This is a genomic window from Thermophagus xiamenensis, from assembly GCF_900112795.1.
GTDB classification, from domain to species: domain Bacteria; phylum Bacteroidota; class Bacteroidia; order Bacteroidales; family Marinilabiliaceae; genus Thermophagus; species Thermophagus xiamenensis.
This window is the reverse complement of the sequence record NZ_FONA01000014.1, coordinates 57,672-107,702: the sequence shown is the minus strand read 5'-3', so window position 1 is coordinate 107,702 and position 50,031 is coordinate 57,672. Positions and strand designations below refer to the sequence as shown.

Genomic DNA, 50,031 nt, shown 5'->3' with positions numbered 1-50,031 from the left:
GAAGGTTAACCATTTGGGTGAAAATTTAAAATTAAATATCGCCTTTAAAATTAATACTTTCAACACAATTATTAATTCCTATTACATAATCCGGGTTTATAACCAAAACAGAATTTAGTCATAAGCATGAAAAATCCCTGTGGTTACACCAATAAGTCGGGACCACAGGGATTCGGTTTTTATCAACAAAAAATATAATAAATGACCTTTATTTTCTGACAGGAGGTTTTTTCATGGCTCTGGAAATAAAATATAGCCCTGCCAACACAAACGGAATACTTAATATTTGTCCCATATTGAGGGCCATACCTTCTTCAAAAGCTTCCTGATTCTCTTTTACAAATTCGATGAAAAAGCGAGCGGTGAAGACACCCGTCAGGAAAAGGCCAAAAAGGAGTCCCTGCCTGAGGCGCGCCTCAGTTCGCCAATAAAGGTACATTAGAAAAGCAAATATTACCAGATAGGCCAAAGCCTCATACATCTGACTGGGATGCCTGGGCAACTCAGGGTTTTCGACCGATGCTCTCAAAAAGCGGAATCCCCAGGGAAGATCGGTGACAGTACCCACAATTTCAGAATTCATCAGGTTTCCCGACCGGATAAAAACGGCTGCCAATGCCACCGGGACCACCAATCTGTCGAGGGTCCACAGCATAGATCTTTTGGAAACCTTTTTTGAAAACAGATAGATGGCGATAAGGATACCGATAGCCCCGCCATGGCTGGCCAGTCCGCCATGCCAAATGGCCAGAATTTCACCGGGATGTTGTGAATAATAGTCCCATCCGTAAAAAAAGACATGCCCTAACCGCGCACCAATAACCGTAGCCACGACCACATAGACAAAGAGTTTGTCGAGCCATTGTTCGGGCGCTGCCTCCCGCTTGAACATACGTTCCATAATATAGTATCCCAACAGGAAGGCGATGGCGAAAAACAGTCCGTAATACCTTACCGACAAGGGACCCAGAGAAAAGATCTCCGGGTCGGGATTCCAGGTGATATAATTAAATAGAAACATAATCCAACTGTTTTAAAAGATGCGACCAATAAAAATTAAGCGTTTTTGCCATGACAATGTTTATACTTCTTCCCACTACCACAAGGACAAGGATCATTACGCCCCACTTTTTTCTCGACACGAATAGGCTGAACTTTTTGTTCTCCTTTAGGTGCTGCTCCCTGTGGTTTTCTGCCAGGCATACCTCCGGGTATGCCGGCTCCCGGGATTTCATCTTTTTGCAGTTTCAGCCTACCCAGATCCTGTCTTCTATGTTCTTCGGCCTGTCTGATCTGAGATGCATCGCGGATGGGAATATGTGCCTTAGCCAGTGCCGACACCACCTTACGGTTAATCTCATTAATCATCTCTTTAAAGAGATTAAATGATTCAAACTTATAGATCAATAAGGGATCCTTTTGTTCGTAAGAAGCATTCTGCACCGCTTGTTTCAGGTCGTCGAGTTCGCGTAAGTGCTCTTTCCAGGCTTCATCAATGGTCAGCAGCAAAATGTTTTTGGAAAAAGATTTTGCTAAACCTTCACCATTCGTTTCGTAAGCTTCCTTAAGATTGGTGATTATTTGATAAACCCTTTGACCATCAGAGATAGGCACAACGATGTTTTCATACACCTGCCCTTTATTTTCATAAACATCCTTTATGACGGGGAAGGCTTGATGTGCGATGGTATCCATTCGCCGCTGGTAACTTTCCCAAACCTTTTTGTACAGACGGTCGGTAAGGACCTCCAGGCTGGCTTGAGAAAACTCTTCCTGATCGAAGGGCGAATCAACGGAGAAGGTACGTACCAGCTCCATTTTAAAGCCTTCAAAATCATTATTTTTTTGGTATTCATCGACAATAGCTTCGCAGGTATCGGCAATCATATTGGCAATATCGACCTGAATTCGTTCACCATAGAGGGCATGTCGACGTTTTGTGTAAATGACTTCCCGTTGCGAATTCATCACATCATCGTACTCAAGGAGGCGCTTCCGGATGCCGAAGTTATTTTCTTCCACCTTCTTCTGTGCCCGTTCGATGCTACGGGTAATCATTTTATGCTGAATCACCTCTCCTTCTTTAACCCCCATACGGTCCATGTATTTGACAATTCTGTCGGACCCGAAGAGGCGCATCAGATTATCTTCAAGAGAAACGAAGAATTGAGAAGATCCGGGGTCCCCTTGCCGTCCGGCCCGCCCGCGTAACTGACGGTCCACTCTTCGCGATTCGTGTCGTTCGGTACCGATAATTGCCAAACCTCCGGCTTCTCTCACTTCCGGCGACAATTTAATGTCGGTACCCCGTCCGGCCATATTGGTAGCGATGGTAACCACCCCTTTATTTCCGGCATCGGCAACAATTTCGGCTTCGCGTTGGTGATGTTTGGCGTTCAAAACATTATGCTTAATGCCTCTGAGTTTAAGCATACGACTCAGTAATTCGGAGACTTCAACAGATGTGGTACCCACCAATACAGGCCGTCCGGCCTTAACAAGATTGTTTATTTCTTCAATAACGGCATTATATTTTTCGCGGGTAGTTTTGTATACCAGGTCGTCATAATCTTTCCGAATAACCGGTTTGTTAGTAGGAATAACGACCACATCCAGTTTGTAGATATCCCAGAACTCACCGGCTTCAGTTTCGGCCGTACCGGTCATCCCGGCCAGTTTTTTATACATCCGGAAGTAGTTCTGCAAAGTGATTGTGGCATAAGTTTGAGTAGCAGCTTCAACCTTAACGCGTTCCTTGGCTTCGATGGCCTGGTGCAAACCGTCGGAATAGCGTCGCCCTTCCATGATACGACCGGTTTGCTCATCCACAATTTTCACTTTGTTGTCCATCACCACATATTCCACATCTTTCTCGAACATGGCATAAGCCTTCAACAACTGATTAACGGTGTGGACACGTTCAGACTTGACGGCATAGTTTTGCAGCAGCTCATCTTTTTTGGCCACTTTATCCTTATCGCTAAGGGAAGCATCTTTTTCAATGGCGGCAATTTCGGAGCCAATATCAGGCAAAACAAAGAAATCGGGGTCATCGCTGGAGCCGGTAATAAGGTCGATACCTTTTTCAGTGAGTTCTACCGAATTTGTTTTTTCATCGATAACAAAATAGAGGGGGTCGGTAACAATGTGCATGTTTTTATTGTTCTCCTGCATGTAGAAGTTTTCGGTTTTCAACATGCGTGCTTTGACCCCCTGCTCGCTTAAAAATTTGATAAGCGGTTTGCTTTTGGGTAATCCTTTGTAAGCCCTTAAAAGCAAGAGAGCTCCCTCATCCTGTACTTTAGAGTCATCCGATTTTAATTTCTGCTTGGCTTCGGCCAATATTTTTGACACCAGTGCTTTTTGAGCCTCAAAGAGCTTTTCAACTTTGGGTCGAAACTCCATAAAGAGTTCATCTGCCCCTTTATTGGGAACAGGCCCGGAAATAATAAGAGGGGTACGTGCATCATCAATCAGCACGGAATCGACCTCATCCACAATGGCGTAATTATGGGTTCGTTGCACCAAATCCTTTGGTGAAATAGCCATGTTATCGCGCAGATAATCGAAGCCAAATTCATTATTGGTACCGTAGGTAATATCTGCCCGATAGGCTTCACGTCGCGCTTCCGAGTTGGGTTGATGTTTGTCAATGCAATCGACACTCAACCCATGGAATTGGTAAATAGGCCCCATCCATTCGGAGTCCCGTTTTGCCAGATAATCGTTAACGGTGACCAGGTGCACACCCCGACCCGTAAGGGCATTAAGGAAAACCGGCAAGGTAGCCACCAGTGTTTTACCTTCACCAGTAGCCATTTCGGCAATTTTGCCCTGGTGAAGTACGACGCCCCCAAACAGCTGGACATCGTAATGGACCATATCCCAGGTAATTTTGTTACCACCGGCTTGCCAGGAGTTATGATAGATGGCCTTATCGCCTTTGATTTCTACGAAATCTTTAGTGGTTGCCAACTCACGGTCAAAATCGGTAGCAGTTACTTCGATGGTTTCATTCTCCTTAAACCGTCGGGCTGTCTCCTTTACGATGGCAAAGGCTTCAGGGAGTTTGTCGTTAAGAACCTCGTCGAGCTTTTTTGTAATATCGTTTTCCAGCCTATCGATTTCCTTGTAAATATTTTCGCGTTCTTCAATGTCAAGCTTTTCAGCTTCTACGCGCTTTTTTAGTTCTTCAATTTTGGCTTGCTCATCTTTTACTGAACCCTGTATGGTAGCCTTTAACTTTTGAGAACGCTCACGCAACCCATCATTGGAAAGCTTTTCCAATTCGGGAGAAACTGCTTTTATTTTTTCAACAATAGGCAGTATTTGTTTTTTATCACGTTCGTACTTACTGCCAAAAAGTTTTGTCATTATCTGGTTTAAAACCGGCATAATTCAAATCTGTTTTAATTATTAAAATTAATCTCGAACAAAAACCCCAAAACAACTCTAAATCAACATTAAAGTGAAAAGAGCAAAAGTATGACATCTATTACAACAGAATTAATCATACTCACCCAACTTCGGCGTTCATTGATTGAGAGATAAATAGTCCGGGAACTTTTGTGGCCTTTTTGTTAAATATTAATAAGACGAAATGGTTTTGTTAACTTCATTCAGGAAAAAAAAGCAAGAGGACCGGCCCTAATTTCAGGACAAAGCTCAAAAGTAGCTAAGAAAAGAATATCGCAATCCCCCCTCCCCAAAAATGTGGTGGTAGGTTGAGAAGTAGCAAAAGTTAAGTTATTTACCGGTAAAGCTACCGGCATTTTACTATTAGAGAAACCTTTAATAACAGGTATATATAAACTTTCCGAAATATTAATATCCCAAATCGGATCAGAGAATGAAAGGGCGGGAATTGAGGGCAAAACCAGTGCAAGGCATTGTTCCTGACATCTGCCATATGTAACCGACAGGCAATAAGCATTCCCTTCTCTATCCGCATCGCATGATTGTGAAAAAACATTTTTAGCGGACCGGTCCGGAATTAAATTGGCTTCTGTAGAATACCCAACGGTAACATAAACCGTAAGTGTCACTCCCAGAAGAGTAAGACAACCTATTTCGGAATAATTTCTCACAAAAAAACACCTATTGATTTCAAATGGTAAAGATGTTAAAAGTTTTGCAAACAGAAACCTTTTTTGGTGCTTTTTTATTATTAAGACACCATTAAAACAAAATAGTATTCTCGTAAAAGCTATTATTCCTATAAATATTAAGCTGAGGTATAATTAATGGATTGAAGCAGTTAGAAATTTAGAGGAAGAATCAGAGAAAAAGTGTTTTTCCAAAGTAGCCAGGCTCGTTTTTAAACCAAGCAGCTAACCAAAAGTCAGAATAAAACAATTCACGCTACGGCGATAAAATTATTTAGCAGGTTCCTTGCCTCAGAGGGTGTAGAGGTCTGCATAAGCTGGCTCCTAAGTTCCGCTGCACCATTAAATCCGGAGATGTAAATTTTAAAAAACCTCTTTAAAACCGGAAATGCTTTAATGCTTGTACCCTTTTTTTCAAAAAGGTTTATGTGAGTCAATAAAGTATCGACACGCTTTTGAATGGAAATTTCCTGAGGCAGCTTTTCTGCAAAAAGCCAGGGATTAGAAAATATGCCCCTGCCAATCATTACCCCATCGGTTCCATATTTCTTAATATTATTATGGGCCTGTTCGAGAGAAAAAACATCACCATTCCCGATAATGGGGATCGAGAGACCTTTAGAATTTCGAATAGCCACAGCACGGGCAATTTCATTCCAATCAGCATCCCCTTCCGACATTTGTTTTTGTATGCGACCGTGTAAGATAATGCCATCTAAGGGTTGTTCGAGGAGGAATGAAATCCATCGTTCTGTATCCACTATTTTTACCCCCAATCTGGTTTTAACACTAACGGGGAGGGAAGTAGCTTCACGCGTTGCCGCTATAATCTCAGCAGCAAGGGGTTCATCATCAATCAAAGCGGAACCACAACCGTTGGCCACCACCTTGCGCACCGGGCAACCCATATTGATATCGATACCGTCAAAAGCCATCTCTTGGGAAATCATTCGCACAGAGTCATAAAAATGGGTAGGATTATTTCCCCAAATTTGTGCAACAATTTTAACCCCTTTTTCTTTCAACAAAGCCCTTTCCGTATCGCTCACATAAAGCCGATGAATGGTAGCCTCCCTGCCCTTGGGATGGCATAATCCATCGGTAGATGTAAATTCAGTAAAAACCACATTCAAGGCACCCGGATTAGTATTTCTCAATACCACCTCCCGAAAAGCAGTATCGGTAACATCTTCCATTGGTGCCAGCATTAAGAGTGGTCGCTGTCCGGAGGTCCAAAAATTTTTTGAAACATCAGGCATAATTGCTATCTCCTTATTTCCTCCAATGTATTCACACAGTCCTCACAGCAACATCCGTGATGCTTTTCAAAACACTTATCACATTGGATAAAAAGTTTATGGCATTTGTCATTGGCACAATTTCGGTGCGTGTCGCATGGGTCCCCGCACTGATGACAACGACCAATAACATCATCAGTGATCCGTTCTCCCAGTCGTTCATCAAAGACAAAATTCTTTCCAATAAATTTTGATGGCAACCCTTCTTTTTTTATTACATGAGCATAAGAAATAATGCCACCATGCAATTGGTTAACATCTTTAAATCCATGATGTCGAAGCCAGGCACTGGCCTTTTCACATCTGACACCACCGGTACAATACAACAGAACTTTTCGATCTTTTTTGTCTTTTAATTGGTCAACAACGATTTTAATTTCATCACGAAAAGTCCTGGCATCGGGACAAATAGCATTTTTAAAATGTCCAACTTCACTTTCATAGCGGTTACGCATATCAACCACCACCACATCCTCTTTATCCACCAGCTGATGAAATTCCAAAGGTGAAAGCCTGTTCCCAACATTGGTAACATCAAAAAGACGCTCGTTAAGACCGTCAGCCACAATCTTTTTTCGAACTTTTATAACTAATTTGAGAAACGATTTTCCATCATCTTCTACAGCCCAATTAATCCGCATCCCAGCTAATTCGGGGACCGAATCCAGATGGTTCAATAAGGCTTCAATATTATGCTCCGGAACGCTCATTTGAGCATTAATGCCTTCGTTGGCCACATACACCCGGCCGTAGCATTTCAAACGATCCCAGGCAATATAAAGTCGGTCACGCATCTCCCGGGGGTTATCAATATTTACATAGCGATAAAAAGAAAGCGTGCGTCGACGAAAAGTCTCAGAACGTAACCGAGCTTCCAATTCGGGTCGGCTTAATCTATTATATAACAGCATCTTTAATCTCTTTTACCTTTTTAGTTTAATCAGGGCAAAGATAAGAAAGATGATTTTTCGGACAAAAAAATCCTAATTGAATAAAATACTGGCTCAGGTCTATTTCTGCAACAAGGACCAAAATTGAATATCAAAAAAATTGAAGATTCAATTAAAATTTTCAATTTTGTAGTCCTATGGTAATAATGTAAAACTGAAAGGTAAAAGTAAAATAAAAACCAAAACAATGAAACGAACATAACCTGGAAGATTTGTCACAATAAGAACATGTATAAAATACTGAGGAAGAAGTGAACAGACAGAAAGAAGGAGAAGTTTTTAGTGATTAGAATTGATTTACTATTAAACTAATGACCAATTTCAACAATCAACAGCGCAATAATTTAAGTAAATTTAATACGAATTAAATTCAAGTCGACCATGAAGCAACCTTTTACTATTATTTCGTCTCATGATTGAAGTGATTCTGAAAACACAGGACAAAAAAATTAATTACTAAGTTAAAAATTAGAAAAATGGAGTAACTCTTGCAATAAAAGTCCATAGAATAACATAATTGGTTAATTCAAGAAAAAGTATTACACTCATTAACCCATAAAAAATAGAACCATGACACGAAAAACCTTAATCTTGCTCTTTTTTTACCTATTATTTTTCTCCTGGGGTATTAATCCCGTTATTAACGGTCAGGAAAATATTTGTAAGAAAAAACTAAATGGAGTATTTACAGGAACCTTTCCCTGCCTGGATTGTCCCGGCATAAAAGTAACGTTAGTAATCAAAGAAGATGGAACTTATGAGTTAACCAAAGCTTACCTGGAAAAAAACATAGCACCAATCATCGAAAAAGGGACGGTACAATGTACCAACAGTAAAAAAACGCTTTTACTCAATAGTACCAATCACAATAAGACGATTATCCGTATCAGAAAAAACGGTTTGTTGTTAATGGATAGCAGCATTAATGAATTTAATACAGGAGAAGAAAATGACTATTTTCTTCGGATAGAACGCACAACTTCTCCAAGCATAGAAGATTCCATTCAACTATCAGCGCATAAATGGCAATTAAGAGAACTTTCTAAAATATCATTAAAATGGAATCACTCTTCCAACCAGTCGCCCCATATACAATTCCATACTAATAACAAAAAGATATATGGTTTTTCAGGATGCAATACCTTCTCGGGAACTTATAAATTGGGACTAAACAATACAATTAAGATAAGCGAAATCATAGCAACCAAAAAATTTTGCACAAGCACCATGGAGGTTGAAAATGCCTTTCTGGATATGCTTAGGCAGAGCCGTTATTATTCTTTGGAAAATGCTTCATTAATACTAATGGATCAAAACCAAAAAGCCCTAGGCACTTTTAAGATGCAAAATCTTTAGGAAAATAAAACAACAAATGAAACGGCATGACATGGCAAGTTTTTCACAATAAGAACATGTATTATTTAGGCAGAAGTATACAGGCAGAAGGCAGAAGAAGTTTTTAGTGATTAGTGAACAGTAATTAGTGCTGGTTACATTAATGACTAATGTTAACCACTAAAAACCAGCATTAAATTTCATTCATCCAACACCTTTAACAAATCTATACAAATAAATTAACCGGTTTTATTTCCAATATTTTTGAGTTCATCCCAGTTAATAATTTCAATATTTTTACCAAAACATCGAATAATACCCTGATGATGCAATTTACGAATGGCACGGGAAAGAGAAGGCCTGGCCACACCAAATAATTCGGCCAGTTCTTCATGCGTTTTACTTAAAAAGATGCGGCCATTTTTATTTTGGATATTATCCTGCTCAATGAGAAAATGCGCCAGTTTGCCTTGAAGGGTTTTAAAAGAAAGAAATCTTAGTTTTCCGGAAATAAACTGGGCTCTATTGGAAATGGCGTTCAGAAAATTAATCAGAAAAATTTCGCTGTTGTGCATTAGTGAGACCACAGATTTTTTTGGAATTACCAGCAATAAGGTAGGCACAACAGCACTAACAGTAACCGGATAACGGTTGTTTTGGCCAAATAAGAAAGCCACGGCCAAAGGTTTAGGTGGGTAAATTTCTTCAATTTTTAAAACTTTCCCGGAAAAATCGATCATCTCACCTTTTACTCTACCTTTTAAAACAATTTGAAGTGCATTGCAAACTTCACCAGCAGAAGCTATTAACTGCCCTTCGGAATAGCGTCGGTATTGGCAAACGACACTCTCTAGCAATGTCTTTATCTCCTCTCTGGTGAGCCCATTAAATAAAGGCGTATTAAAAATTTCTTCATTCATCTTTACGGCTAATTTTTTGGGTAACTGTTTCTTTACTACGCTTTGCTTCTGTTTTCCAACCCCTGGATAAATTCAATTTTATTGGAAAAATATCCATAAATGTAACAAATGTTACAAACAAAAGAGTTTTTTGTCCTTTTATTTGCATTAAAATAAAAGAACGAAAGATAACATCAAGAAAAATATGATACGAGAAATAGTACAAATAGATGAGACACTTTGTGATGGATGTGGAAATTGTATTCCTAACTGTCATGAAGGAGCGTTGGCGCTAATTGATGGGAAAGCGCGGCTGGTAAGTGAACTCATGTGCGACGGCTTAGGTGCCTGTCTAGGGCATTGTCCGCAAAATGCCATCACCATTGAAAAAAGAGAAACCCAACCTTATAATGAAGTTGAAACAATAAAACAAATGGTAAGCAAGGGTAAAAACACTGTAATAGCCCATCTGAAACATTTAAAAGAGCATCAACAAAAGCAATATTTACAGGAAGGGCTTGAATACTTACAATCCATAAAAGCAACGTTGCCTTTTGACATAAAGGATATAATTAAAGAATTACATCATCCAGGTTTGCAACTTATAAAAAACGACCATGGCGGAGGCTGCCCTGGCTCTAAAAGCATTAGTATTAAAAGGTCGGGGACCAACACACAAATGACAGAAAAACTAAATCAACCCTCAGAATTACAACAGTGGCCTGTACAATTGCATTTAGTTAATCCTGCTGCAGATTACTTTCGAGGTAAAGATTTGCTTCTATCAGCCGATTGTGTGGCCTTTACCATGGGCAATTTTCATCATAAATTACTAAAAGGAAAAATGTTGGCTATTGCCTGCCCTAAACTGGATCAGGGAATGGAAATTTACTTGAAGAAGCTTACACACTTAATAGAAGAAGCCCAAATTAATACCTTAACCGTGGCGATGATGGAAGTTCCGTGTTGTGGTGGATTATTGAATTTAGCTCAAAAAGCAGCAACAATGACCTACCGAAAGGTTCCTATAAAAAAAATTATTGTTTCAATTGAAGGTGAAATACTTAAAGAGGAATGGGTATAATTCTCTGTAGAATAAAATAATTATTACCCCCCCCTTCCCACATGAAACGAATCTGACCAGGAAAACACGGCACTGCCCGATTGTATGTAAACATATGGTCATGTGAGTTCCATAAGAACAATGAATTAACTAAAATATTGAATAACATAATACTATTATCCATTAAAAAAATAACCATGAGTATGTTTTGTTTTCAGTGTCAGGAGGCGGCCAAAGGCGTTGGCTGCGAAATAAAAGGTGTTTGCGGCAAAACATCTGAAGTTGCCAATTTACAAGATTTATTGCTGTATGTTACAAAAGGAGTGGCGTGGTGGAGTAATAAGGCAGAAGAGGAAAGCATTGATACGTCAAAGGCATCTAAATACATTATCGACTCAATGTTTATTACCATTACAAATGCCAACTTTGACCAGAACAAGATAATAGAGCAAATAAAAAAAGGTTTTCGAATAAGGTCTGAGGTCGCTAAACAGGTAACATCCGTAAAAAACGATATTCCGGAATGTGCCACCTGGCAAGCAGAAGAGGATGAAGCCCTGCTTGAAAAAAGCACTAAAGTTGGAATTCTGGAGCATAAAGACCCAGACATACGTTCCCTAAAGGAACTGCTGACCTATGGCTTGAAAGGAATGGCTGCCTATGCAGAACATGCATGGAACCTGGGTTACATAGACAAGGAGGTCAATGCTTTTCTAAAAAAAGGATTGGCGGCAACAGTTGATGAAACTTTAACCACCAACGACCTCTTATCATTGGTTTTGGAATGTGGTAAGTATGGTGTAGAAGTTATGTCATTACTGGATAAAGCCAATACGGAGAGCTACGGTCATCCGGAAATGACATCAGTAAACATAGGTGTTGGCAAAAATCCCGGTATTTTGGTAAGTGGTCACGACCTCAAAGATTTAGAAGAGTTACTCCAACAAACAGAAGGAACAGGGATTGATGTTTATACCCATAGCGAAATGTTACCTGCCAACTATTATCCGGCCTTTAAGAAATACAAACACTTTGTAGGAAATTACGGAAATGCCTGGTGGCAACAAACTACTGAATTCGAACGATTCAATGGCCCCATATTGCTAACCACCAACTGTTTGGTTCCGCCCAAAGCAGGCTACAAGAATCGTATCTACACCACAGGTACAGCCGGTTTCGACGGGTGTGTGCACATTCCGGAAAGAGAAAACGGCAAACCGAAAGATTTCTCTATACTGATTGAACATGCAAAAAAATGTAAGGCACCTGAAGAACTTGAACAAGGTGAAATAGTTGGAGGCTTTGCTCACCATCAGGTTACAGCGTTGGCCGACAAAATTGTTGAGGCAGTAAAATCAGGAGCAATAAGGAAATTTGTAGTAATGGCAGGATGTGACGGCCGTGTTAAAGCCCGCAGCTATTATACCGATTTTGCTACGGAATTACCACAGGATACAGTAATTCTCACTGCCGGATGTGCCAAATACCGTTACAACAAGCTACCGTTGGGTGATATAGGTGGCATTCCCCGGGTTTGGGATGCAGGACAGTGTAATGATTCCTATTCTCTGGCAGTAATAGCTCTGAAACTAAAAGAAATATTCGGCCTGGAAGATATTAATCAGTTACCAATAGTTTACAACATTGCATGGTACGAACAAAAAGCAGTAATTGTCCTGCTGGCTTTGCTTTCACTAGGCATAAAAAATATTCATCTGGGACCAACTTTACCGGCATTTTTATCACCCAATGTAACCAATATATTAGTAAATAATTTTGGTATTGGTTCTATTTCAGATGTTGAAAAGGATATTGCAGAGATGATAGCTTAAAAAGATAAATAAGCAGAGGTGTCTAAAACAATGAGATATTGTATAATGCTCTGGTGAGAATTTAAATAATTTATTGCCTCACGTTTGTTTACAGGGTGATTGCCCAGAAGCACAGATAAAAAAGACAATTTAGACACCTTCTTATTTTTAATAACAATAGAGATGGGCCTTAAGGATATTGGCCAATCTCTATTTTTTACTGTCAGAGGCTTGAGTAAGTCCTCTGAGAACCATTTCAGCAGTTGCAGGATTGGTGGCCAAAGGGACATTGTGAACATCGCAAATACGCATAAGCATGTTTATATCCGGTTCATGGGGATGCTTATCCAAAGGATCCCGAAAGAAAAAAACCGCCTGAATTTGGCCTTCAGCCACTTGTGCGGCAATTTGGGCATCTCCGCCTTTTGGGCCGGATAAAACTCTGCGTACCTTTAAACCGGCATTTTGTGCATGAGTACCCGTGGTGCCAGTAGCAATAATATCAATATTAGCCTGATGTAAAAAATTGTAGTGTTTATTCAGGAAAGAGACCATTTCGGCTTTTTTCCCATCATGTGCTATAACTGCTAATTTCATTCCTAATGTTTTAAATTAATTCTTAAATCGTAAAATTATAAAGTGATTGAATCCAAAAATAGTAAAATACCCTCGCCCATTTCCCAAAACAACGATAAAAAAACAAAAAAAAGTCTGACCTCCATCAGTAAAGAGGCCAGACTTTTTATATTGTTTGAAAACGTATCTTAAATTAAAAAAATAAAGAGAAATTATTCAGAAACTACTTCAAAGTCAATTTCAACCTTAACATCTTTATGCAATTTAATCTCGGCTTTGTAGTTTCCTACTTCTTTAACACTATCATCAACAATAGAAATATTCTTACGCTCGACAGAAAAACCTTTTTCAGTAAGGGCTTCAGCAATTTGAATATTATTTACTGAACCAAAGATTTTCCCGGTAGAACTGGTTTTGGCACCAATAGTAACCTTAGTACCTTCTAATTTTTTAGCCAGTTCAAGCGCTTCGTTGCGAATTTTTTCCTCTTTATGTGCTTGCTGTTTTTTATTTTCAGCGAGCACTTTTTTAGCAGATTCGGTAGCCAGGATGGCAATTCCTTTTGGAATAAGATAGTTGCGTCCATATCCCGGTCGCACCGTCACTATATCGTTTTTATGGCCCAAATTGGGCACATCTTCTTTTAAAATTACTTCCATCGTATTATCCTCCCTGGTTTATTTCATCAAATCGGTTACATAAGGCAGAAGCGCCAAGTGACGCGCTCTTTTTACCGCTGTTGCCACTTTTCTTTGGTATTTAAGAGATGTCCCGGTAATGCGTCGAGGTAAAATTTTACCCTGCTCGTTTAAAAATTTTTTCAAAAATTCGGGATCCTTGTAATCGACATACTTAATACCATTTCTTTTGAAGCGGCAATACTTTTTCTTTTTGATCTCAACCGACGGGGGGTTTAGATATCTGATTTCACTTTGATTTTGTGCCATGGCTTATTTCTCCTTTCCTTCTTTTTGCTGAATTTTACTTCTTCTTTTTTCACTATATTCAATAGCGTATTTATCCATTTTAAAAGTAAGAAATCTGATTACGCGCTCATCACGGCGATAATTGATTTCCAGCAATTCAATAAAAGAGGGATCGGCTTTAAATTCAAATAATTGATAAAAACCGGTTGATTTTTTCTGGATGGGGTAAGCCAGCTTTCGGAGGCCCCAGTTCTCCTCATGGACAATTTCTCCCCCCTGTTCAAGAATCAAATTCCTGAACTTTTCCACCGTTTCCTTCATCTGAGCATCAGACAAAACGGGAGTTAAAATGAAAACGGTTTCATAATGATTTTGCATAAACACTTAAATATTTAAAATTGAACATCATTTTAACGCGCCGCAAAAGTAGTGCATTTTTTTTATACAGGCAACTTTAGGGCCCATATAGTCCTGAAAAATTATGCATTAATACCTACATTCAATTACCTTTAGGGTTTAATTATGATCTCCAAAATACTTCATAAACTGAACGCGTTCAAACACTTCAGCATTCTCAGGCATCATTGACCGACCCAATTTATGAATATCCTGAATAGAAGCCAGATTCTTTTTCACCATCCAGTTTTGGAGGCCTGACAGTAAATCTCTGACAAAACCTGCACCGTTTTTATACAATGCCGAAACAACCTGAACACTATCGGCACCGGCTAGCAACATTTTAAACAATGTATCAGCCGAATGAACGCCACCTGAAGCACAAAGGTCGCATGTAACCTGCTCTTTTAACATGGCTACCCACCGTAAGGTATTAGCATAATCACGTGCTGAAGAATAAACGGGACCCGAAATAATTCGGTCGTTTTCCAAATCAAAATCAGGCGAATAGAAGCGGTTGAACAAAACAACTCCCTCTACGCCCAACAAATCAAATTTGGAAACCACATTAGCCAAATCGGTAAAATAGGGACTTATTTTTACAGAGACAGGAATGGTTACATATTCCTTAACACGTTTAACAATTTCCAAATAACTTTCAATAATTTCGCGGGCTTCAATTTGAATTTTAGAGGGTATCCGATACAAATTTAATTCCAAGGCATTAACACCGGCTTCTTCCAACAATTTGGCATAAGCAAACCACTCACCAACCGAGTAACAATTAATACTGGCAATCACCGGAACATCACATTTCGATTTAATATCATCAATCAATCGTCTATAGCCATCAAACTTATCTCGTTTTAGTTGATAATCGAAATAGTCGAGAAATTCCAAATTGTTGTCGGCATGTCCCAATCCCTCTTTCAAATTTTTTTCATATTCCATAATAATCTCTTCTTCGAAAAGAGACTTTAAAACAATTCCCCCAACCCCTTTGTCAGCAAGATTGAGGATGGAATCAGCGGTTCCGGTAAGGCCACAACTACCCACCAATAAAGGGTTTTTAAGTTCCAACCCGAGATATTTTGTTCTTAAATCACTCATAATTCATATTTTTTTCAGCTTATTTATTGGCTAAGACCAATAAACACCAATTGCTAATCATTTTGAAAAAAAAATAACTGAAAAAACAAACAAATAAACAGACGTTAATAATCACGGATATCTTTATTCTTTTACTGAACTTTCAAGATTTTTAGATAACTGTTGATCCATGGCATTGGCCGCCTTTCTTCCATCGCCCATAGCTAAGATAACGGTAGCCCCACCTCTAACGATATCACCGCCGGCAAACATAAAAGGAACCGACGTTTGAAGGCTCTCCTGATCTACTTCCAAAGTACGCCACGAAGTAGTCTTCAAATCAGGCATAGACTGGGGTATCAAAGGATTAGGTGCCACTCCAACGCTTACTACAACAGTATCAACGTCCAACAAATATTCATCCCCTTCAACAGGAATTGGTCGTCGCCTCCCACTGGCATCAGGTTCACCCAATTTCATACGCTGAACTCTTATTTGGCGCACATACCCTTTGTTATCACCTAAATATTCAATGGGATTCTGAAGCGTCAAAAATTCAACCCCTTCTTCTTTCGCATGTTTGATTTCTTCAACACGGGCCGGCATCTCCTCTTCTGAGCGACGGTAAATAATCATAGCTTTTTCAGCTCCTAAGCGAAGAGCGGTACGTACGGAATCCATGGCCGTATTTCCTCCGCCAATAACCGCCACTCTTTTCCCTTTCAGAATCGGGGTATCACTATCTTCTTTATTAGCCTCCATTAGATTAACCCGGGTTAAATATTCGTTAGAACTCAAAATGCCAACTAAATTCTCTCCGGGGATACCCATGAATCTAGGCAAACCGGCACCACTACCCACAAAAAAACCTTCGAACCCCTCCTGTTTAAGCTCTTCAATGGTAGCGGTTTTTCCAACAATGAAATTGGTTTCAAATTTTACTCCCAGTTTTTTTAGACTCTCAATTTCAACATCAACAATGTTGTTGGGAAGGCGAAATTCCGGGATTCCATATTTTAAAACTCCGCCGATTTCATGAAGTGCCTCAAAAACGGTAACATCATAACCACGTTTAGCCATTTCCCCTGCAAAAGACAATCCTGCCGGTCCGGAACCTATGCAAGCAATTTTCTTATTTTTAGAAGCAGCCTTCTTAGGAATGGATATGTTACCTGTCTCTCTTTCGTAGTCGGCGGCAAATCTTTCAAGGTAGCCAATAGCAACAGCCGGCTTTTTTAATTTGCGCGTATAAAAACAATTGGCTTCACACTGCTTTTCTTGTGGACAAACCCTTCCACAAACAGCAGGTAATGAGCTGGTTTCCTTCAAAACACGGGCAGCCTCCAGAAATTCTCCACGTTCTATATTTTTAATAAATTTAGGAATATTAATACCCACCGGACACCCCTCAATACAAGTAGGCGTTGGACAATCAAGACATCTGGAAGCTTCAGTCATAGCTGCTTCGGAAGTCAAACCCCGGTTAACCTCCATAAAGGAGCGACGCCGTTCCGAAGGGTCGGCTTCGGGCATTTTTACCCTTTCAATAGAAGTTCTATCCTTATTTTTAATTTTTTTTCTTAACTCTATACGCCAGGTAGTTTCACGTTCCTGTTTCAATATATTTGCTTTATCCATGATAAATTTCAACTTTTATTGTTGCATTCTGTTGTACCTTTCATAAGCATTTTTTTCAAAATCCTTGTACCCGTTAAGTCGCAAAAGCATCTCATCAAAATCTACTTTATGAGCATCAAACTCAGGTCCATCCACACAAACAAATTTTGTTTTCCCATCAACGGTGACTCTGCAAGCACCACACATACCAGTCCCATCAACCATAATGGTATTAAGGCTTGCAATAGATGGGATACCATGTTTCCGAGTTACCTCAGCAGCAAATTTCATCATTATAGCCGGGCCAATTATTACCGCTTCATCAATTTTTTCCCGAGCTATTACTTTTTCCATTCCTTCAGTAATAAGGCCTTTTTCGCCATAAGAGCCATCATCGGTCATGATGAGCACATCATCAGAATATTCCCGAATTTGCTTTTCCAGAATAATCAAGTCTTTAGTACGTGCTGCAAGTACTGAAACCACTTTATTCCCGGCTTTTTTAAAAGCTTCGACAATGGGTAATAAAGGTGCAACTCCAACTCCGCCGCCACAAGCCAAAACCGTTCCCACCTTTTTTACATCGGTAGCTTGACCCAATGGACCCACCAGGTCTGCCACACATTCTCCCGGTTCCAGGTCAGTAAGCTTCTTAGAAGTAACTCCGACGCGCTGGACAACCAGAGTAATAGTACCCTTGTCTACATCGGCCGAGGAAATGGTAAGAGGTATGCGTTCCCCTTTTTTATCCACCCGTACAATTACAAAGTGGCCGGCACGCCGTGCTTTTGCAATTCGAGGTGCCTCAACCTCCAAACAGACAACATTTTCTGAAAAAAACTCTTTTCTGACAACTTTATTCATCCGTATAAATATTATTTAAGTTATTGGTTGGATGGAACTCGCATGGCTTAAGTTTATACATGTTCTTATTGTGGAAAACATTCTTGCCATGCTCGTTGCATTAGTATATAATTTACTTAACTTATTGGTCTAATGGGACTTAAAATTAGGCATTAGTGGTTAGTCATTAGTCATTAGTCATTTAACACTAACCACTTGTTGACTAATGACTAATCACTAATGACTATTGACTTCTTCTGCCTTCTGCCTGTGCACCTCTGCATCATTAATTTTTTTTACACGACAAATTATTGCTACAACAAAACAAACAATAGTTTAGTACAAAGTTTCGAATTCAATAATGAAATCGTAAAAGACTTCAAATAGAAAATGATTTGACCTTCCAAAAACTCGAACAAAAGTAATAATATCCTTTGTTGAAGACAATGTTAGAGAAATACTTGAACTAATTTACAATGCATAAAAATAAGAAAAATAAAAATCCTTTACTGGGAATAGAACGAGATATAAATTTATTCAAATGAATATCACTAAAAGAAAAAGTTAGTTTACCTTTTCACTAAGCAGGTATCATATAGTAAAAGAGTAAATTGAAAAAAAGAAATCAGAAAAGTTAAATAAAAGAAGAAATTAACCGAAGAATTCAGGACATTGGCGAGTCCCAATCTTCATAGAAATCAAACTCATTATCCTCCTCTTCATCCGGAATGGACCTCTTTTGCGGCCCTTCTTTTCTAAAAACCATCGCCACAATCATCCCGGCCAAAGCACCCCAAAGATGTGCTTCCCACGAATATTCAACTTGCCATTTCATTGGAATTAATCCCCAAAAAAGGCCTCCATATAAAAATGTCACCAAAAGTGAAACTGCGATTAAGGGGACATAATTGCGAATAATGCCACTAAAAAAAAGGAAAGAAGCCAAGCCATATACCAGGCCACTGGCGCCTATATGCCAGGCATCTCTGGCGCCAAACCAAAGCCAGACACCTGATAATAAATAAATCCAAATAAAAACTTTTAAGGCGATATCGCTGTACACATAAAATAATACGCTTCCCAAGACAAGGAACGGTCCCGCATTGGCAGCCCAATGCCCCCAGTCGGCATGAATAAAAGGAGCGGTTATAATTCCCGGCAATCCCTCCAAGGACAAAGGCTTCACCCCAAGAAAATGCCAATCCCCATTTTCCAGAGACTCCACCAAACGAACAGTAAACATCAAGAAAAGGATAAATAACGGAAATACCGTACTATATAATATCCGCTTTCTTTCAAATTTCAAATCATCATGCATTCATCAGTATAAAATTAATCAAATTTAATCTAATGGAACTTAATATTAGTTTTTAGTGATTAGTTCATTTGTCATTAGTTATTTAACACTAACCACTTGTTGACTAATGACTAATATTGACTTCTTCTGCCTTCTGCCTGTGCACTTCTGCATCAATTTATTAGTCAATTGACCCTATGCAATAAAAACTTTAATTCACTGGAAAAGCTCTTAATATCTTCTTCAGAGGTATCAAAGGAGGTCATCCACCTTACTTCGTTACGCACTTCATCCCATATATAGAAAAAATATTTGTTCTGCAGTGGTTCAATTATATAAGGTGGGATAATAGCAAAAACACTATTGGCTTGTACCTTCTGTGTGATTTGCACACCTTCAATAAGTTCCAACTCGTTTGCCAATAAATTGGCCATTCGATTGGCATGCGCAGCATTTTTTCGCCACAATTCATCTTTAAAATAGGCTTCATATTGCGCTGCAATAAACCTCATCTTGGAATGCAGCTGAGTTGTTTGCTTTCGAATATATTTAACGTTTGCCACCAAATCAGGATTAAAGAACACAACGGCTTCGCCAAACATCAAACCGTTTTTTGTTCCACCAAACGACAGTACATCAACCCCTACATCAGTAGTAAGATTTTTTAAACTACATCCCAAAGCAGCTGCAGCATTTCCTATACGTGCTCCATCCATATGTAATAAAAGCCCTTTACTATGGACAAATTCTGCTAATGTTTTTAATTCATCCAATGAATATAAAGTTCCTAACTCAGTAACCTGAGAAATGGAAACAACGCCTGGCTGTGCATGATGCTCGAAACCGAAACCATGCAAGTGCGTTTCTAAAAGTTGTGGGGTTAATTTCCCATCAGGAGATTTTACGGTTAATATTTTACAACCGGTATGTTTTTCGGGGGCACCACATTCATCAACATGGATATGTGCAGTTTCGGCACAAATAATTGAGTTAAAAGGTTGCGTCATTGCTTGAAGTGCCACAACATTGGCACCAGTGCCATTATATACAAAAAAAACAGCAACGTCGGGACCAAAAATATTTTGGAATAGCTTTTCAACACGAGCGGTTACCTCGTCACCACCATAACCGACCGCATGTTCTTTATTAACTTCTGTCAAAGCCTTCATGATCTCGGGATGAACACCCGAATTATTATCGCTTGCAAAACCTTTCATCCGTATAAATTTTACTTACTTTATTGATATATTGCTTCTTAAAAGTAGTCATTAGTGTTTAGTCATTAGTCACTTGTCCATTAGCACTAATGACTGTTGACTAATGACTATTGACTTCTTCTGCCTTCTGCCTGTTCACTTCTGCCTCAGCATCACTTAACCTTTTGTTGTCAAGGCTGCCGGATTGGTTTAATTTCTTTTTTATCTTCTTGCATGAAAAACCAGCAAGGGGGTAGTTGAATGGAACAACATTTTCTTTCCCAACCCCTGACTAAACATTCGGGAAAAAATATTTCGCCGACGAGTAGTAAGACTAATAATATCGATATGTTTGTCACGAACATATTTTTCGATTCCCACCTCAAAATCCTCATTTTCAATAATATCAAAATCAATTTGAGTATTGGGGAATTTTTCTGCAGCAAATTTTTTGAGTCCGTCCAATTTTAAATGATTCCATTTCCCTGTACTTTTTTCACAGACATGTGCTAAATTAATAGAAACGGCCAAAGGTTTAACCAATTTCTCGAGCTTATCTAAGGCAACGAAATCTGATTCCTCAAAGTTAGTGGCATACAATACTTTTTTCAATTCATCAATACCTTTGTATTCAAAATCTTCCGGAACAGCAAGGACGGGAACACGAGCACTTTCCATTACTTCGGCGGTAACAGAACCTATTAAATCAGAGGCTTTCCGGTCTTTACCTCGGGTTCCCATAATAATAACGGTAGGCTCGTATTCATCACTAAAACGAATAATTTCGTCCTCGGCAACTCCGCGGAGTAATTTACTACGAATGGTTACATTATCAATTCCTTTGTCTTTTTTCCGAGTTTTTAAATGTGTTAAAAACTCTCTCATTTCATCTTTGGCTTTGGCCTCCAGGTCGACCATTAGCTCATCCATACTGGTATCGTACACATAGGCCTCTGCAAATGGAAGAGTATTGATAATAGGATTATAAAATACATGCAAAACGGTTAATTCTGCATCTAGTCGGGCCGCCCAATCGAGGGCCATTTCAGCTGCTTTGGTCGAATAATCGCTATAGTCGACCGGCAATAAAACGCGAGCCTTAGGCGGCCTTCCCCGTTTCTTTTCTTCTACTTTTAAGAGCTCGGGCTTTTCAATTTCTTCCATAATTTTTATGGCTCTTTCAAGATCCTGTTCCCGTATTCTGATTTTAACCCCGTCGGAAATAGCAGCCTGAATCAGGTTTACATTTTCCAGGAAGCACTCAATGCCCTCATTATTTAACAAAGAGCGTATTATTTCGGCATGCTCGTAAGTGCGTGTTGCCAATGTTATTATTTTTTGCTCTTCCATTTTTATATTTAATTAATTAATTGTTCTGATGAAGCCATGACATTTTGTGCTATGTGATAGAGTTAGAATGTTCACAACCTTGTTAACCCCATCTTTGGTTTTATCTGCCAACTCCCCTTTCACCTCCAAATCTCTCATCTATCAGCACCTTTAAAATAATAAAAAAAAATCAAAACATATAGCCCAAACGATAAATGAATTAGTTTTTATGATGTATATCTTGGGGTTACCAAGTTCAAATTATTAAATTAAACACTGTAAGCATATTGTTCGAAAATTATTTAAAACTCAATAAAATTAATCGGTTGAAAAGAGACTTACGCCCCATCGAGCCGAGAAACGTCGAACACGCCCTTAATATTATTAATTTTTCGCATTAACAAATTAAGAGATTGCTTATTATCAACAAAAACAGAGAGCCTTCCTTCAAAAACTCCATCATTGGACTCCACGTTTATAGAACGTATTTTAAGTCCCATATCTTTAGAAACAACCTGCGTAATGTTTGTTACAATGCCTATATTATCTTCGCCGGTAATTTTCAATGATGCCAGATAAGACCCACCTGTTTCTCCCGTCCAACGAGCTGGGACAATGCGGTATCCATATTTTTCCCGCAGATCAGGGGCATTAGGACAATTGGTTCGATGGATACGAATTCCCCCTCCAACAGATACGAAACCAAAGATATCATCACCCTGAATAGGATTGCAACATTTAGCAAGTTGAAAATTAATGTTATTCAAGTCTTTATCAATGAGCAAAACATCATGCACTTTTTCTTCATCTTGCTCTATCAGAGGCACAAAATTTTCGGCACTACGTAACCCTTGTTGCTGGTCCGTTTGCTCCTTCTCTTTTTCTCGGTCTTTAAGGATAAATTCCTTTATTTCAACGGCATCCAGTTTGTCTTTCGCAATATCACAAAAGAAGTCATGGACCGATTTATACCTGAAATGCTTAACTAATTGCCCTATCAATTGATCGGTAAGCTCCATTTTCCAGTTTTTGAGCCTCCGTACCAACATCTCCCGACCAATTTCGGCCTCTTTAAATTCGATATCCCGCAAAGCCTGTTTTAACTTTGTACGGGCACGGGATGTTGACACAATATTTAACCAATCTCTTTTAGGCTCCTGATTAGAAGAGGTCAAGACTTCTACCTGATCGCCGTTTTTAAGCTCATATTTAAGCGGTACATTTTTCTGGTTAACTTTAGCACCCACACATTTTTTCCCTACTTCGGAATGGATATCGAAGGCGAAGTCCAGGACCGTTGCACCTTTAGGCAGACGGCGTAAATCACCTTTAGGGGTAAAGACAAACACCTCTTCATCATAAAGATTTAATTTGAAATCATCAATAAAATCGGAGACGTTAGCTTCAGGATTTTCAAGAATTTCCCTAACATTATTCAACCATTGGTCCAGGCCCTTTTCACTTTTAATACCTTTATAGCGCCAATGTGCGGCTAAACCTTTTTCGGCAATTTCATCCATTCTTTTCGTACGGATTTGCACTTCCACCCACTTATGATTAGGGCCTAAAACAGTGGTATGGAGCGATTCATAACCATTACTTTTCGGGACCGAAAGCCAGTCACGCAACCGGCTGGGGTTAGGTTGATACTTGTCGGTAACAATAGAGTACACTTTCCAACACTCAGCTTTCTCGTTTTTGAGGTCGGTATCAATAATGACTCTGATGGCAAATAAATCATAGACCTGCTCAAATTCCACATTTTGTTTCCTCATTTTATTATAAATGGAATTTATGGTCTTAGTACGGCCTTTAATTTCGCACTTAATACCCTGTTCCGCCAATTCTTTTTTAAGAGGTGCTATAAATTCCTTTATGTAGCGATCCCTGGCTCGTTTGGTTTCATTTAATTTCCTGGCAATAAATTTGTACATCTCCCTGTTGGTATATTTCATCACCAGGTCTTCCATTTCCGACTTAATGTTATAAAGACCGAGACGATGAGCCATGGGAGCATATAAATAGGAAACTTCTGAACAAATTCTAATTTGACTTTCTCTATCGTACCTATCAAGGGTACGCATGGTACGTAAACGGTCGGCAATGATAATGAGAATTACTCTAACATCTTGAGCAAAAGTCAATAATAATTTCCTAAAGTTTTCTGACCGAATAGCCGGATTGCGATTATATAATTCAGCAACATTCGACAACCCCTCCATAATCATTACCACATGGTCATCAAACTGTTGTTTGATTTCTTCCAGAGTAATTTCACCGTTACGAAGCACATCATAAAGCAATGAACACATAAGTGAGGTACGCCCCAGTCCTATCTCTTCAACAACAATACGAGCAATTTCAAGTGAATGCAAAAGTGCAGGAGTTCCGGATACACGTCGAATATTCTTCCCTTTTCTCAAAGATATATCAATGGCCTCACGAATCATTTTCACCTCTTCGGGTTTCACGATGCCTTCGGATGCTTTTAGTAAAGCTTTATAGCTTTTCAATATTTCATATCTTTCCTGAGAAGTAACAGGTTTATTCAAATCATGCATAACATATCTTCTTTTTTAAAGGTAAAGATAAAACAATCCCTTAATGGTTCGGATCAAAATAATGTTAAACTCATTTTATTCCCAAACCCATACAATATAAAAACCCAATATTCTAATTTTTTATACTGACATATTCTTTATGGTTGGTATCAAATTTGTATGAAACATGCTAAAAAATTGTCATGTTTTTGACCCGACATTTTATCAGAGCTGTTCAAAAATATAAAACACATACTTTCATATATGGCTAAAAGTAGTCAAATAAAATTATTGAACAGAATTATTTCACCAGTATAAATTAATTTACCTCATAGGACTTATGAGACTCACAGAGCTTAAGTTAATACATGTGCTTGTTGTATTTAACCTTACTTGATCGTGTGATCGTGTCCGTTTCATCCAAATCAGAAAAGTTGGGGATTAAAATAAAACAATCAGTTACTGAGCGATACATTTCGGATATAAATCTGAAAATTGCAGGTTTAGCGGCATTATCGGCAATTTCATCGAAAAAATTCCTGAAAAACTTTATTATATTTAGTATTTTTAAAACGTGAAGTTCATATGCACAATTAGGAAAAGAAAATTGCATCCAGAAATAAATAAGAATTAAATATATCATGATGGTTTGGCATATATTTTATAGAGCATAAGAAGAAAGAAACAGGCAGGCGAGTAAATGAGGTAGAACCCTTAGCCAATTGACCATTTGGGCAGTTATGGGTGACTGATTAATTTAGAATAATCTTTTCCATCAATTAGAACCAGAAAGCAACATTTATAATGCCATTAAGCCAATGAATAACCAAATTCATGTGTGTATATAAAAACATCATCTAATTTTAACAATAATAAAGAATTGAATATTAAAGAAAATAGTCTGGTTGACTAATCCAATATTTTTACCTATATTTAAATGATTGAATAACAAACCCTTAAAAACCAATTTAATATGAAAAGTACAGGATTCTTTTTAGGCGGACTGCTATTGGGTGCTGCAGTAGGAACAGCATTGGCTTTGCTCTATGCTCCACAAACGGGTGAAGATGCACGCCGTCAAATAAAAATAAAAATCGCTGAACTCGAAAAAGAACTGGACCAAATGCGAGCAAAACTCAAAGAAAAAGGTGGGGAGATGAAAGAAGAAGCCAGAAAAAGAATTCAAGAGTTAGAAAAACGCATCGAAAAGTTAATGGAAGAATACCAAAAGGCTCCCGAAACCGCTTCTTAATCTTTTTAATTTTACAGAACATTAGATTCAATCAAAACCTCTGTGCTTTGTTGATTATTAGAAAATTTTCTAACAACAACATCAACAAGGCACAGAGGGAATTTTTTCAATTTGATCTGAGCATATGATCAAATGAATTTCACAAAGTTTCTCTTAAATTTATGTATGTTCGTTTTGTGAAATAAATGTTGATTTTTGTTTCACTTTTACTGTTTTTGTTGGATAGCAACCAGCCAATTAAAGGATAAAAACTACTGATACTCAAAATCAAATTAGCATTGCATAAATTAATTCCAATGGTTATCCGATCACGTTAATAAAAAACAACCAATCATCAAAATTGCCAAAAAAAGTTTTTTCGTCATTTGGTGCCAACCATTATTTTAATAAACAGCAAAAACCAATAAAATAGTCGAAGAAATTTATTATAATTTTCTAATATTAAAATAGATGAAAGAAAATATCACTCGAGAGCTGGAAGACATAAAAAAAGAAGTAGAAGAGTATGTGCAGTTACGCATTGACCTAACAAAGCTTCATATAGCGGGTGAATTGTCACGCTTTTTTTCGGGGATAATGGCTAAAACCGTTTTGCTGTATCTTTTCTTTTTTGTTTTTATGTTTTTTTCTCTGGCTGCTGCTGTTTTATTAGGGGAACAAATAGGTTCATATGCATTAGGTTTTATTCTTACCGGAATGTTATTTCTGGTAGTTGCCATAATATTTTGGACACTTCGAAAAAAAATCATTGAGCGTCATGTAGTTCAACGATTCATAGAGTTAATGTTTCCAAAATTTAACAATGATGATGAAGAATAAAAAGAAACGAAAAAACGATTACCGACATATTAAGAGCTATAAGGATCTTTGCCACGAAAAGATGCATTTGGCTTATCGAACCCGCTACACTGAAAAACAATTACAAATAAAGTTTCTGGAACTGGGTTACTCGCTTCATCCAGCCCGTTTGATTCCCAACTTATTGGTAGAATGGGCACGCCCAATGCTTTGGGACTTTTTATCCCGCGTTAAAAGTTATCTATTTGGTACAAAGCGTAAATCCCACCAAAAACAAACTTCAAAAGATAAGGATGAATAACACCTCCACACTTTTTGCGCAAAAAAACTAAATTTGCTCTCTGATATCCATTTTTAATTAAACCGAAAACCATCAATATATGGAGAAGGAGGCTGCCCGCAAGCGCATTGAACTATTGAGAGAAGAACTCAATTACCATAACTATAAATACTACATTGAGAATCAACCCGAGATATCAGATCTGGAGTTTGATCAAAAGATGCAAGAGCTGGCGGATCTGGAAAAACAATATCCCGAATTTGTGGACCCAAGCAGTCCTACCATGCGTGTGGGTAGTGATCTCTCAGAGGAGTTTGAACAAGTACCCCACAAATACCCAATGCTATCGTTGGGCAATACTTATTCGGAAGAAGAATTACTGGATTTTCACAACCGTTTATTGCGGCTGGTTGGCAACAATTTCAGTTATGTTTGTGAATTGAAATATGATGGAACTTCCATCAGTTTGACATATGTCAACGGCGTATTACAACGGGCCGTTACACGAGGTGACGGAACCGTTGGTGATGATGTTACCCGAAATGTACGCACCATTCGCTCAGTTCCACTCAAGCTACATGGAGATTATCCTTCAGAATTTGAAATACGGGGCGAAATTTTTCTGCCTGTAAAAGAATTTGAATGGCTCAATGATGAAAGAGCTAAAGCCGGAGAGCCACCCTTTGCCAACCCACGCAATGCCGCTGCTGGCTCGCTTAAACTACAAAATAGTGCATTGGTAGCCAAAAGGCCTCTCGATTGTTACCTTTATTATATGTTAGGCGAAGAACTACCTACCAACAGCCATTATGACAACCTGATGAAGGCCAAATCGTGGGGACTAAAGATATCTCCGCACATGAAAAGGTGTCAATCAATTGAAGAAGTATTTGATTTCATTAAATACTGGGATAAGGAACGCCACAACCTGCCCTTTGAAATCGACGGAGCTGTTATAAAGGTAGATAACATAAATATACAAAATCAATTAGGCAATACCGCCAAATCACCCCGATGGGCCATAGCTTACAAGTTTAAAGCGGAACAAGTACAAACCCGATTATTATCCATTGATTTTCAGGTAGGACGAACGGGTGCAGTAACTCCCGTCGCCAATCTGGAGCCGGTACAACTGGCCGGAACCATTGTTAAACGTGCTTCTCTGCACAATGCAGACATTATTTCGGAATTGGGCTTACATATCAACGATACGGTTATCGTGGAAAAAGGTGGGGAAATTATTCCCAAAATTACAGGTGTAGTCCCCGAAAAACGACCCCATCAAAGTGAAGCGGTTGAATTCATCAAAAATTGTCCTGCGTGTGGATCGCCCCTTATGCGAATCGAAGGCGAAGCGGCACACTATTGCTCTAATTCGGCCAACTGCCCGCCACAAATCAAAGGAAAAATAGAGCACTTCATATCCCGGCGAGCCATGAATATCGACGGACTGGGAAGCGAAACCATTAATTTGCTTTACAACCAGAATCTGGTAAAAACCATTTCAGATTTATACCGACTTCGCCCCTCACAATTAATTCCCCTTGAACGACTTGGAGAAAAATCTGCCCGCAATATCATTAACAGTATTGAGGCCTCCAAAAACGTTCCATGGCCTCGCGTTCTTTATGGCCTGGGCATCCGTTTTGTTGGTGAAACGGTAGCCAAAAAATTGGCCGAAGCTTTTCCCTCTGTTGATCAACTGATGTCAGCAACAAAAGAGCAATTGATGGCGGTGGATGAAATCGGGGAGAAAATTGCCGAGAGCGTTATTGCATTTTTTAAGGATGAAGGAAACAGAAATTTGATTGAAGAATTAAAACAATTTGGTCTTAAACTTGAAGGAATAGAACCAAATCAATCGTTGATATCTACAAAACTTGAAGGAAAAAATATTGTTATTAGTGGTACTTTCTCAAAATATTCACGTGATGAGCTCAAACAAATGATTGCAGCCCATGGAGGGAAAAATACCAGTTCGGTAACGGGGAAAACCGACATTTTAGTGGCAGGCGAAAAAACAGGACCTGCCAAGCTACAAAAAGCAAAATCGTTAGGCATCACCATTTTAACCGAAGAGCAATTTCTTGAACTTATTGAAAAATAAAATCTCGTGATACTATTAAAAAAACAAAGAGAAATCATAGGATCCTACCTGTTAAGGAAAAAGGTAAAAAAACAACAGCGTACTGTTCAATTAAAAAAAATCGATGATTGGGAAAAAGTCGGCATATTTTTTGATATTTCATCGAAACAAAATAGAACAACGGTAAGAGAATTAATAAAAAAATTACAGGCAAAAGGCAAGCAAGTTCAAGCTTTAGGATTTATTGAAACACCCCAAACGGAAGAAAATTTAATAAGCGATAAAACCATTTATTATTCCACACTTTTGGATTTCAGCTATTTTTTTCTTCCCAAAAAAGAGGAGGTAGTATCATTTGTATCGGATAAAATGGATGTACTTTTGGTTTTTACCACCCAATACAGTTTCGCAGCCGAAGCTGTTGTAAAGCTTTCAAAAGCAAATCTTAAAGTAGGCTTTTCAGGAATTTTCGACAACGATATGGACATTACATTTGAAATATCCGAGCCCACTCCTGAAAAACTCGTGGAACAAATTGAACGATATCTATGTTAGAAACCTTTAACCCCAAACAAATATCAACAAACCACCTAATTTACCATAATTTGTAAATATGAAAAATATGAAACCTTCAATCTATCTTTTTGCCCTGGTATCGATTACAGTAATGTTGCAAAGTTGTGCCACACGCAAAGTGGAACGTATTGATACCGAAGAAATAATAGATTTAAGCGGTCGTTGGAATGACACCGACTCCAGAATGGTGGCAGAAGCCATGGTAGAGCAAGTGCTTAATGGCCAATGGTTGCCCAATTTTCAGGAGAAACATGAAGGCCGGAAACCGGTTGTAATTGTTGGACTGGTTTATAACAAGTCGCACGAACATATCGAAGCCGAAACCTTCATTAAAGATGTAGAACGCGCTTTCATCAATTCGGGCAAAGTACGATTAGTCCAAGCCGGCGATAAAAGAGAGGAGCTTCGCAAAGAGAGGGCTGCCCAACAAGACTTTGCCTCTCCCGAAACCATGAAGGCCTGGGGAAAAGAACTGGGCGCCGATTTTATGCTTAACGGTGATATCTCATCAACCGTTGATACCTACAAACGGGAAAGAGTCAATTACTACCAGGTCAATCTTGAACTCACGGACATTGAAACCAGTGAAGTTGTATGGATTGGCGATAAAAAAATCAGGAAATACATCAAAAACTAATTCTGATATAATAACTGGCAGAATTGAATTTCAATAATTTCTCTCTCTTTATGAATCGATATCTGAAGGTTATATTTTCTGTTGCGCTGGTAGCTATTATTGCTGCCTGCGCTACTTTTTATCAAAAAACCTATCAGATACAGGAAAATATTGCCAGAGGGCAATTCGAAAAGGCTGATAAACTCCTGGAAAAAGATACCAAATGGGCCCAGAACAACAACCGGGTTCTCTATTTTATGAACCGGGGCGTGGTAGCTTACATGATGGGTGATTACTCCAAAAGCATCGATTATTTTAATCAAGCCGATTATTATATTGATGATTATTCGAAACAATTTGGATGGGAAGCCTTGTCGCTGGTTTCAAATCCTATGGTTAAACCCTACCGCCCGGAAGATTTCGAAGCCATAATGGTACATTTTTACAAGGCCCTTAACTTTATTGCGTTAAACGATCTGGAAGGTGCACTGGTAGAAGCACGGCGCGTTAACATTCGTCTTCAACAATTGAATGACAAGTACAAAGATCACAAAAATAAATACCAGCATGATGCTTTTGCCCATAACCTGATGGGTATGATTTATGAGGCTGCCAGGGATTACAACAATGCCTTTATTGCCTACCGAAACGCTTTAGAGGTTTATGAAAATGATTATACCAAATTGTTTGGGATAACCCCACCCCTGCAGTTGAAGAAAGATTTATTACGAACGGCAAAGCTTTCCGGCTTTCCGGAAGAGGTTGCTCGTTACGAACAGTTGTTTGGAATAAAAGTTCCAGATGGACCTAAAAAAGAGGAAGGGCAATTGTTGCTATTTTGGCTTAATGGCATGGGACCCGTAAAATCGGAGTGGTTCATCACCATAACAAATTTCGGTTTTAATAATGGCTATGTGGCACTGGGTAATCCTGAATTGGGCCTTAATTTTTCTTATCAAGCCACCTTGCTAACGCCGCGCGAAAGAACTGCTTTTAAAAATCTCTCATTTTTCAGTGTTGCCTTTCCTAAATATGTGGAACGACCTCCTGTTTTTCGAGCCGGGAAGGTCATAATTAACGATACTATAATACCTTTCGAAAAAGCTCAGGATATCAACAAAATAGCGTTTCAGTGCTTGCATGACCGAATGTTGCGTGAATTGGGAAACGCTCTGCTGAGAGTGGCAACCAAAAAAGCTATGGAAAAGGCTGTTAATAACGAAAACGAAAATCTTGGAACCATTGTTAGCATTATCAATACTCTTACCGAACGCGCCGACACACGTAACTGGCAATCTCTGCCCTATTCAATTTCTTATACCCGAGTTTATCTACCTGAAGGACAGCATACCATTAACCTCAATTTTGAAGGCGAGTACGTCAATAACAACACCATTGATGTAAACATCAAAGCAGGACAAACTACATTTTATACTTTTCATACTATGAGTAGTAAGACAATGAATTAAGTCTTTTTCGATAAAAAGCAATAAACACTCTTATCGACCGAAATCTAATTTTTGGACAAAAAAGTCTGCATAAACCCCTTAAAGCTTATCATAAATCTCTTAATGCTGCGCATAAACCCCTCAATGCTTATCATAAACCTCTTAAAGCCTCTCATAAACCCCATAATGCTGTGCATAAACCTCTTAATGCTTATCATAAACCCCTTAATGCTGCGCATAAACCTCTTAATGCTTATCATAAACCTCTCAACCCTTATCATAAACCCCTTAATGCTGCGCATAAGAGCATTCACAAAACTATGACCCAAATAAAAAAAATTAAAGGACACAGTTTGATGAACATTTCCGGCAAAAGAGCTTAATTGGCAGACATTCGTATCACCATTGCCATAATATCCTGTTCATTGGGTATTGCTGGATTTTTTAATCAGCAACATCACTTTTCAACAAAAACCTTCCCCACAAAAATCTTTCCCTCATCATTTATCAATCTAATGAAATACAATCCATTCATTAAATCCGGCACTTTAATTTTTCTTTCTTCGGCCGTATAAACTCCCTGAGAAATGAATTGACCGTTTTGCGCGAAAATTTGCCATTGTCCGTTTTGGTGATTATCCAATTCAAAATAAATATAGTTTCTAACAGGGTTAGGCCATAGATTTAAACTACTAATTTTTAGCGCATTTGGAACAAAATCAGGAATATCAGTAAAAAATCCCGGGGGTGCTAATTGGATGTCGCCTAATTCAAAACTTCCTTCACCTTTTTGCCCGGTAATTCCATAATTAACATATAGACGAACTTCCACAATTTCCGCCATATTCCAGGTCGAAACACTGCCTTCAAAAGTGTGTTGATAGATATGGTATTCCTGGTCGTCAACCACTGAAGTAATCTTAAACAAGTCGGATGTGTTAACTTTACCGTTACGGTCTACAAAATCGAACCTCAATACATTCGGCACATCCCCATCCAAAACTCTCAGATTGACTCTTGCTGTTCTATAATCCTCCAGATTAACAATATAATTTAGAGATAAAGAGATGTACGGGTTTTCCAAAGGATTGACGATGGAATAACTAACCTTAACCCCTTTTTGAGAAGGTTCCAATAAAAAGCTATTTCCCCCACTTTGCTCAGGGACTATCCAGGCCGGAGTAATATCATCTTTTAATGCGTCCAAAACCAAAGGGGCTTCTTCAGGAACAAGATAAAGATTGATGGATAAAGGATTGGCTGTTTTTTCTTCACAATCAGAAATCATTTTACATTGCACCATTCCACTTTCACTTCCCCACTCTACCATAACTTCATTGGAATTGTCATCTGAAATAACCTGAACATCCTGGGGAAAAGACCATTGATAAGCAACTCCACTAATTGGGATAACAAAGAAAGTTGCCTCTTCACCAGGTTGTACCTTATCGGGTCCTTTTACAGAGAAATCTGGCAATGTCGATTGATATACCCTAACATAATCAATTTCCATAACTGCCTCGGTAAGGTCAGGGTCAATACCTTGAGCACCTCCCCAATTTCCGCCAATGGCTATGTTCAAAATCAAAAAGAAAGGTTGGTCAAAAGGCCATTCCTTATAAGAAATATGAGGATTAGAAAAAGAAAAAAATTCCACACCATCGACGAACCATGTTATTTTTTCAGGAGTCCATTGAATGCTATAGGTGTGAAATTGAAGATGTGCATCTTCCACCTCTATGGTACCAGTTTTTTGTGTGCCCAAAATGTGATTATATGCTTCGGTATGAATAGAACCATGAATCATTCCCAGGTCATATCCCACATGTTCCATAATGTCTATCTCACCGCTATTGGGCCAACCTCCATAAACTGAATTCTGAGGCATCATCCAGATGGCAGGCCAGGTTCCCACCCCTTGAGGGAGTTTTGCTCTTACCTCAACGGTTCCGTATTTCCATGCGGCCTTTCCAGAAGTTACAAGCCGAGCTGAGGTCCAGGCACCGGAAGAAGATTTCCGAGCATGAATTTTTAATGTTCCGTTGCTAACATATGAATTATCGAGGCTATTGGTATAGGTTTGCAATTCATTGTTTCCCCATCCACCGCCTCCGGTTTCATAGTTCCAATAATCAGGGTTGGGCGCACCCTGATATTCAAATTCATCAGAAAATACCAAATAGGAACAATCTTGTGCCATGCTATTATTGGTAATCCCGGTAAAAAGAGATAACCAAATTACACCGAGAGATATGCCTAACGGTTTTATGAAAGTGTATAACAGGGCTTTTGCATTCATCCTACTTTCTATTTTATTAGTTTAAAATATGATCAGGGCTCACCTTAAAAATAATTCGCCAGCAACGGAAAACCAACTTTATTAGCAATCATCAAATTAATGAAAACCCATTTTGCTTGTGCACTATACTATTTTTATAACACAAATCTTATGCGCGTTATTGATAAACGCGTACAAAATCAACCATCATTTTAGCCGGGAAAATAGCATCATCGACACCATGTAAACCGCCCCAGTTACCTCCTACGGCAACATTCAACAATAGATGAAAGCGTTTGTCGAAAGGCCATTCATCGGGACCAATACCGCTGTTGCGAAAAGTAAATACCTTTTCTTCATCAATAAAAAAGTCAATTTTATCGGCATCCCATTCAATGGCATACAGATGAAATTCAGTTTCGCAATCAGGAACATAGGTGGCTTTGCCTACTTGGGTTCCCAAAGTATGATTAAAAGCTTTTGTATGAACAGTAGTGTAGATGGAATCGGGTTCATATCCCACGTGCTCCATGATATCTATTTCGCCACTTTCAGGCCATCTGCCATATTCCCAATCGGTAGGTAACATCCATATTGCTGGCCAAATACCACGACCACCCGGAACCTTTGCCCTTACTTCTATGCGTCCGTATTTCCAGTCACCCTTTCCTTTGGTGGTAAGTCTTGCCGAAGTATAACCAAAACTGTCCCATGATTCCTTAATGGCGGTTAACTGTAAATGCTGCCCATCCACCCAGGCATTTTTTTTACGGGCAATCGTATAGCATTGAAGTTCATTATTTCCCCATCCATAGGAATTGCCAATGGTGTCGTAATTCCATTTGTTCTCATCCGGTAATCCAACATAATCGAATTCGTCGTTCCATACCAATTCGCCATACTTACTATTGTGACTGGAACACGATATCACTAATACATTAAAAAAAATTAAACAAAACGAAAAACTTCTCCTAAAGTCCATATTTAAAACTGATTTAATCCTCATTATTAAAGTTCATTTTTTTAATGTCAATATTGGCCGATAGTAAGAACCCTATCGGCCAATAATTAATATTTGGCAGGATTTAAAGACGATCTTAATCTTTTAACAAATTTTATTGACCTTCCTCCTATAAACAACCACGGGGAAAAAATTTAAACTAAACACTGAAGAGTATACATAATAAAGCGGTGTCTACAGATCTATTCCAATCTGAATTTTCCCATTAATCCATCGGCTGCATTAGGGGCTATCCAAACATGAAAATCACCGGGCTCAATCACATATCTTCCGTTGGGATGATAAAATCCCAATTGACTGGAATTCAACTCAAAAGTTACCCTTTCACTTTCTCCGGGTTTTAGCGTAATGCGCTTAAAATCTTTCAATTCACGCACAGGGCGAGTATAGGAACCTACCAAATCACGGACATACAACTGAACAATTTCAGTACCTTCTCTTTTTCCCGTATTTGTAATAGTTGCCGAAACCTTTATTACATCCCCAATTTGAATAGTTTTGGCAGATAGGGAAATATCGGAATACTCAAATGTTGTATAGGACAACCCGTAACCAAAGGGGTATAGTGGTTTGAAACCATAATCAAGTGTATGATTGGTATTTCCTAAAGAATGCTGAACCGCTTTAACGGGAATGTCATCGATATAAGTCCATGATGTTGAATCGGCTGGACGTCCCGACATTTTGTGTGCGTAATAGATGGGTACTTGTCCTTCTCCTTTTGGAAAAGTAACGGGCAATTTTGCAGAAGGAACGGCTTCACCAAAAATCAGGTTAACGATCGCAGGCCCTGCCATTGTTCCCGGATGCCATGCATAGAGGATTGCATCAGCTAAATGCCGGGTTTTGTATAGCCCACCCGGGCGACCCGACATCACAACCATGATTAGTGGTTTTCCTTTGGAAGCAGCCAGTTCCAACAATTGGTTCTGGGCACCTACGAAATCGAGTTCTGCCAATGATTTGGCTTCACCCGAAAGGATGGCTTCCTCGCCTACGACGGCCACAACCACATCAGCTTGGGCAATAGCCCTCTCAACCGCTCTAAACCCTTTGGTTGACTTATCGCGGGTATAAGCCAGTCCTTCGGCAAAAAATGTGTTATTGGCACCGTTATATTCATAAAATGCGTCCAGTACAGACTTTGAATCATTTTCATTCCCATCAAAAATCCAGGTCCCTAGCTGTTCATAAGGTTGATCGGCCATAGGCCCTATAAGGGCTACTTTAGTACCTTTCTTCAGAGGTAACAGTTCATTTTTGTTTTTTAACAAGACAATGCTTTCCTCAGCCAATTTCCGGGCTACCTCAAGATGACGAGGATTAACCAGAACAGAGTCGGCCAATGACTCATCCACATAAGGATTATCAAATAAACCAAGACGGAATTTCACTCTTAAAATGCGCCTTACGGCGTCATCAATCCATTCCATTTTTACTTTCCCTTCTTCGACCAAGGCTTTAAGGTGGTTGGCATAAGTTCGACTTGACATTTCCATGTCAACACCGGCAGCAATTCCCAGTTGTGCCGCATGCTTCTCATCAGCAGCAAAACCGTGGTCAATCATTTCCTGAATAGATGCCCAATCGCTCACCACAAAGCCATCAAAGCCCAAATCTTTTTTTAGAATACCTCTTACATTGCGCTGATGACCACTGGCAGGAATACCGTTTATTTCATTAAATGCAGTCATAACGGTGGCAACTCCTGCATTTACTGCTGCACGATAAGGTGGTAAATAAACATTATATAGTTCAATATCCGGAATCATAGTAGTATTGTAATCGCGTCCACCTTCTGCAGCACCATAACCGATGTAATGTTTAGCGCAGGCCGCAATGGTCAAAGGATTTGCCAAATCATCTCCTTGAAAACCCTGAACCATAGCTCTAGCTATCATGGCATTCAATAATGGGTCTTCACCTCCACTTTCAGCGATACGTCCCCAGCGCGGGTCACGACTCACATCAATCATGGGGGCAAAGGTCCAGTTAATACCTTCTGAAGCTGCTTCCTTTGCAGCAATTGAGGCTGCTTCACGAATTAAATCCTCATTCCAGGAAGCTGCCATTCCCAGAGGGATAGGGAAAATAGTTCGGTAACCATGAATTACATCACGCCCAATGATTAATGGTATACCCAGACGGCTTTCCTCAACGGCTATTCGCTGAATTTCGTTAACCTTACCGGCACCAATCAAATTAAGCAGAGAACCAAGCTGCCCTTTTCTAACCGCTTCAATAACCTCTTCTTCGGTACCAAACACACCGGGGTCAACCTGGCACATTTGGCCGATTTTTTCATCCAAAGTCATCTCAGATAATAAAGCCTCAATCTTCTGTTCCATTTCCCCTGAAGATTTGCCGGACGTAGTTTCACCCGAACATCCATAAAAAACAAAAAAAGATAAGAATGCAAAAAAAATCAATCCCTTAAATTTCATACTAAACAAAAATTTTAATTTATATGCCTTATTTTCCCTTAAATCAATTACGCTCAAATACAGCCTTCTAGTCAAAACACTGTAAACACTAACATTTAAACCTATTACAAATTTTATCCAATATTCAATTCAATTTTTTCTATTTCTTAGCACATAATAAAAGAGGGTGTCCCTAAAATCTCCTAAGATCCGGTTCGAAACCTTTAAGTAACATTCACAGAACGTTGCTAATTTTCCTCATGGACTATAAGGCATGTTTCATTTTGAAACAGAAAATTGATGAGTTATCCGAAGGTTTTACCGGACAAAGATCATATTTCAGACACCCTCCAACATAGGTTTTATAGTTGTGCGGATTTAATTCCTTCTATATGAGGACCTGAAAGGTCATCAAAATAAAACTCATGCGTTCCTTCACCATTTCCTGGATTACACATTATGCGAATAACATTGTAATAACCATATCCGTAATCAGAATTTGTTACATCGGTTGTTCCGTCGGCTGCGGTTGCTCCATTAAAGTCAAATTCAACAACTTCCCAAGTATTACTGTTCAGGATAGTGTACCGAGCTTCTACTCCAGTTGTCCAGGCATTTCCTCCCAAATCAGTATTTTCCAGTTTAAGAAGAATTTCTTGTCCGGCTTCGCCATAAACTTTCATTTTAAAAGTGCTTATACTTCTTAAATCGAACCGATAACCGGCCGGCAATTCCATATAAGCGTTGGCCCACTGTTGATTGGTTTTAGAATAAAGAGCAACCATTGCCGATTTGTTGGGATAAACTCTGTCAGGATTATTCACTACGGAAACACTGCAGTCTTGCCCCTGGACAGAAAAGGTCATAACTTCACTAAAATCGTTATACACAATCATTTCATCCAACAAGAAAGGTTCATAGTCGGGATGATTCTCTTCTACATTTATTGTTGTAGAAGAGGAAAGGGTTTCATTGGATGCCACCACGGATACGGTGACGGTATAAGGTGCTGCTCTCATATATGTTTCCGTCAAGGCTTCAGTAAAATCGGAAGTTTCTAATATTGTTCCATTTCCAAAGTCAACAATTACCTTACTAATAGAGATACCCTCGGGCAAAGCAACATTAGTAATACCTACAGCATACTCATTTATATTTCCGGTAGGTGTCACTTCGATTTCATATTCTACCTGAGGTTTAACATATCCTTCTGGAATAAATTTAAGATGCCATGCATTATCGTCGCCCCCTGTTGCCACTAGTTCCAGTTTATTTTCCTCAAGAGTCAAAATCTCATATTTGTTGCCAACAGCCCCCACATCAAAAATTGGGAAAATGGGCCCGTCGGGAGAACTTAAAATAAGATTCCATCCTCCATCGTCCGTTTCTTCCAATGACCAAGTAGCTTGCCCGGGCATGAAATCAACTTTCCAGTCCCCTTCTCTTTCTTCCTGGTTACTATAAGCAGCATTGTCCTTTTGAAAACTCTTCACATAACTTTCGCCATGGTTTTCAAGAATAAATTCAAATCCTATTAGTTTAAATGTCATTTTATCATCATAAAGAACTCCCACCCCTTGTTTTTCTAGAGGTGTTGCTGCCCACCACTCCAGACCATCAGAACCGGCAGGACCGACGCCAATATGACCAGCAGCCAAACTATCCAGCACCCAGGTTTTACCGTCCAAGGCATCAACACCACCTGAAAGGAGCTTCATTTCATCACTTTCTAGAAAAGCGTAATCGGTATTCTCAGTGGTCAAAGTTTTTGTAATACTGGCAGATCCGCCTTTTGTTGCAAGCGTCATGGTAATTTCATGGTCACCGGGGAGTGGAAATCTTTGAGTTACCTGATTTCCCACCAAACGAGAGCCATTTATATCCCATGTCGCGATTCCTGTAACAGAAGAGGTGTTTTCAAAAATATAATTAAACTCATCTTCAGAATCTTGGGTAATAGTGAAATCCAACTGACTTTCGTCAGGGGCACTGCCTATATTGGGCACATCATCCTCTTGCGGGTCACATCCCACAAACAACAATGATGTTAAAACTAATATTATTCCAAATTTATACATAGTCATTATGAATTTTAAATTATAAGACGCTCAATTCCAAAACATTTAATATCAATCAATTTTCATATAATAATAAAAGAACAAGCGATAAATTATTTTTCTGCCTAATAACCAGGATTTTGGTTGAGTTTAAATTCCCCCTCAGTTCTGTCGATTTCGGATTGAGGAATAGGCAAATACTTTTTATAAGGCTCCCATGTTCTAACAGATGAATATTCAGGGATATTTTCGGTTAAGACATCGGTATCGCCCCACCGAACTAAATCCCAAAAACGCATACCTTCACCGAGAAATTCACGTCTTCGTTCAAGTTTTATATTTTCTTCTGTTGCAGGAATTGAAACGAAATTATTATTAAGTGCCCGTTTTCTAACCTCGTCCAGGCACCACTGAGCCGTAATACCTCCAACAGGTGCCACACCATGCATTGCTATTAGCTCAGCAGCATTTAACAAAGTTTCGGCATACCGAAAAATCCGAAGATTGTTTTCATAATTCAAGTCAACTGTATAGGGGGCATCATTATATCCTTCTCGGGCGGCATATTTGGCTAAGAATAAACCGGTATTCTGAAACCGTTCAGTATAGGTTCCATCTTCGAATTGGTTTACGGAAGCAGCCAATCGTTCATCACCATCTTCAAAGATGCTTGGAATTTCGGGTCTAACCGGCCCAAACCCCCAACCGCCGACAAAATCGGATTCACCACTTAACAAATCAACACCATTCAACTCATTTGGAGAAATAAAAGCAGGTAGGTTGGTACCATAGCCTTGCCAAGCGGCTCCCCAGTCTTTTCCTTCAGGCAAATGGTTTACTTCAAATATAGATTCGTCGCAAAATTCCCCTTCTCTTACCCAAATAGAAGCATAATTATCCACTAATTTATAGGCCCCACTATTAATTATTTCTACCATATCGGCCAATACTTCACCATACCTACTTTCATCCTGCTGATACATCACAACTCTGGCTTTAAGCATCATGGCCGCAGCCTTTGTCACCCGACCGTCATCAGCATCGTCAACGCTCATGGGTAATTTATCTCCCTCAATTGCATAATCCAAATCCTCGATTAATTCTTCATAAATCTGATCAGCAGTATATTGAGGTGCCATAAAAGGTGCATCAAGGTCTTCCTCGAAATAAGGGATATTACCCCAGAATTTCCAAAGCCAGTGAACATAATAGGCGCGCAAGAAATGGGCTTCGGCACTTAACCTATTTAAATCGTCTTGGGAAACATCCACCGCATTTAGGCAAGCTATAATGGCGTTATTTGCTCGGCTAAGACCACTATAATAAATATTCCATAATCCTTCTGGAAGTTCCAGAGGAGTGGCATCTAACTGCGAAAGACGGTATAATTGAGCTTGATCACCGGCATCCCCACCGCCTTTAAAAATATCATCGGAACGCAAATCAGACATCAAAACGATGCTGTTATACTGATAGTCGGCATAGCTGTCAAATAATAAAATTTGATAAGCCGAAGCGACATTAGCCTCGATAGCTCCGAGAGTGGCATCACCTCCGGCTTCCTGAGAAGCAGTAGGATAGGCTGTCAGGAAATCTTCACCGCAAGAGGATAAACCGACCAAAGCGGTAAGTGCAAATATTTTGAAATATTTAATCATAACAGTATTCATTTTAAGGTTAGAAAGTAATGTTTGCACCAACAGAAATAGTGCGTGCCTGCGGATAAATTCCACGATCGATACCAATAGTAGTATAATCACCAGAAGCTATTTCAGGGTCAAAACCATCATAATCAGTTAAAGTAAGCAGGTTCTCAGCAGAAACATAAATTCTTAATCGGTCTATATTAGCAACTTTTAAAATATTTTGAGGTAAAGTATATCCTAACTGAATATTTTTTAACCGCACATATGAACCGTCTTTAATATACAATTCAGAAGATCTCCAGTTTCCATTTGGATTTTCACGCGTAACACGGGGAATCCAATTGGAAGTTCCTTCACCTACCCATCGATCAAGTATCCATGACGGCCGATTCATTGCCGGGATATCACCTCTTATGGAGTAATCGAAAATATCATTCCCGTAACTACCCTGGAAGAACATTGAAAGGTCAAAATTTTTCCATTCAGCATTAAAATTGAGACCAAAAGTCCAGTCGGGCATTCCCTTCCCAATTTTAGTACGGTCAGCATCTGTTATTTTACCGTCAGGAATGGGATTTCCGTTCTCATCGAAAGCACCAGCAATGTCCAGAAATCTAACATCTCCCGGCTGTGCATTTTGGCCGTACGTTTCATTATACTCAGCCGCTTCGGCTTCATTTTGCAATATTCCACCAACTTTGTAACCATAAAAGAAGGGGAATACTTCACCATTCATTCCTTTAACAAAATCGCCAATACCGGTAGCACCAGCACTTTCATAAATTTGCTCTCCCGACTCATTACCCATGTCAATAAGTTTGTTTTTTAGGTAAGAAGCATTACCACTTATGGTATACTTGAACTCTCCAATATTTCCGTTGTACGTTAATTCAAACTCCAAACCGCTATTTTCCATTTCACCGGCATTAGCTAACGGTGCACCTTTCCCCACATACGAAGGAATTGGTTGCTCCATCAACATACCATTGGTTGTCTTTTTAAAATAATCAAAGCCAAAAATCAAAGCGCTATTGAAAAATCTTGAGTCGAAGCCAATATCAATCTGTTCTGATTCTTCCCATTTAAGGTCGGGATTGGCAATTCGGGAAGGGCTGGCACCATATTGCATGGTAGAATAATCTCCCGAACCAAAATAGTAATTTTGGTTGCCGTCCATTAAAGAAGTATAAGCAAAGTTTCCAATTCTTTCGTTACCATTTTTTCCCCAGCTGGCACGTAGTTTTAAATAAGTAAACCAGTCGGGTCGGCCATCCATAAAAGCTTCGTTGGTAAGATTCCAACCCAGCGAAAACGAAGGAAATACAGCCCACTTATTATTAGGTCCAAAATGAGATGAACCGTCCCGGCGCACTGTGGCCTGAAACATATATTTTTCTTTAAAATTGTAATCAACTCGACCGAAATAAGAGGCCAATGTTTCAGAAGAGAATCCCCCTGTACCACCTGAAACTCTTTCTTCATCCCGGTCTGCTATTGCATAATCGATAACTGCTTTATTGGGATCATTTTCCAAAAGGTCGTAATCGTCGCCATACAATTGACGGAGTTTGTATTCCTGTGCCGATTGTCCAAGCAAGACAGTAAGATTATGAAGGTCATTAAAGCTTTTGGAATAGGTAAGCGTATTTTCAACCTGCCACTTAAATCCCCGATGCATATTTGAATAGACATGACTTTGAGTATAATCTTTGCCTTGAGTGGCCAGAAAATGTTCAAAGGTATATCCATCATTACCCCAAAAAGCCAGGTCAACACCATAACTCGACTTAAATTTAAGTCCTTCAATAATGTCAAGTTCCCCCCAAAATGTTGAAACAAATTTATCTGAATTACCTTCACTACCAGTAGGGGCATCTAACATAGCCACCGGGTTAGCTATTTCCTGAAATCCGGAAGGAGGGATAGAATAAACCCGCCCTTGGTCATCTGTAACAGCAGTAGGATGTTCAGCTAACACTTCTTCGGGATTAGTGGCATAAACAGGAATAGTTGGATTAAAAGCTAAAGCACTACCCAAAACAGAACCATATTCCGAATTAGTTTCAATTCCGGAAGATTTAATCCTTGAATAACCTGCATTAACTCCTACTTTCAAATTTTTCAGGAAACTACGATCTGCTTTAAATACATTATAGATATTATTTGCTCTAATACTGTAACGTTCATAATTGGACCGACCATAATTACCTCCAACAATACCATCTTGTTTGAAGTAACCAAATGAAACAAAATAAGTAGCAACATCACTTCCGCCACTTATGCTTAATTGATGATTTTGAATAGGCGCATCGTAATAAAAGGTTTCATCCTGCCAGTCGGTACCCGCGCCGGCATTAGCAATTTCCTCATCACTATATAAAGGAGCATTGCCATCATTAAGCAACGCCTCATTCATTATAATCATATATTCACGGGCATTTAATACCGAACGCTTTTTCCATGGATTTTGCCAGCCATAAGAGAAATCGTAATTAATTCGGGCATCCCCCGACTTTCCGGATTTGGTAGTCACCAAAATAACACCATTGGCTGCCCGTGCCCCGTAAACTGCTGCAGAAGCCGCATCTTTTAAAATTTCAACCGACTCAATATCGGTTGGATTTAAGAAATCTATTCCACCATCCACTGCCATACCATCTATAATATAAAGTGGTTCACTATTATTTATGGTACCGACACCTCTAATTCTAACTTTAGAGTCAGAACCTGGCTGCCCTGAACTTTGTGTAATTTGTACCCCCGAAACTTTACCTTTTAAAACATCTTCGATACGCGAGGGCGTATTCTTTTCAAGATCTTCCGCAGAAACACTACTAATAGCTGCAGTTACTACACTTTTTTTCTGCACACCATAACCTACAACAACGATCTCTTCAAGGCCAGTTACTTCTTCTTCCATTACAACATTAATAATGCTTTGGTCGGCAATAACCTCTACCGGTTTCATGCCAATAAAAGTAAAGAGCATCGTTGCTCCTTCAGGAAGTGTTAAGGTATAAGTTCCATCTACCAGGGAGATCGTCCCATTAGTAGTACCTTTTTCTACAATACTTACTCCGGGTATGGGATTACCGTCATAAGCCGACGTCACCCGACCAGTAACGGTAATTTGTTGAGCAGACACCAAAATGGTCCACATCAATAAAAAAATTATTCCAATTATTTTTCTCATAACAAAACTGATTTATATGTTTTAATCATGTGCAATATTAAGGGCAAAATGTTAACCAACCCTAATTTTTCACCACATAAAAAACTCATCATTATACATTTTTTAACTCACAAAAAACTCATATATAAACTTCTAATATACTATTCAACAGCTCATTACGAAATCCACACATCAAATTAAATAATTTACAACAACTCATTCTATGTTTTTTTTATGGAACAACAAATAACAAATAATAACATTTACTAAATAGGAGGTTAAAAATGTAGGTTGGTAGTAAGAAGAAAAATCAAAAGCCAAAGCTTTTCTGAAACAACTTTATCGCCGAACAGACCAAATGATAAATATTAATTTCCAAGTCTAGAACAGAAAAATGATAAACTGTAAAAAAACTTCAATAATAGTTTTGTAAAAAAAAATTCATATTATGCACATAATTATTATTTACAAACAGATATCTTTTTCATACCTTGATCAAGATTTGTAAAGTCATGAATATAAAATTGATGACTTTCATGGTCAAACTTATCCAAAGCTAAAAAAAGGCTGTTAGTATTTAACAATCTATTAATTCATTTAAGTAAAATAATAAATTAAAGGAAATGGAAAACATTAAAAACTGGTTCAGTAATCCTGAACAAATCATGGGATTTGTTATTAAGTACGGAGGGCAGCTTCTCATAGCCATTATTACATTAATTGTAGGTTTATGGATCATCTCTCTGTTAATGAAAGGAATGAAAAAATTATTTAGGGCACGGGATATGGATCCCGGTCTTCAGTCATTTCTGTTAAGTGTAAGTAGCATTGCTCTCAAGATAATGCTTATCATTAGTGTGATTTCGATGCTTGGAGTCAAAATGACCTCATTTATTGCGGTATTAGGTGCCGCAGGTTTGGCGATCGGCATGGCATTGAGCGGCTCCCTTCAAAACTTTGCGGGCGGGGTAATGCTTCTGATGTTCAAACCCTTTAAAGTGGGCGACTATATTACTGCTCAGGGCGAATCGGGAACTGTAAGCGAAATCCAGATATTTCACACGATTTTAAAAACACCCGACAACAAAACGGTCATTCTACCCAACGGAGCTCTGTCAACAGGTTCTATGGTAAATTATTCCAAGGAACCACAACGAAGAGTGGACTTCACCTTTGGCATCGGATATGACGATGATATTGACAAAGCAAAAAATCTGATACTTAGCATTATTGAAAAAGACTCTCGTATTCTGAAGGAGCCGGCCCCTTTCATTGGAGTGATAAATCTGGGCGACAGTTCTGTTGACCTCGTAGTACGAGTATGGGCCGAAGCCTCCAACTACTGGGGAATCTTCTTTGACCTTCAGGAAACGGTAAAAAAAGAATTTGATCGTCAGGGAATATCCATTCCTTACCCGCAAACAGACGTGCATCTAATTCAGTCGAAATAAATTATCTACTAAAGAGGGAGAGACACAGAAAAAATTTCTTGTCCTCCTTCTTGTTTATTGCAACGTATTATTTCGGAAAAAATAATCTTTTAGCGAATGGAACGACCAAATCCCGATAAAACGTTTTCAATACAATAACTTGAATAAACTATGGTCATGGGTGATTTATTTAACCCTAAACATATTTAAACTTTATACTCATGAGAATCCACTTAGCATTTCTATCAATTATAGCAATCATTAACATTTCTGCCTTTTCGCAATCCGAACCCGACACCACGCGACACTGGAAGTCAGGTGGAAGTACAGCAATCAATTTTTCACAGGTTTCACTTACCAACTGGGCAGCAGGAGGAGAAAACTCTGTTTCGGGCACCTTCTTGTTTAATGCCTTTATGAATTATACAAAAGGGAAAACCGCATGGGAAAACACCCTAGATGTTGGCTACGGCCTCACAAAACAAGGAGCAGAGAATATGATAAAAACCGAAGACCGGTTTCAACTGGTCTCTAAATATGGTCGTCAAGCCTCAAGGTTTTGGTATTATACAGCATTAGCCGATTTTAAAACACAGCTGGATAAGGGCTACAAGGATCCGCCGGAAAATAGTATTCTTACCTCAAAATTTTTATCACCTGCCTATTTGTTACTTTCTTTGGGTATGGATTACAAACCCAACGATAATTTTTCGCTTTACCTTTCCCCGCTTACAGGAAAATGGACCATTGTTAACGATGATGAGCTCTCTCAACAGGGAGCTTTCGGTGTGGATCCGGGAAAGAACGTCCGCTCCGAATTTGGCGCTTCCCTCAAATCGATCTTTAAAAAAGAAAACATTATTGAAAATGTTGATTTCATGACTCGATTGGATCTATTTTCCAATTACTCCAATAATCCCCAAAATATAGATGTGGAATGGGAAACAAAATTTGATTTTAGAGTAAACAGTTTTCTTTCAGCAAATTTGGGAACCACATTACTTTTTGATGATGATATAAAATACATTACCGATGAAGGCGTGGAACGAGGTGCCCGAATCCAGTTTAAACAATTATTTGGTTTTGGCATCAATTTCAAATTTTAAAGTGCTAACGGATATCGTAAAATTTTCCCATTTTTGAAGTCCGAAATTACCAACGACGGACTTATTTATGAATAGAACACATATTACGAGCCATCAACGCATATTCCCGGCCGAATGGGAACCCCAGGATGCAATTCTGTTGGCATGGCCGCACAAAAATAGCGACTGGGCTCCTCTGTTAGAGGATGTTCAAAAATGCTATTGTGGCATTATAGATGCCATTACTCAATCTCAGGATGTGATATTAATTGTTGATCCTGATGACGAAAGCTTCACCTTATCCTTGTTCAAAAATCCTAAGCGCATATACCCTGTTCCCATATCGACCAATGATACCTGGGCTAGAGACTTTAGTCCTCTAATGGTCTCGGAAAAAGGAAAATACATAGCACTTGATTTCCAATTCAACGGATGGGGATTGAAATTTCCGGCAAACAAAGATAATCTTATAACCCAGAATCTTTTTAAGCACAATATATTTGCTCCGGAAGTTATTCGCCACAACCATCTCAATTTTGTATTGGAAGGAGGCAGTGTAGAATCCAATGGAGCAGGAATAATTCTTACGACATCTCAATGCTTATTATCACCTAACCGTAATGATGCCAGCTCAAAAAAGGAGATCGAAACTATCCTCAAACAGAAACTGGGTGCCGATAGTTTGCTTTGGTTAGATCATGGATATTTGGCAGGCGACGATACCGACAGCCATATTGATACCCTGGCCAGATTTTGCGATACAGAAACCATCGTATACGTTCAAGCCGATGACCCTGATGACGAACACTATGAAGCTTTAACCAGGATGGAAAAGCAACTCTCTCAATTCAAAACTTTACAAGGTCGACCATACAAACTGATACCATTACCAATGGCTGACCCAATTTTTGATGGTAATCAAAGATTACCGGCCACTTATGCCAATTTTTTAATTACCAACCAAACAGTATTGATGCCTTTTTATGGCAGTGATAAAGACCTCATAGCACAAAAAATCTTGCAAGGAGTATTTCCAAGCCGGAAAGTTATTGGCATTGATTGCCGACCGTTAATTCAACAACACGGTTCCTTGCATTGTGTTACCATGCAATTACACCAAGGAGTTGTTAATAAAAAGATTCTGAATTCTGATATCGAAAAATAAAAGAAGTTAATATGTTAAAGCTAGGATTAGTTCAACAAAAAAATACGAAAAATACAGAAGACAACATAAAACGCCTGGAACAAAGTATTCGTGAGCTGGCAAAACAAGGAGCAGAACTCATCGTATTGCAAGAACTTCACAATACGCTGTATTTTTGTCAAACCGAGGACACAAAAAATTTTGATTTGGCTGAAAGTATTCCAGGACCATCGACAAACCGTTTTGGGAAACTAGCTGCAGAACTGAAGGTTGTATTAGTAACCTCTCTTTTCGAAAAACGAGCACCGGGCCTTTACCACAATACGGCTGTAGTACTGGAACGAGACGGATCAATTGCAGGCAAATACCGAAAGATGCACATTCCTGATGACCCTGCCTATTATGAGAAGTTTTATTTTACACCGGGTGATTTAGACTTTAAACCTATCAGTACCAGCGTGGGACGTTTAGGTATCCTGGTATGCTGGGATCAATGGTTCCCCGAAGCAGCCAGATTAATGGCCTTACGTGGTGCCGACCTTCTTATATTCCCTACTGCTATTGGATGGGAATCAACCGACAGCCAGGAAGAGAAAACTCGACAAAAAGATGCCTGGATGCTAGCACAACGAGGACATGCCGTAACCAATGGCCTACCGGTAATTGCAGTTAACCGCGTAGGTCACGAACCAGACCCTTCCGAAATGACACAAGGGATTCAATTTTGGGGCAATAGTTTTGCGGCAGGCCCACAAGGCGAAATTTTAACCGAAGCCCCTACCGACCGAGAAATTAATCTTTTGGTTGACATCGACTTAGGCCGTTCGGAAACAGTTCGACGCATCTGGCCTTTTTTCAGGGACCGAAGAATTGATGCTTATAATGGTATATCTAAAAGATTTATAGATTAATAAATATTTTGAAACCTATCGATCAATAAATTCTTTAAATTACTACACGGAACAGAAAAGAACAGGGTAATACCATTATTAGACATGTTGAATATTAATTTGCTTTGTATATGTTAGCAACTAAATATTATGTAAAAGTTTTAAATTAATTAAGCTTATATACCATGGTTATACAAGAATTTTTGAAAAAGGGAAAAAGATCCAGCTCAATTTTCTCTCTTTTTTCAACTCTTTTTGCAGGAGTAGTGGCAATTTCTTTAATGAATTATGGATGTGCAAATACCCAAACATCCCAACAATCGCAATGGGTAGGTACATGGAGTACATCTCCACAATTGGTAGAACCTCACAATATGCCACCCTCGCCCGGATTAACCAATAATACTTTAAGGCAAATAGTTCGTGTTTCGATTGGTGGCGACACCCTTAGAGTAAAATTTTCTAATACCTTTAGCAGCAATCCGGTAACTTTACAACAAGTTCAAATTGCAGCATCTACCGGAGGAAGTTCCATTGATCCGTCAACCATAAAAGAACTAAACTTTTCCGGCAAAACGGAAGTGACAATGAAGCCTGGGTCATCTGTCTATTCAGACCCGATAGCTTTTAATCTTAAACCCAGAATGGATTTGGCAATTACCATTTATTTTGGGCAAACATCACCCGACATAACTGGACACCCGGGCTCTCGAACCACATCGTATTTAATGGAAGGTAATCATGTTTCGGATACTGTATTTAACGGCAAGCAAACGGATCATTGGTATGTCATCAATACCATTGAGGTAAAAGCGCCTCTAACCTCCGCCGCCATTGTAACCCTTGGTAATTCCATAACTGATGGTCGTGGATCCGGCACCAATAAACAAAATCGATGGCCCGATATATTATCGGAAAATCTATTAAAGCATCCCGAGACACAACATATATCAGTTCTAAACCAAGGGATTGGTGGAAACTGCGTTCTACGTCAATGCCTGGGTCCTTCAGCCCTCGACCGCTTTGATAGAGATGTTCTTGGTCAAAATGGGGTAAAATGGCTCATTATACTCGAAGGAGTTAATGATATTGGGCAGACTTCAGACAGTACTAGTGCGGCCCAAACAGCTCAAAAATTGATTAATGCCTATAAAGAAATGATTCAAAAAGCTCATAAACACAACATCAAGGTTTATGGTGCTACCATCATGCCATTTGGAAAATCCTTTTATTACACAGACTTCCGAGAATCAGCCCGTAAAACAGTTAATAACTGGATTCGTAACAGCGGTCAATTCGATGCAATTATCGACTTTGACAAAGCAGTTCAAAATCCACAACACCCTACAGAAATGAGAGAAGACCTTCATGATGGAGATTATTTACATCCCAATGAAAAAGGACATAAAGTGATGGGTGATATTATTGATCTAAAATTATTTTATTAAAACTTTACTTATCCCACAAAATATAAGCATGGATATTATTGAAGCCAGCCAAATAGTCATTACCTGGAAGGTTGGTTACAAAGAATATGCATCTATAAAGATTGGTCATAA

Annotated in this window: 38 protein-coding genes; 15 read left to right on the top strand and 23 right to left on the bottom strand. The window is 39.0% G+C overall.

Features of this window, described 5'->3' with window-relative positions; genetic code table 11:
* Window positions 1-208: 208 nt before the first annotated feature.
* The 5 genes from lgt to trhO all read right to left on the bottom strand — a co-directional run bounded on the left by lgt (window position 209) and on the right by trhO (window position 7,314).
* Window positions 209-1,021: a prolipoprotein diacylglyceryl transferase gene (lgt, locus tag BM130_RS09900; RefSeq protein ID WP_010527865.1), complete on the bottom strand. Its 813-nt coding sequence runs from the start codon at window positions 1,019-1,021 to the stop codon at window positions 209-211.
* Window positions 1,022-1,056: 35 nt separating this feature from the next.
* Window positions 1,057-4,374, bottom strand: coding sequence for a preprotein translocase subunit SecA (secA, locus tag BM130_RS09895; protein WP_237706141.1), 3,318 nt, complete (start codon window positions 4,372-4,374; stop codon window positions 1,057-1,059).
* A 245-nt stretch (window positions 4,375-4,619) separates the two neighbouring features.
* Window positions 4,620-5,087 carry a hypothetical protein gene (locus BM130_RS09890; protein WP_010527863.1) on the bottom strand — a complete coding sequence of 156 codons (468 nt, stop codon included), beginning with the start codon at window positions 5,085-5,087 and terminating at the stop codon, window positions 4,620-4,622.
* A gap of 269 nt (window positions 5,088-5,356) precedes the next feature.
* Window positions 5,357-6,364, bottom strand: a complete 1,008-nt coding sequence (locus tag BM130_RS09885; protein WP_010527862.1) for a tRNA dihydrouridine synthase — start codon at window positions 6,362-6,364, stop codon at window positions 5,357-5,359.
* Window positions 6,365-6,369: 5 nt separating this feature from the next.
* Window positions 6,370-7,314, bottom strand: a complete 945-nt coding sequence (gene trhO / locus BM130_RS09880) for an oxygen-dependent tRNA uridine(34) hydroxylase TrhO (RefSeq protein WP_010527861.1) — start codon at window positions 7,312-7,314, stop codon at window positions 6,370-6,372.
* A gap of 609 nt (window positions 7,315-7,923) precedes the next feature.
* On the opposite strand from trhO, the gene BM130_RS09875 reads away from it, so the two are divergent.
* Complete coding sequence (locus BM130_RS09875; protein WP_010527860.1) at window positions 7,924-8,709, top strand: META domain-containing protein; 786 nt, start codon at window positions 7,924-7,926, stop codon at window positions 8,707-8,709.
* A 218-nt stretch (window positions 8,710-8,927) separates the two neighbouring features.
* On the opposite strand, the gene BM130_RS09870 is transcribed toward BM130_RS09875, so the two are convergent.
* Window positions 8,928-9,608 (bottom strand): Crp/Fnr family transcriptional regulator, encoded by a 681-nt coding sequence (locus BM130_RS09870; protein WP_010527859.1) that lies wholly within the window; start codon window positions 9,606-9,608, stop codon window positions 8,928-8,930.
* 184 nt (window positions 9,609-9,792) lie between these two features.
* On the opposite strand from BM130_RS09870, the gene BM130_RS09860 reads away from it, so the two are divergent.
* On the top strand, window positions 9,793-10,671 hold the full coding sequence (locus tag BM130_RS09860) for an ATP-binding protein (RefSeq protein ID WP_010527858.1): 879 nt from the start codon (window positions 9,793-9,795) through the stop codon (window positions 10,669-10,671).
* Between the two features lie 176 nt (window positions 10,672-10,847).
* On the top strand, window positions 10,848-12,482 hold the full coding sequence (gene hcp / locus BM130_RS09850) for a hydroxylamine reductase (protein ID WP_010527857.1): 1,635 nt from the start codon (window positions 10,848-10,850) through the stop codon (window positions 12,480-12,482).
* Between the two features lie 189 nt (window positions 12,483-12,671).
* Here hcp and BM130_RS09845 read toward each other — a convergent pair whose 3' ends face one another.
* The 11 genes from BM130_RS09845 to BM130_RS09795 form a co-directional block, all read right to left on the bottom strand.
* Window positions 12,672-13,058 (bottom strand): methylglyoxal synthase, encoded by a 387-nt coding sequence (locus BM130_RS09845; protein WP_010527856.1) that lies wholly within the window; start codon window positions 13,056-13,058, stop codon window positions 12,672-12,674.
* 191 nt (window positions 13,059-13,249) lie between these two features.
* Window positions 13,250-13,696 (bottom strand): 50S ribosomal protein L9, encoded by a 447-nt coding sequence (gene rplI / locus BM130_RS09840; protein ID WP_010527855.1) that lies wholly within the window; start codon window positions 13,694-13,696, stop codon window positions 13,250-13,252.
* Window positions 13,697-13,714: 18 nt separating this feature from the next.
* A complete protein-coding gene (rpsR, locus tag BM130_RS09835) occupies window positions 13,715-13,984 on the bottom strand; it encodes a 30S ribosomal protein S18 (RefSeq protein ID WP_010527854.1) in 270 nt (89 codons plus the stop codon).
* 3 nt (window positions 13,985-13,987) lie between these two features.
* On the bottom strand, window positions 13,988-14,341 hold the full coding sequence (gene rpsF / locus BM130_RS09830) for a 30S ribosomal protein S6 (protein WP_010527853.1): 354 nt from the start codon (window positions 14,339-14,341) through the stop codon (window positions 13,988-13,990).
* Window positions 14,342-14,479: 138 nt separating this feature from the next.
* Window positions 14,480-15,469 carry a dihydroorotate dehydrogenase-like protein gene (locus BM130_RS09825; RefSeq protein WP_010527852.1) on the bottom strand — a complete coding sequence of 330 codons (990 nt, stop codon included), beginning with the start codon at window positions 15,467-15,469 and terminating at the stop codon, window positions 14,480-14,482.
* A 123-nt stretch (window positions 15,470-15,592) separates the two neighbouring features.
* On the bottom strand, window positions 15,593-17,086 hold the full coding sequence (gene gltA / locus BM130_RS09820) for an NADPH-dependent glutamate synthase (RefSeq protein WP_010527851.1): 1,494 nt from the start codon (window positions 17,084-17,086) through the stop codon (window positions 15,593-15,595).
* 15 nt (window positions 17,087-17,101) lie between these two features.
* On the bottom strand, window positions 17,102-17,929 hold the full coding sequence (locus BM130_RS09815) for a sulfide/dihydroorotate dehydrogenase-like FAD/NAD-binding protein (protein ID WP_010527850.1): 828 nt from the start codon (window positions 17,927-17,929) through the stop codon (window positions 17,102-17,104).
* Window positions 17,930-18,572: 643 nt separating this feature from the next.
* Entirely contained in the window at window positions 18,573-19,226 is a 654-nt protein-coding gene (locus BM130_RS09810; protein ID WP_010527849.1) for a rhomboid family intramembrane serine protease, read from the bottom strand.
* Between the two features lie 164 nt (window positions 19,227-19,390).
* Window positions 19,391-20,422, bottom strand: a complete 1,032-nt coding sequence (locus BM130_RS09805; RefSeq protein ID WP_010527848.1) for a threonine aldolase family protein — start codon at window positions 20,420-20,422, stop codon at window positions 19,391-19,393.
* 201 nt (window positions 20,423-20,623) lie between these two features.
* The gene (locus tag BM130_RS09800) at window positions 20,624-21,751 is read right to left on the bottom strand and encodes a universal stress protein (protein ID WP_010527847.1); all 1,128 of its coding nucleotides are present in this window, start codon (window positions 21,749-21,751) and stop codon (window positions 20,624-20,626) included.
* 317 nt (window positions 21,752-22,068) lie between these two features.
* A complete protein-coding gene (locus BM130_RS09795; RefSeq protein ID WP_010527846.1) occupies window positions 22,069-24,291 on the bottom strand; it encodes a RelA/SpoT family protein in 2,223 nt (740 codons plus the stop codon).
* 952 nt (window positions 24,292-25,243) lie between these two features.
* Between BM130_RS09795 and BM130_RS09785 the strand changes: the two genes are divergently transcribed.
* From BM130_RS09785 to BM130_RS09755, 7 genes are all read left to right on the top strand, one after another.
* Window positions 25,244-25,522, top strand: a complete 279-nt coding sequence (locus BM130_RS09785; protein ID WP_010527844.1) for a YtxH domain-containing protein — start codon at window positions 25,244-25,246, stop codon at window positions 25,520-25,522.
* 450 nt (window positions 25,523-25,972) lie between these two features.
* Window positions 25,973-26,341, top strand: a complete 369-nt coding sequence (locus BM130_RS09780) for a phage holin family protein (RefSeq protein ID WP_010527843.1) — start codon at window positions 25,973-25,975, stop codon at window positions 26,339-26,341.
* On the top strand, window positions 26,328-26,621 hold the full coding sequence (locus BM130_RS09775) for a hypothetical protein (protein ID WP_010527842.1): 294 nt from the start codon (window positions 26,328-26,330) through the stop codon (window positions 26,619-26,621). Before BM130_RS09780 ends, BM130_RS09775 begins: the two co-directional genes overlap by 14 nt.
* Before the next feature lie 79 nt (window positions 26,622-26,700).
* Window positions 26,701-28,707, top strand: coding sequence for an NAD-dependent DNA ligase LigA (gene ligA / locus BM130_RS09770; protein ID WP_074964363.1), 2,007 nt, complete (start codon window positions 26,701-26,703; stop codon window positions 28,705-28,707).
* A 6-nt stretch (window positions 28,708-28,713) separates the two neighbouring features.
* Window positions 28,714-29,241 carry a DUF6913 domain-containing protein gene (locus BM130_RS09765; protein ID WP_010527840.1) on the top strand — a complete coding sequence of 176 codons (528 nt, stop codon included), beginning with the start codon at window positions 28,714-28,716 and terminating at the stop codon, window positions 29,239-29,241.
* A gap of 67 nt (window positions 29,242-29,308) precedes the next feature.
* On the top strand, window positions 29,309-29,899 hold the full coding sequence (locus BM130_RS09760) for a penicillin-binding protein activator LpoB (RefSeq protein ID WP_029626623.1): 591 nt from the start codon (window positions 29,309-29,311) through the stop codon (window positions 29,897-29,899).
* 50 nt (window positions 29,900-29,949) lie between these two features.
* On the top strand, window positions 29,950-31,347 hold the full coding sequence (locus tag BM130_RS09755; RefSeq protein WP_010527838.1) for a COG3014 family protein: 1,398 nt from the start codon (window positions 29,950-29,952) through the stop codon (window positions 31,345-31,347).
* 436 nt (window positions 31,348-31,783) lie between these two features.
* Here BM130_RS09755 and BM130_RS09745 read toward each other — a convergent pair whose 3' ends face one another.
* The 6 genes from BM130_RS09745 to BM130_RS09720 all read right to left on the bottom strand — a co-directional run bounded on the left by BM130_RS09745 (window position 31,784) and on the right by BM130_RS09720 (window position 43,944).
* Window positions 31,784-33,625, bottom strand: a complete 1,842-nt coding sequence (locus BM130_RS09745) for a family 16 glycosylhydrolase (RefSeq protein WP_010527837.1) — start codon at window positions 33,623-33,625, stop codon at window positions 31,784-31,786.
* Window positions 33,626-33,782: 157 nt separating this feature from the next.
* A complete protein-coding gene (locus BM130_RS09740; RefSeq protein WP_052298956.1) occupies window positions 33,783-34,586 on the bottom strand; it encodes a glycoside hydrolase family 16 protein in 804 nt (267 codons plus the stop codon).
* A 221-nt stretch (window positions 34,587-34,807) separates the two neighbouring features.
* A complete protein-coding gene (gene bglX / locus BM130_RS09735) occupies window positions 34,808-36,973 on the bottom strand; it encodes a beta-glucosidase BglX (protein ID WP_237706140.1) in 2,166 nt (721 codons plus the stop codon).
* Window positions 36,974-37,410: 437 nt separating this feature from the next.
* On the bottom strand, window positions 37,411-39,126 hold the full coding sequence (locus BM130_RS09730) for a hypothetical protein (protein ID WP_010527834.1): 1,716 nt from the start codon (window positions 39,124-39,126) through the stop codon (window positions 37,411-37,413).
* Window positions 39,127-39,230: 104 nt separating this feature from the next.
* The gene (locus tag BM130_RS09725; protein WP_029626620.1) at window positions 39,231-40,763 is read right to left on the bottom strand and encodes a RagB/SusD family nutrient uptake outer membrane protein; all 1,533 of its coding nucleotides are present in this window, start codon (window positions 40,761-40,763) and stop codon (window positions 39,231-39,233) included.
* A 19-nt stretch (window positions 40,764-40,782) separates the two neighbouring features.
* A complete protein-coding gene (locus tag BM130_RS09720; RefSeq protein WP_010527832.1) occupies window positions 40,783-43,944 on the bottom strand; it encodes a SusC/RagA family TonB-linked outer membrane protein in 3,162 nt (1,053 codons plus the stop codon).
* 602 nt (window positions 43,945-44,546) lie between these two features.
* On the opposite strand from BM130_RS09720, the gene BM130_RS09715 reads away from it, so the two are divergent.
* The 5 genes from BM130_RS09715 (at window position 44,547) to BM130_RS09695 (ending at window position 49,920) form a co-directional block, all read left to right on the top strand.
* Window positions 44,547-45,374, top strand: a complete 828-nt coding sequence (locus BM130_RS09715) for a mechanosensitive ion channel family protein (protein WP_010527831.1) — start codon at window positions 44,547-44,549, stop codon at window positions 45,372-45,374.
* A 200-nt stretch (window positions 45,375-45,574) separates the two neighbouring features.
* A complete protein-coding gene (locus tag BM130_RS09710) occupies window positions 45,575-46,459 on the top strand; it encodes a DUF3078 domain-containing protein (protein WP_010527830.1) in 885 nt (294 codons plus the stop codon).
* A gap of 67 nt (window positions 46,460-46,526) precedes the next feature.
* Complete coding sequence (locus BM130_RS09705) at window positions 46,527-47,603, top strand: agmatine deiminase family protein (RefSeq protein WP_010527829.1); 1,077 nt, start codon at window positions 46,527-46,529, stop codon at window positions 47,601-47,603.
* An 11-nt stretch (window positions 47,604-47,614) separates the two neighbouring features.
* Window positions 47,615-48,493 (top strand): carbon-nitrogen hydrolase, encoded by an 879-nt coding sequence (locus BM130_RS09700; RefSeq protein WP_010527828.1) that lies wholly within the window; start codon window positions 47,615-47,617, stop codon window positions 48,491-48,493.
* 164 nt (window positions 48,494-48,657) lie between these two features.
* Window positions 48,658-49,920 (top strand): SGNH/GDSL hydrolase family protein, encoded by a 1,263-nt coding sequence (locus BM130_RS09695; RefSeq protein WP_010527827.1) that lies wholly within the window; start codon window positions 48,658-48,660, stop codon window positions 49,918-49,920.
* Window positions 49,921-50,031: the final 111 nt, after the last annotated feature.

What these genes read in the sequence shown, in the direction of transcription:
- ligA (WP_074964363.1), top strand. Translation starts at nt 26,701, where the DNA reads ATGGAGAAGGAGGCTGCCCGCAAGCGCATTGAACTATTGAGAGAAGAA.
- BM130_RS09825 (WP_010527852.1), bottom strand. Translation starts at nt 15,469, where the DNA reads ATGAGTGATTTAAGAACAAAATATCTCGGGTTGGAACTTAAAAACCCT.
- rpsR (WP_010527854.1), bottom strand. Translation starts at nt 13,984, where the DNA reads ATGGCACAAAATCAAAGTGAAATCAGATATCTAAACCCCCCGTCGGTT.
- BM130_RS09885 (WP_010527862.1), bottom strand. Translation starts at nt 6,364, where the DNA reads ATGCCTGATGTTTCAAAAAATTTTTGGACCTCCGGACAGCGACCACTC.
- BM130_RS09860 (WP_010527858.1), top strand. Translation starts at nt 9,793, where the DNA reads ATGATACGAGAAATAGTACAAATAGATGAGACACTTTGTGATGGATGT.
- BM130_RS09775 (WP_010527842.1), top strand. Translation starts at nt 26,328, where the DNA reads ATGATGAAGAATAAAAAGAAACGAAAAAACGATTACCGACATATTAAG.
- BM130_RS09755 (WP_010527838.1), top strand. Translation starts at nt 29,950, where the DNA reads ATGAATCGATATCTGAAGGTTATATTTTCTGTTGCGCTGGTAGCTATT.
- BM130_RS09875 (WP_010527860.1), top strand. Translation starts at nt 7,924, where the DNA reads ATGACACGAAAAACCTTAATCTTGCTCTTTTTTTACCTATTATTTTTC.
- BM130_RS09810 (WP_010527849.1), bottom strand. Translation starts at nt 19,226, where the DNA reads ATGCATGATGATTTGAAATTTGAAAGAAAGCGGATATTATATAGTACG.
- BM130_RS09740 (WP_052298956.1), bottom strand. Translation starts at nt 34,586, where the DNA reads ATGGACTTTAGGAGAAGTTTTTCGTTTTGTTTAATTTTTTTTAATGTA.
- secA (WP_237706141.1), bottom strand. Translation starts at nt 4,374, where the DNA reads ATGACAAAACTTTTTGGCAGTAAGTACGAACGTGATAAAAAACAAATA.
- BM130_RS09710 (WP_010527830.1), top strand. Translation starts at nt 45,575, where the DNA reads ATGAGAATCCACTTAGCATTTCTATCAATTATAGCAATCATTAACATT.
- BM130_RS09870 (WP_010527859.1), bottom strand. Translation starts at nt 9,608, where the DNA reads ATGAATGAAGAAATTTTTAATACGCCTTTATTTAATGGGCTCACCAGA.
- BM130_RS09730 (WP_010527834.1), bottom strand. Translation starts at nt 39,126, where the DNA reads ATGTATAAATTTGGAATAATATTAGTTTTAACATCATTGTTGTTTGTG.
- rplI (WP_010527855.1), bottom strand. Translation starts at nt 13,696, where the DNA reads ATGGAAGTAATTTTAAAAGAAGATGTGCCCAATTTGGGCCATAAAAAC.
- BM130_RS09780 (WP_010527843.1), top strand. Translation starts at nt 25,973, where the DNA reads ATGAAAGAAAATATCACTCGAGAGCTGGAAGACATAAAAAAAGAAGTA.
- BM130_RS09745 (WP_010527837.1), bottom strand. Translation starts at nt 33,625, where the DNA reads ATGAATGCAAAAGCCCTGTTATACACTTTCATAAAACCGTTAGGCATA.
- rpsF (WP_010527853.1), bottom strand. Translation starts at nt 14,341, where the DNA reads ATGCAAAATCATTATGAAACCGTTTTCATTTTAACTCCCGTTTTGTCT.
- BM130_RS09805 (WP_010527848.1), bottom strand. Translation starts at nt 20,422, where the DNA reads ATGAAAGGTTTTGCAAGCGATAATAATTCGGGTGTTCATCCCGAGATC.
- BM130_RS09800 (WP_010527847.1), bottom strand. Translation starts at nt 21,751, where the DNA reads ATGGAAGAGCAAAAAATAATAACATTGGCAACACGCACTTACGAGCAT.
- BM130_RS09705 (WP_010527829.1), top strand. Translation starts at nt 46,527, where the DNA reads ATGAATAGAACACATATTACGAGCCATCAACGCATATTCCCGGCCGAA.
- bglX (WP_237706140.1), bottom strand. Translation starts at nt 36,973, where the DNA reads ATGGAACAGAAGATTGAGGCTTTATTATCTGAGATGACTTTGGATGAA.
- BM130_RS09725 (WP_029626620.1), bottom strand. Translation starts at nt 40,763, where the DNA reads ATGATTAAATATTTCAAAATATTTGCACTTACCGCTTTGGTCGGTTTA.
- gltA (WP_010527851.1), bottom strand. Translation starts at nt 17,086, where the DNA reads ATGGATAAAGCAAATATATTGAAACAGGAACGTGAAACTACCTGGCGT.
- BM130_RS09815 (WP_010527850.1), bottom strand. Translation starts at nt 17,929, where the DNA reads ATGAATAAAGTTGTCAGAAAAGAGTTTTTTTCAGAAAATGTTGTCTGT.
- BM130_RS09785 (WP_010527844.1), top strand. Translation starts at nt 25,244, where the DNA reads ATGAAAAGTACAGGATTCTTTTTAGGCGGACTGCTATTGGGTGCTGCA.
- lgt (WP_010527865.1), bottom strand. Translation starts at nt 1,021, where the DNA reads ATGTTTCTATTTAATTATATCACCTGGAATCCCGACCCGGAGATCTTT.
- BM130_RS09795 (WP_010527846.1), bottom strand. Translation starts at nt 24,291, where the DNA reads ATGCATGATTTGAATAAACCTGTTACTTCTCAGGAAAGATATGAAATA.
- BM130_RS09700 (WP_010527828.1), top strand. Translation starts at nt 47,615, where the DNA reads ATGTTAAAGCTAGGATTAGTTCAACAAAAAAATACGAAAAATACAGAA.
- BM130_RS09720 (WP_010527832.1), bottom strand. Translation starts at nt 43,944, where the DNA reads ATGAGAAAAATAATTGGAATAATTTTTTTATTGATGTGGACCATTTTG.
- BM130_RS09715 (WP_010527831.1), top strand. Translation starts at nt 44,547, where the DNA reads ATGGAAAACATTAAAAACTGGTTCAGTAATCCTGAACAAATCATGGGA.
- BM130_RS09760 (WP_029626623.1), top strand. Translation starts at nt 29,309, where the DNA reads ATGAAACCTTCAATCTATCTTTTTGCCCTGGTATCGATTACAGTAATG.
- trhO (WP_010527861.1), bottom strand. Translation starts at nt 7,314, where the DNA reads ATGCTGTTATATAATAGATTAAGCCGACCCGAATTGGAAGCTCGGTTA.
- BM130_RS09845 (WP_010527856.1), bottom strand. Translation starts at nt 13,058, where the DNA reads ATGAAATTAGCAGTTATAGCACATGATGGGAAAAAAGCCGAAATGGTC.
- BM130_RS09695 (WP_010527827.1), top strand. Translation starts at nt 48,658, where the DNA reads ATGGTTATACAAGAATTTTTGAAAAAGGGAAAAAGATCCAGCTCAATT.
- hcp (WP_010527857.1), top strand. Translation starts at nt 10,848, where the DNA reads ATGAGTATGTTTTGTTTTCAGTGTCAGGAGGCGGCCAAAGGCGTTGGC.